Genomic DNA, 57,671 nt, shown 5'->3' on the forward strand with positions numbered 1-57,671 from the left:
GGTGGCGCGGGTGCGCGAGCTCGAGAACATCCGCCAGTTCCTCACCGGCAATGCGCTGACGCTGGTGCTGGATGTGCTGTTCTCGGTGATCTTCATCGCGGTGATGTTCAGCTACAGCGCGACGCTGACGCTGATCGTGCTGATCTCGCTGCCGCTGTACCTGATCCTGAGCCTGTCGATCGTGCCGGTGCTGCGCGGGCGGCTCAACGAGAAGTTCGCGCGCGGCGCGGAGAACCAGAGCCTGCTGGTGGAGACGGTGGCGGGCATCCAGACCGTCAAGGCCAGCGCGCTGGAGCCGCAGATGGCGCGCAAGTGGGACGAGCAGCTGGCGGCCTATGTGTCGGCGTCGTTTCGCACGCAGACGCTGGCGCAGTACGGCAATGAAGGCATCAACCTGATCGGCAAGCTCGTCAACGCGGCGACCTTGTGGTGGGGCGCGCACCTGGTGATGGGCGGTGACCTGAGCGTGGGCCAGTTCATCGCGTTCAACATGTTCGCGGGCCGCGTGGCGCAGCCGATCATGCGCATCGCGCAGATGTGGACGGACTTCCAGCAGACCGGCATCTCGATGGCGCGGCTGGGCGACGTGCTGAACACGCGCACCGAGCTGGCGCCGCAGAGCGCCGGCGCGATGCCGCGCGTGCGCGGCGACGTGGCGCTGGACAACGTCACCTTCCGCTACCGCCCCGATGCGCAGCCGGTGCTGCACGGCGTGAGCCTGACGGTGGCGGCGGGCGAGATCATCGGCATCGTGGGGCGCAGCGGCTCGGGCAAGAGCACGCTGACCAAGCTGCTGCAGCGGCTGTACGTGCCGGAGTCGGGACGGGTGCTGGTCGACGGGCAGGACATCGCCACGGCGGACGCGACGCAGTTGCGCCGCCAGGTCGGCGTGGTGTTGCAGGAGAACACGCTGTTCAACCGCTCGGTGCGGGAGAACATCGCCATCGCCGATCCGGGTGCGCCGCTGGAGGCGGTGATCCACGCGGCGAAGCTGGCCGGTGCGCATGAGTTCATCGCGGAGCTGCCCGAGGGCTACGACACGGTGGTGGGCGAGCAGGGCACGGGGCTGTCGGGCGGACAGCGCCAGCGCATCGCGATCGCGCGGGCGCTGTTCGGGCAGCCGCGCATCCTGATCTTCGACGAGGCCACCAGCGCGCTCGACTACGAGAGCGAGGCCATCATCCAGAAGAACATGCGCGCGATCTGCCAGGGGCGGACGGTGTTCATCATTGCCCACCGGCTGAGCGCGGTGCGGCATGCCCACCGGATCATCGCGATGGAGAAGGGCCGCATCGCGGAGATGGGCAGCCATGACGAGCTGATCGCCAAGCCGCAGGGGCTCTACGCGCATCTGTGGCGCATGCAGGGCGAAGGAGGCGCGGAATGAGCGCGGCACCGATCGACGCGACGACGGCGCCCGTGGCGCCGCGTCATCCGGCGCGCGAGCTGCTCGCGCGATATGCCGCTGTGTTCAGGGCCGCGTGGGAGCGGCGCGAGGAACTGGCGGGTCCACGCCGCATGGCTGACGAGCGCGCCTTCCTGCCCGCGGCGCTGGAGCTGCAGGAGACACCGCCGCATCCGGCGCCGCGGCGCGCGGCGATCGCGATCTGCGCGCTGTTCCTGATCGCGCTGACCTGGGCGGTGCTCGGGCAGATCGACATCGTCGCGGTGGCGCAGGGGCGGATCATCGTCAGCGACCGCAGCAAGACCATCCAGCCGCTGGAGACCAGCGTGGTGCGCGAGGTCTTCGTCAAGGACGGGGACAAGGTGAAGGCGGGGCAATTGCTGATCGCGCTGGACTCGACGATGACGGAGGCGGACAGCCACCGCGTCGAGAAGGAGCGCGTGGCCTCGCTGTCGGAGGTGCTGCGCGCGCGGGCGCTGCTGCAGTCGCTGACGGGCGGCGGGATGCCGCAGCTCGCGGCGGAGGCGGTGAAGTCGATGCCGCGCGAGGACGCGGACAGCGCGCGCTTCCAGCTGCAGAGCGAGTGGGCGGACATCTCGGCCAAGCTGGCGAAGTTGCAGGCGGAGCTGGAGCGGCGCGAGGCGGAGATCGCCACGGCCAGGCAGCTCGTGGAGAAGCTGCAGAGCACGGTGCCGATGGCGCAGCAGCGCGAGCGCGACTACAAGGCGCTGAGCGATCAGGGCTTCGTGGCGGGGCATGCCGGGCAGGACCGCACGCGGGAGCGGGTGGAGCAGGAGAAGGACCTGGCGATGGCGCTGGCGCGCCAGCGCGAGGCGCAGGCAGCGATGGCGGAGTCGCGCGGCTCGGCGGCGTCGTACCGGGCCGAGACGCTGCGCACGCTGCGCGAGCGCGAGGCGCAGGCGGATCTGAAGCTCAAGCAACTGGCTGAAGAAGGCGCGAAGGCGGCCAAGCGCGATCAGCTCACGAAGCTGACGGCGCCGGTGGACGGCACGGTGCAGCAGCTGGCGGTGCACACGGCCGGCGGCGTGGTGACCGAGGCGCAGGTGCTGCTGGTGCTGGTGCCCGATGAGGCGCAGGTGACGGCGGAGGTGGTGCTCGAGAACAAGGACATCGGCTTCGTTCGCGCGTGGCAGGAGGCGGAGATCAAGCTCGAGACCTTCCCGTATACGCGCTACGGCACGGTGCCGGCCACGGTGAAGAGCGTGACCGCGGACGCGGTGAACGACGAGAAGCGCGGGGCGATCTTTCCGGTGACGCTGGTGCTGGGGAAAGGGGCCATCGACGTGGATGGCAAGCCGGTGCGGCTGACGCCGGGGATGAACGTCACGGCGGAGGTGAAGACCGGACGGCGGCGCGTCATCGAGTACCTGTTCAACCCGGTGCAGGAGCATGTGCAGGAAAGCCTGAGGGAGCGGTGATGCGTGTGCTGATCGTTCATCAGAACTTCCCGGGGCAGTTCCGGCATGTGGCCAAGGCGTGGTCGCAGCGGCCGGGCTGGCAGGTCGTGGGCATCGGCCGGGAGACGGCGCCGGGGATGCCGGAGCTCGAGCGCGGCGGGCGGCTCACGCTGATCCGCTACAAGCCGCATCGCGAGGTGGGCAAGGAGCAGCACCACTACCTGCGGCGCATGGAGGAGGCCGTGCTGCATGGGCAGGCGGTGGCGCGCGTGATGCTCAAGCTCAAGGCCCGGGGCTTCACGCCGGACGTGATCCTGGCGCATCCTGGCTGGGGCGAGACGCTCAACGCGAAGGACGTGTTCCCGGAGGCGCGGCTCGTGCACTTCTGCGAGTGGTTCTACAACGCGCCGGCGCAAGGCAACGGGCTGAGCCCGGACTGGCAGGGCGCGGACATCGGCTTCGATCCGGAGTTCCCGGCGAGCTTCGACGACCGGGCGCGCATCCGGGCGTGGAATGCGCTGCATCTGCTGAACCTGGAGAACTGCGATGCGGCGATCAGCCCGACGCAGTGGCAGAAGGCGCAGCATCCGAAGGCGTACCTCGACAAGATCGTGGTGGGGCACGAGGGGATCGGCCTGGACGGATTGGGGCCGGATTCGCAGGCGCGGATGACCATGCCGAACGGCGCGGTGCTCAAGGCAGGCGATCCGGTGATCACGTACGTGGCGCGGAATCTGGAGCCGTATCGAGGCTTCCATCGGTTCATGCGGGCGCTGCCGGAGATCCAGAAGCAGCACAAGACCTGCCACGCGGTGATCGTTGGGGGAGATGACGTCAGTTATGGGCGGGCCCCGGGCGGGGGCAAGACCTGGCGTCAGGCGATGTTGGAGGAGGTCGGGGAGAAGCTCGATCCCGAGCGCACGCACTTCCTCGGGAAGTTGCCGTATGCGGATTACAAGCGGGTGCTGCAGCTGTCAGCGGCGTATCTGTATCTGACCTATCCGTTCGTGCTGAGCTGGTCGATGTTGGAAGCGATGGCGACCGAGTGCGTGGTGGTTGGATCGGATACGGCGCCGGTCAGGGAAGTCATCGAGGACGGCGTGAATGGACGGCTGGTCGGGATGTTTGATGCTGAGCAGCTGGTCAGCCGGACGGTTGAGACCCTGGAAATGGCACCGCCTCAGCGAGAACGTCTGAGCCATGCGGCGAGACAGCGCGCGTCGGCATTTGGGACCGGTAAGGGGACGAAGGCGCTGGAAGCGCTGTGTATGGGCGAAGGCTTGGCCGAGAGGAGACGAGCATGAAGTCGATCTACTTGGCTGGCCTCGTCAGCTTGGTGTTGCTGGTCGCTTGCGGCGGGTCGCCTGCGAGGCGGGAGGCCTTGGATGCACAGCAGGCGCAACGGCAGCGCGCAATGGCGATGTGGAAGGCCCGTTGCGAGAAATCGGGCGTCTTCATCTACAAAACCATTGAAAACGTCGAAGGAATTTATCTGATCAACGTGCGACGCCGATCCAACTTCGGGGAATCGCAAGAGGACCAGTTCGCGCTGGACGATCCCTATGGATATGACTCCGTGGGCGATAACTACATGAAGAGTTTCCTGCGTGGGGCTCACCCACGCGCACCGGATGGAGGGGCCCCATTTCCGGATGCTCCGCGTAACGGTTTCTCCTATGTGGAGGCGATTGATCCCAAGGATGGGCAGCTGTATCGATATTCGGGCCTTGCCAGCAATTCTCCTGGGGCCCCCACTCGTATTGACTCGGTGAAACGTCCGATCCACAAACGTACCGCGCGCTTTGGCGTTGAGTTCAGGGACATCTCGACGCGCGAAGAGCGCGATTTATGGATCGCGGGAAGCTCGTTGCGGGTAATTGACCTCGATACAGCCGAGGTTCTCGGCGAACGCATTGGCTACATGATTGATCGAGCACAGGGGAGTCGAGCCGGAAATAGATTGCCGTGGCTATGGGCGGCCGATAACGCTTGTCCGGATTTCTTTCATGGGCTTCCAAGACGTTCGCCGGCCTCTGCGTCACAACCGGGGCAAACGCTGGATTTCGTTGAGCGGATCTTGAAGGCCACAATCATCGAAGGTTGAGAAATCTGCTGGTTGCGAGAAGGGCGGGTATATGGGCTATAAACTTGAGCAGATGACGGAAGCCATATGGGTAAAAATTGCGCGGCAATTGCCCGAGATGTGGCGAAATATCGCTGAGCGCCAAGGATGGCCAAGCGTTGCGATTGACGGTGGCATCGCATTTAGTGAGGGGCGGAACAGCTGGTTATGTCGATCACCAGTTTTTATTCGCGACATCAGTTCTCGATGGTATTTCTTTCATTTTGAGAATGAAAGCTATTGCTTTCGGATTGAAAGCCCGTCGAGTCCACAGATTGAATTTGTACGTTGCAGCCCGCGTTTCGATATTTATGAACGACTGAAGAGTGCGCTTGCGAGCGCATTTGAAGCATATGGATTTTATGGCCTGCCGGCTGTCACATTGACCCGTCTGTCGCCGATATTTCCTGCCTTGATTGAGGAAGACGAGACGAGGAGCATGGTCTTCGGATCAGACGTGGCTCGTCGCTAAATTCTTATAGACCGGCGAGCGCTATGTACAAGCTTGAAAAGATGACTACGGCGATTTGAAATGACATTCGTCAGAAAGTTCCGAATGAGTGGATGAATGCGGCGGTCCGGCAAGGTTGGCCTGAGGTCATTCAAGGTGACGGAATCGCGTTCAACGAAACTGGTGATAGTTGGATCTGTCGATCGCCCGTACTGATTCGAGATGGAAATTTCGCTTGGTATCTATTTCATCTGAATGGCGACGCCTATTGCTTCCGAAGTAGGAGTCCTTCGAGACCCTTGGCATCTTTTAAATCTCAAAATCCCAATATCAATTCTTCTGAAGATTCCGTGAAGTACTCACTTGTTCCCATGGCTGAGGCGGAGTGGCAATTCATAAAGCCACGGCTGTCAGAATTTTGGAGAAGTCTTGCTGTCCGCCAAGGGTGGCCCGCCCCATTATTTTGCCAAGGGATAGCATTCGACAGCGAAAGAGAAAGTTGGCTGTGCCCTGCGCCCTTACTGGCCAGTGGGGCGTCCCACTCCTTGTATCTGTTTCAGTTTCAAGGCGCTACATACTCATTCAAGGTGTCGAGTCCATCCGCGCCGCTCATCGAGTTTGTTGCTTCGGATTTGCCGTCGGACTATGAAGGCTTCAAGTCGGCGCTTGCCGCTGCATTCACTGCTTATGGATTTGATGGATTGAAGAATTCGCCAAAGCTCTCATTCACGCCGCGTTTCCGGAACGGTGCGAAGGGCGAATAATGAGTTCTATTGTTTTGAAATTACGCTCCACGAATATTTATCACGGAAGCTGCTTGGCGGCACCTTCATCACAATACGCATTTCACTAACACATGGGGCGACTCGAATAGGTTAAATGCTTGACTTTGTCGAATAACTGCTTCAATTATTATTGCAACTAAGTAATTGAACTGGGCGAGGAAATTGACAAGAATAAAATCTATGAAATTGCCGTTGTCATTCGGCTTCGCGCGCGCTGCAATCGTGGCGACGAGTGTTGGACTGCTGGCGGCCTTTGGCAGTGAGCCAACTAAGCGAGCTATCCCCACCGCTGTGCAGGAACGACGGGACCAAGGCATGGCGATGTGGAAGTCGCGCTGCGAGAGATCGGGCGCATTTGTGCATAAGACGGTCAGTAACGTCGAAGGAATTTATCTAATAAACGTACGGCTTCGATCCAACTTCGGAGAGTCGGAAGAAGAGCAATATGCGCTCGATGATCCCTATGGACACGATTCCACCGGCGATCTCTACATTCACAACTTCCTTCGCGAGTTTCATCACCATCCGAAAGGAAAGCCTTCTCCGTACAAAGATGCACCCCGAATCGGGTACGACTTCGTGGAAGCCATCGATCCTAAAGATGGAAAACTCTATCGATTCACTAGTCGCATCGAGGAGCCTGGGCTAACCGACAAGAGATATCTCAAGGGGGTAACTCAGCTCGTGCTGGAACGCACGCCCATTGAGCGACGCAGTGCTCGATATGGTGTGAAGTTTGAAGACATCTCCACCCGGCAAGAACGTGATTATTGGATCGCGGGTAGCTCTCTGAAGGTCATAGACCTAGAAACCGGGGCGGTACTTGGAGAGCGCGTTGGCTACATGGTCGATTGGGCCCAAGGGAGCAAGGCAGGCAATCGGTCGCCTTGGCTCTTTGCGGCTGACAATGCTTGTCCGAATTTCTTCCATGGTCTTCCGAGGCGTTCGCCCGGCTCTGTTTCTCAATCTGGACAGACATTGGATTTTACTGAACTCGTTCTAAAAACGAAGACGAAGGAGGACTGAGCATGGCCGTGCAGAATGATGCGAGCACGTTGACGATCTCTGAACTGAAAAATACTCTGATCTGCAGATGGTAGTTGAGGCGTTCTTGGTAGATCCTCACGACGATATCGTGCGAACGAGTTTGCCACCTGCACTCCGAGAGAGGAGTGGACATTCCAGTAGATTTACAGAAACTCACCGCTGACTTCCTCGCCCACTGGGAGATGCTTGGAGACGGCTGCAGCGAAGCGAGAGCGGCTGAGCAATGCAGCAAGGGAGCGCGCGTCGGCATTTCGGCCCAGCGAGGGGCTAGGTCCTTGGGCCGAAGTTTGCGGTCTTGGTTCAATCAGTGACTATCAATTAGCAATTTATGGAGCATCCATTGGAGTATTTTGACCCAACCTCTTGGCGTGGCCAACGAAGCATTTTGATCGTCATAATGCTCTCGTTGTCAGTTTTCCTTGGAGGATGTGAAAAGCAGTTCCCGTTTTCCCAGAAAACTCCTTCTCGATCTGCCGAGCAGGATCGGCAGGCGAGTTCGAGTGCAAAGGCTTTGCCGCGCTGCCCTGGCGTCGATTTGAGTATTATTGGTTATCAATACATTGAGTTTTCCGGCACGAAGATTAAGTTCAGGAACGATGATTTCTCTGGTGTGCTAAAGGGCTTGGCCTGTAGTGGGCCTAGTGTTTCGTTCGGCAGAAAGCTGATGAGTGATGGTGCATGGGTGCTTCAGAGCGATTTATCCAAGGTGAATGCGAAAATTATCGCTGCTGCGCATGTGGTGATCGTGGCGATTCATGATCGTTCTTTCGTTACTGACCCTGTTTATCTCAGCGAGATTGGTTCATCTGAGTCCTTTGATGGAATTGCATTCACAAAGTGGATCGCAAGTCCTGCAAAGGTTTCTCAATTTAAACGCGAAAATCCGAAAAGGTGGGTCAGGAGCGGTCCTGAGTGGAGCATTAATGGTGCGGTTGATGACGAGCGTAATCGTCCAGTAAACATATCTTGCTCGCCGGGAGAGACGGCCGAAGAGCAGGGTGATAATTTGTATATGAATCTTGGGCGCTTCGGAACGAGTTCGACTGGGCTTTGCCAAGCTTGGTTCGGCGTTGATGTCGGAAAGGATAGCCGCGTCATCGTCAAGGTCGCCATTAGTGGACAGGTTTTTGCTGCGGCGACTATGATTTCTCACGTCAAGCGTGATCTTCAGAATCTGATTGAGGAGGTGCAGTGATGGCCATCAAGTTGAATGAGGCAGAGCAGAATCGGATCACGCGGGCACTTGCTCAATGCAGCGCGCAAACCTCTGCAGGGGCGCCTACGTCCGAGGGTAACTGGGCGCCTTTCTATGTTGAATTAAGTTTGATCCTGAGCGAACGAATGCTCTCGGGAACACTGTCAATTGAAGATGCTGCTGTGGCCACAAGCGCAAAAATGTGGCTTGACGTCGCGGCTGGCGCCAATGCTGGTGTGGGCGTTCATAGCGCCTTCATTCGTACGTACACTGCCACTGAATTCCAATTGCGAGTCGGCCGCCCGCCGACCGAGCAAGAGATGCAGCTGTCGTCGAACGGTGTCGCGTTCAACATGCTGGATAACTTTAGGAGGAGTGGCTACACGATCCCCGCGATCGACGAGTTGGCAGCGGCAGACGCTTCTTCGATCGGGCAGAATCTCTACAAGAATATTCTCGGCGCCCAGGACACTGCAACTTCTCAAAATAGCGCTTGGGCCGGCGCGCTCGGCTTCAATATGCTTGGCGGCAACGCGCCGTACGAAAGCTGGCGCCTTCTGACAACTGGGCAGCGGGATACTCTCGATACCGTGGACGATCTTAAGAACGTCCTTTATGCGGCGTATAGTTACACGGAGGCAAACCTCGCCGCCATTCAGCGCGTGTTTTTGCCTGGGGTAGGTGGGGGGGAAGCTGTTCTGAGGGACTGGTGGCAGCAATGGGTCGGGGGCCCAGTAGCTCAGGCTGCGATTGCGGCCCGGACCAAGACCCTTGGGGAAGCGATTGGGTTTTTGGTTCCCGTGGCTAGCCGAACTCCGGCCGTAGGCGTGCCCATTAAGCAAATGGCCGAGGCGGGACTTCCCCGCTTCCTAGATATGGTCGAAGGGTCGCTTACGGGGCAAGCGAAGATTGGTCAAACGACTGAGGATAGCTTTGACTCGAGAGCGCGACAGATATTTAGTCAATGGACAACGGAAGAAAGCCAAGCTGCCAAGGCTCGAATACTAAGCCCCGAGGACTTGCGGGCACTCGCGCGCACCGATGTCGAGGCGCGCGCAGCCTTAAGGGGATTGTCTATCGTACTGATCACCCCTAAGGCTCGTGACGATCAGGAGTTGAGCCTAGTTAATTCTTCAACCGGGCTAGGAAACTTGAGTGATCGTTGGATTGACGATCGAGCAGCAATGCTCAGCTGGGTAGCCAGAGCTGCGACGCCGCTGAACGGTGGTTTTGCCCCCGCGATTTATGCCAAGGGCATTGCCACCTTCAAGGACTTCGCGAGCGGAATCAGCTTCCGTGTGAATCCCGATAGTGGTGTGCTGGAAAGCCCTGAGCCTGGCTCTCCGCCTCCGATCAATCCCGCCGAGTGGTTGCATGACGCAAACGCCCGCCAGTATCTGTTCGGCTCCCGAGCCGGCGACAACATGCTCGGCGGCGTGAACGAGGACCGAATCTACGGTGACGCTGGCGACGACACGATCGTCGGTGGATCAGGGAGTGACTTCATCGAGGGCGGTCTAGGAAACGACTCCATTCAGGGCGACGGAGGTACTGCGGCCGACGTGCCCAAGCGCTACGACGACACGCTCTATGGCGGAGAGGGCAACGACACGATCAGTGGTGGTCGTGGCACGGACTACGTTTCCGGCGGGCTGGGCGACGATGAGTTGAGCGGAGATGAGGGCAACGACTTCCTGTCTGGCGGCCGCGGGGCTGACAAGCTTTGGGGCGGTGCCGATAACGACTACCTCTTCGATGAAGGCGGCTCGGACACGAACTCCCTGCACGGCGATGGCGGCAACGACATCCTCGAGATCAAAGGCGGCGCCGGCATTGCGCTGCTCGACGGTGGCGATGGGACGGATGTCCTGATCGGCGGCCAAGGTCACAACTCCCTCGACGGTGGCAAGGGCAACGACAGCATCGTCGGTGGCGGCGAGGACGACATCATCAACGGCGGCGACGATGCTGACGTGATCGTCGCCGGCGCCGGCAACGACCAGATCACCGGCGGTAAGGGCGCCGACTATCTGAAGGGCGGCGCCGGCAGCGACACCTATCTCTACGAGGGCAACGACTTCGGCGTCGACCTCATCGAGGACGGCCAAGGCAGCGACGTCATCCGCTTCGGCGAGACCTCCGTCGGCTCCGCCACCTATGACGCCAACAAGCGCGCCTGGGTCGGCAATGGCGTCGAGATCCGCAAGTACGACCTGAACGGCTCGACGACGCTCGTCCTGAGCCAGGGCGGCGACAAGCTCAACACCATCTACCTGCGCAACTGGCAGCCCGGCCAGTACGGCATCACGCTCTCCGGCGAGCCGCAGGACCGCGAACGCCCGCAGGTCACGCTGAACGCCCCGACTTCCCGCGCCGACAACAACTTCGTCGACCTCGACGAGGGCGACGCGATCGACGGCGGCCAAGGCAACGACGTGCTGCGCGGCACCGACAGCGCCAGCGTGCTGGCCGGCGGCACCGGCAACGACATCCTCGACGGCCGCGGCGGCGATGACTGGCTGGAAGGCGGCGCAGGCAACGACATCATCTTCACCGGCGAAGGCAAGGACGTCGCCTACGGCGGCGCCGGCAACGACCTGCTGCAGGCCGGTGCCAACTTCGACATCACGCGCACGACCACGCCCGACACCCTGGCATGGAGCGAGGGCTCCGGCTTCTTCGATTGGCTGAAGACCGATGGCGACACCGCGAACCAGTTCTGGTACTCGCTGAACGGACAGCGCTTCGACATCCCGCATCCCGAGCTGGCCGGCTTCGACATCGACTTCAAGGCGGACCTGCAGAGCAATCCGACCTACCAGGGTTATCTGTGGTGGTTCAACTCGGGCTCCCCAGAAGCCAGTCTCGAGCCCTGGATGAAGCTCAAGGTCACGCTCGGCGACAGCGGTGACGTGCAGCGCGGCTCAAACCTCACGCAGGCGCCCCCAGCCACCTTTGGCAAGCCCAAGTCCTATGACCTGGTGCTGATGACTTCCGGCGACAAGCTCAAGCCAGGCTCTGACCTCGAAGGCGCGCGCCTGTACGGCGGCATCGGCAACGACGTGCTTCTCGGCGGCAACGAGAACGACAAGCTCTACGGGGAGGCGGACAACGACGTGCTTGTCGGCAATGACGGCGACGACCTGCTCGATGGCGGCGAGGGCGCCGATGAACTCTCCGGCGGCGCGGGCCGCGACTTCCTCGACGGCGGCGACGACAAGGACACACTGGTCGGCGGCAACGGTGCCGACGTGCTGCATGGCGGCAAGGGCGACGACCGGCTCTACGGCGACGCCATGTACCTCTACCCGACCAAGGACTATCCACCGGGCATGGACAAGTCGCGCATGGGCGGCGACTTCCTGGACGGCGGCGAGGGCAACGATTCGCTATGGGGCAACCACGGTGACGACTACCTGTTCGGCGGCACCGGCCAGGACGAGGTCTATGGCGGCGAAGGCGACGACCACGGCTTCGGCGAGAGCGGAGCGGACGCCCTTTGGGGCGGCAACGGCAACGACTATCTCGACGGCGGCGCGGACAACGACTCGCTCATGGGGGATGACGGCAATGACTTCCTCTCCGGCGGCGCCAACGCCGACCTGCTGTGGGGCGATGCCGGCGACGACGTCCTCGACGGTGGCACCGGCGGCGACATCCTCACCGGCGGCGATGGCAGCGACTACCTGCGCGGGGGCGACGACAACGACACGCTCTATGGCGACGCGGGTGAAGGTACCGACGGCGCCGACATCCTTGAAGGAGGCGCCGGCAACGACGAGATGTCGGGCGGCGGCGGCAACGACCTCTACCTGTTCTCGCGCGGCGACGGACAGGACATCATCCGCGACGATGGCGCGGGCGGGTCTCGCAACGTCATCGCGTTCAAGTTCTCGAGCGGCGACGTGCGCACGCTCGAACGCGATGGCGCCGACCTGCTGATCAAGTACGGCGCCACCGACCAGGTGCGCGTCGTCGGCTACTACCTGGGCAGCAACTTCGGCCTGGCGAGCATGGGCAGCGACGCCTCAGCCGAGGGAGCGGGCGAGCCCCAGAACGCCATCGCCGAGATCCGCTTCGAGGACGGCACGGTCTGGGGCCGCGACGAAATCCTGGCCAAGGCGCCTCCGCCCCCGGCCGGCGAGCCGCCCCTGGATCCCTTCGCAGCGCTCGCTCCGCTTTACTTCGTCAACGCGCTGCTCGCGCGCGACGAGGTGAAAGCCGCGGGCAAGCATGTGCTGAGCTACTCGTTCGGCAAGACCGCACCCCTCGAGGTGACCGGCACCGCCCCGTTCACCGACGTGCAGAAGCAGGCAGTGCGTGACGCCCTCGCGCGCTTCAGCGCTGTCGTGGATCTCAAGTTCGTCGAACTGGCGGATGACGCTCAGGCCGACCTCAGCTTCCATCTTGACGACCTGACGTCCGAAGGAGCGGGCGCCGCAGCCGGCTACGCCAAGCCCGCCAATGGGGAGATCCACCTCAACAGCACCCTGTACTCGTTGACTCGCAAGGACGAGTTCGGCGAGAGCGCGCCGCGGAACTCGCTCGGCGTTGGCTCCGCCGGCTTCGAGGTGCTGCTCCACGAGATCGGCCATGCGCTCGGCCTGAAGCACCCGTTCGAGCCGCCCGTGCTCCCGAACGAGGAGAACAACAACACCAACACGGTGATGTCGTACACGCGTCCCGGCACCGCGGCGACGGCGCTCGCGCCTTTCGATGTCGCGGCGCTGCAGCGGCTCTACGGCGTGAGCACGGCCATCAGCACCGGCAACGACATCCACCGCTTCGGGACACGCTGGGTGCAGGACAGCGCCGGCAAGGACCTGTTCGACGCCAGCGCCGAGACCCAGGCGGTCTTCGTCGACCTGACGCCGGGCTCGTGGATCTACAAGGGCTCGAAGGCCACCAGCATCCTCGCGGACAACCAGGCCTTCATCGGCTTCGGCACCCAGATCGAGGACGCGACCGGTGGATCGGGTGATGACACGCTGACCGGCAACGATGCGGCGAACGTCCTGACGGGCGGCGGCGGCAACGACGTGCTTCGCGGCGGTGGCGGTGCCGACACGCTGGCGGGCGGCGACGGCTCGGACACCTACGTGTGGGGCGCCGGCAGCGGCAAGGACATCGTGACTGACGCGGGCCTCGCGTCCGCCGACATCGATACGCTGCGAGTGGCTGGTGGCCTGCAGCCCGGGGACACCGTGCTCACGCGGACCGGCGACGACCTGATGATCCGCCGGCGCGGCGGCGATGACGTGGTGACGGTCACCGGTCACTTCGCGGGGACCTCGATCGAGCGCATCGTCTTCGACAATGGCACGAGCTGGGATGCCGCGGCGATCCTGGCCAATCTCGTCACGGGAACGACGGAAGGCGCCGACATCTATCTCGGCACCGAAGGCGACGACCGGATCGACGGCCTGGGCGGCAATGACGAGATCGGCGGTCTTGGCGGAGCCGACGTGATTCATGGCGGCTCTGGCAACGACACGCTGCGTGGCGACGATGGCAACGACTCGCTGTATGGCGACGAGGGGGCCGATGTCCTCATCGGTGGCAATGGCGACGACCTGCTCGCCGATGGCGAGACGATGGATGGCGGCTTCGGCTCCGACACCTACGTCTGGGGCCGCGGTGCAGGTCTGTCGACGATCGGCGAGTCCGGGCGCGCGGCCGGAGACGTCAACACGCTCCGTCTCAAGCCCGGCATCTCGCCCGCCGACCTGGTCCTGTCCAGGAACGACTTCGACCTTCAGCTGTGGGTCAAGGGCACCTTGGACGGGCTCACCATCACGCGGCAGTTCGCCGACACCGTGATCGGCAGCATCGTGTTCGACGACGGCACGGTCTGGGACGCCTCCACCTTCGTGGTGGAGACGGACAAGGTTCAAACGGGCACCGCCGGCAACGATGTCCAGGTGCTCGGCCCCTTCAACGACCGCTATGACGCGGGCGCCGGAGATGACCGCATCGAGGGGCGAGACGGCAACGACACGCTCAAGGGCGAGGACGGCAACGATTCACTCAACGGCGGCGATGGCGGGGATCTGCTGTACGGCGGCGCAGGCCACGATCTGCTGTCGGGCGACGATGGCGATGACCAGCTGGCGGGCGATGCGGGCGACGACACGCTCCAGGGCGGCGCCGGCAACGACTTCCTGCAGGGCGGCGCGGGTTGGAACGTCCTGTATGGCGGCGACGGCAACGACGAGCTGCTCAGCGATACGCCAAGCGCCCGCGACACGATGTATGGCGCACAGGGCGACGACACGTACCGGCTGTCCTACGGTCAGCGGGCGTTCATCAGCGCCGTGTCCATCGACGATTCGACCACGTCGAACGATCGCTACATCGCGTCCAATCCGGAGGGCTGGGTCAGCAACTCGGTCACACAGACCTGGACCATCAACGACGCCGGCGGCGACGACGATCAGCTGTACTTCACCGGCTTCGCCATCAACCCGTCGTCGACCGTCATCCGGTCCACCGGCACCGGGTTCTCGATCACCGGCACCAACCTCCAGATCCTCATCCAGAACGCCTTCGACGCGAATGGCAACAAGGCCGCAGGCGCCATCGAGAAGCTCACGTTGGGCAGTGGCGCGGTCTACGACTTCAGCCAGTTGATCGCGGCGACGCAGCAGTCCACCACGGGCGACGACTCGATCCTGGGCTTCGCCGGCAACGACACGCTCGACGGCGGCAACGGCCAGGATTCCCTGGATGGCGGCGCCGGGGACGACGTGCTCAAGGGCGGTGGCGGCTTTGACCGGCTCTGGGGTGGCGCCGGCAACGACACGCTGGAGGCGGGCCCGGGCGGCGGCACTCTGAATGGCGGCGCTGGTGACGACACCTTCATCGTGCGCGCCGGAGACGGCGCGGTCGACATCAGCAGCGACGGGAACGACAGCGGCGTCGACACCTTGCTCATCGACGATGTGCCGGGCGCGCTGTCGGTGACGCTCGACGCCGTTTCTTCGGACTCCGACGAGGACCAGTTCTTGCTCCGCTGGAACAATGGTTCCGCGTCGGTCCGCTTCGGCCTGAAGTCCTCGGCAAGCGCGATCTCCGGCGTGATCGAGCGCGTGCGCTTCCGCGATGGCAGCGAACTCGACATCCCGGCGCTGATCGCGGCGAAGCTGAGCGGCCCGACCGCTGCCGCGGACCTGCTGCGCGGCACCGGCGCGAGCGACCGGCTGCAGGGCCTGGAAGGCAACGACACCCTGTACGGCCGCGACAGCGCGGATACGCTCGATGGCGGACTCGGCGACGACCAGCTCTTCGGCGGGCTGGGCGACGACCTGTTGATCGGCGGTGCAGGCAACGACACGTTCAGCGGCGGCGCGGGGCGCAACACCTTCGTGGTGTCCGATGCGTCCGGTACCGACGTCGCCCGATATGACCAGGGGGCGTCCAACCTCCTGCGTGTCGAAAGCGATGTGACGGCAGCCTCGCTGAAGGCGCGCTGGTCCGGCTCGATGGTGTACTACCGGAACTCCTACGAAGCGGAGAAGGGCAGCGCGGCGCTGCGCTGGCAGACCAACCTGATCCTGAGCTATGGCGGCAGTGGCAGCTCGCTGACAGCCGATGCGACGAACTTCACGTGGACGCCCGACGAGGCGGTCTATGCGAAGGGCAAGTTCGGCGTCGACGGCGTGGAGTTCGCTGGCGGCGGTTCGCGATCGCTGGAAAGCCTGGTCGCGGAGGCGAACACCGTCACCGCCGGCAATGACGTCCTCCTGGATGCACTGGAGACGAACGCGTTCTCGGGTGGTGCCGGCAACGACACCATCTATGGATTCAACGGCGCGAACCGGCTCGAAGGCGAGGACGGCAACGACTTCGTCCTTGGCGGAGACGATGACGATCCGCTGATCTCCGGTGGCGCCGGCGATGACACGCTGGTCGGCGGATTGGGGTCGGATCTGCTGCTCGGCGGCGACGGCAACGACCGCCTTGCCGCCGGCACCGACCCCATCTACGCCGGACTGCCGTGGAACTCCCGCATCCCGAATGACGTCCACAGCACCGATCGGGACACCCTGATCGGCGGAGCGGGCAACGACGTCCTTCTCGCTGGCGACCGGGATGTCGTGTTCCAGTTCGGCCGAGGGTTTGGCCAGGATTCCGTCTTTGGTACCCAAACCCGCGGCTACTCGAGCACGATCCGGTTCGATGCTTCCATCGATCCCGCGGATGTCCAGTTCTCCAGGGGCATCGACCGCCAATTGCTTGTGTCGATCCGGAACAGTGCGGACGTCATTACCGTCGAGGGATTCTTCAATACCGAGGACGTGAGCAACGAGCTCTCATCGCTCTACGCGAGCGCGCGGTTCGAGTTCGCCGATGGCGGCGTCGTCCTCGCATCCGAAGTGCCAGGTCGACTGGTCGCCGTCCAGACCCCTCGGCCGGGAGCGTTCGTCGGCACCGATGGCGACGATGTGCTGACTGGCGGGAAGCCTCAGGACCGACTGTTCGGCGGAGCCGGAAACGACACCTTGAGCGGGCCTGGTCTGCTGGTGGGCGGGGCGGGCACGGACACCTACCGGTTCGACTTCACCCAGGCGCCAGCACGCGCCCAACTCGGCATTGGTCAGGACGTGGTCATCGACGAGGTCGGCGAGGACGTCGATACCTTGATCGTCGCGGCTGGCGTTGCGCCGGAGGACCTCGTGGTCTCCGCGGGCTCGGTCGAGGGGTACGGACGCTGGGCGAGCGGCTACACCTTGCGCTCACGCGTGACCGATGCCGTGTTGACCATGTTCCAGGTCGAAAGCGTGCGGTTCTCCAATGGGGTCGTCTGGGGCCTCGATGAGTTGAATGCCCGGGCGTCCGAGCGCTATGGCACGCCGGGCAACGACACGCTGACGGGCGACGAGCAGGACAACCGGATGAGCGGACTCGCTGGCAACGATTCGCTGGTGGGCAACGAGGGCAACGACACGCTCGACGGCGGGCTGGGCGTCGACACGATGAAGGGCGGGGTCGGCGACGACCTCTATATCGTCGACAACGCCGGTGACGTGATAACGGAGTCCGCGAACCAGGGCATCGACAAGGTCATCGCCAGTGTGTCGTGCACGCTGACGAGCAACGTCGAGCAGCTCAGCCTGAGCGGTGCGGCCGACATCAACGGCACCGGCAACACGATGGCCAACGTCCTCACCGGCAACGACGGCGCCAACGTCCTCGACGGCCTCGCTGGCGCGGACACGATGCAGGGCGGTGGCGGCAACGACGTCTACAAGGTCGACAACGTCCTGGACGTCGTCATCGAGAAGCCGTCCAGCGGCACGGACCGCGTGGAGTCCACCGTGACCTACACGCTGTCCGCCGATGTCGAGCAGCTCACGCTGCTGGGCACCGGCAACCTGAACGGCACCGGCAACGCCACGGCCAACACGCTGCTCGGCAGCGCCGGTATCAATCGCCTTGATGGCGGCGCCGGCGCGGACACCATGACCGGCGGCGCGGGCAACGACACCTATGTGGTCGACAACGCCGGCGACCTCACCGTCGAGGCCGCCGGTGGCGGCACCGATACGGTGGAGTCGTCGGTGACCTGGACGCTGATGTCGGACACCGAGAACCTGACCTTGACCGGCACTGCATCAGCCGGCGGTACGGGCAACTCGCTCGACAACACGATCCGGGGCAATACCGGCAACAACCTGCTCAGCGGCATGGCCGGCAACGACTCGATCGTGGGCGGCGCGGGCGACGACACCCTCGACGGCGGCGCCGGCGTGGATACGCTGGTCGGCGGCACCGGCAACGACACCTACGTCATCGACGCCACCACCGACGTGATCACCGAGAACGCCAGCGAGGGCACCGACACCGTCGTGTCCGCCGTGACGCTCACCCTGGCCACCAACCTGGAGAACGTCACGCTGTCCGGCACCTCCGGCCTCGGCGCGACCGGCAACGCGGCCAACAACGTGATGATCGGCAACGCCGGTGCCAACGCGCTGTCCGGCGCGGCGGGCAACGACACGCTCGACGGCGCCGGCGGCAACGACACGCTGACCGGCGGCGCGGGCGCGGACGGCTACGTCTTCGGCCGCGGCTACGGCAGCGACACGATCGTCGAGAACGACGCGACCACCGGCGTGAAGGACTTCGTCAGCTTCGGCGCCAACATCGCCAAGGGCGACATCAGCTTCCAGAAGAGCGGCAACGCGCTGCTGGCCAAGGTGAACGGCACCAGCGATGTGCTGACGCTGCAGGACTGGTATCTGGGCTCGAAGTACCACGTCGAGGAGTTCCGCTTCGGTGACGGCACCGTGCTCACCGACACGCAGGCCCAGGCCCTCGTGTCGGCGATGGCGGCGTTCTCGCCGTCGGGGACGACGTCCTCGATCGCGTCGGCGTCCGATACCTCGCAGCGCATGCCCGGCATGTCGGTCAACGAGCCTCACCGTCACGTGAGCTTCTGACCTCGGCCAGATGCCCGGTGCAGGTGGCCTGCACCGGGCGGTCCGAAGAGGAAGCGGATCATCGATCCGCTCAGCCTGCTGTCAGCCTTGCTTCCCACAATGCCCCTCGACCCGGTCAGTCTGTCGTGACCGGCCACCTCAAGAGGAACTCGGCATCATGTGGAAACTCGTCCTTGGATTCATCGTCTTCGCCGCGATCGCGCTCTTCGTGCTGATGCGCAGCGGCGGCAACATCGACCTGAGCGGGGAGAAGCACGACGTCACCGGCGGTCACGCCGACCAGGCCGCCAGCGATGCCGCCTCGGCGGCCATGGCGGCGGCCTCCGCGGTCATCCCCATGGACGCGGCCTCGGCGGCCTCATCCGCCGCCTCGCACTGAGCAGGCCCCGGCCGGCCGCCGCTCAGGCGGCCCGCTCCTCGCCGGCGGCGCGCAGCGGCGCGTCCACCGGCAGCCGCATCACCATGCGCGTGCCTTCGCCGGGCTGGGAGATCACCTCGATCTGCCCGCCCAGCACGTTCGTCACGATGTTGTGCACGATGTGCATGCCCAGCCCCGAGCCGCCCTTGCCCAGCTTGGTCGTGAAGAACGGATCGAAGATCCGCCGCACCACCGAGGCATCCATGCCGCGCCCATCGTCGCGCACCGACAGCTCGACCTGCCCGTCATCCAGCCGGTGGCAGGCCACGCCCACCTCGCCGCGCTCGCGCCCCTCGAAGGCGTGCACCAGCGCGTTCATCAGCAGGTTGGTCAGCACCTGGCCCAGCGCGCCCGGATAGCTGCTCATGCGCAGCTCCGGCTGCAGCTCGGTGACGATGCGCAAGGGCGTGTGCTTGAAGCTGGGCTCGACCATCACCAGCACGTCCTCCACCACCTGCGCGAGCTCGAAATCGCGCCGCGTGTCGCTGGTCTGGTCGATCGCGACCTGCTTGAAGTCGCGCACCAGGTCCGCCGCCTTCTGCACGTTGCGGTGCAGGATGTCCTGGCCGCGGCGCGTGTCCTTGACCAGCTCCTCGAGCTGGCTGCGCCGCATCGGCGTGTTGTCCGCCAGCATGCGGTCCAGCTTGCCCCAGCGGTCCTCGAGCGCCGACACCACCGTCAGCGCGTTGCCCAGCGGCGTGTTGAGCTCGTGCGCGACCCCCGCCACCAGCCGCCCCAGCGAGGCCAGCTTCTCCGACTCCACCAGCTCGCGCTGCGCGGTCTTCAGATTCGCCAGCGCCTGCGTCAGCTCGGCGTTAGCCTCGGTCAGCTGCACGGTGCGCTGCGCCACCTGGTCCTCCAGCGTGCTGGCGTGGCCGCGCAGGTCGTCGAAGGCCTTCAGCAGCGCCTGCCGCATCCGCTCCATCGCCTTGCCCACGCGCGCGATCTCGTCCTCGCCGCCGAGCTCCAGCGGCTTGTCGAGCTGGCCGGACGCAAGCTCGTCGGCCGCGCCGGACAGGCGCGCGATGGGGCGCAGCACGCGCCGCTGCATCACCACCAGGATCAGCGCCAGCGACACCGTCAGCGTCAGCAGGCTGCGCCACAGCGCGTTCCAGAGATCGTCGCGCTTGCGCGCCATCAGCGGCTCGGCGCTCATGACCACGGTCAGCTTGGCGATCTCGCGGCCGTCGCGCAGCACCGGGCGCGTCTCGCTGAGCGTCATCGCGTCGTCGGGCGTGCCGCGGTGGAATTCGATGAAGGCCTGTTGCGCGGCGTTCTCGGTGACGACCACCGACACGAAGCGCGGATCGTCCACCTGCGCCTTGACCATGGGCTCGGCCAGGTCGGGCGAGACCTGCCAGATCGGCTCGGCCAGCGACAGCGCCAGCACCTCCGACACCCGCGACAGGTCGCGCTTGAGGTCCTCCATCACGACGCGGCGGCTCAACTGCTGCTCATAGAGCAGCACGCCGCCGGTCGGCAGCGTCAGGCCCACCAGCAGCGCCAGGATCACCGCGCTGCGCAACGAAGTCTTCATCAGGGCCACGTCCGTCCCTCTGTCCAACCCTTGTGACGGCGGATTATGCGGGCCGCGCGTGACCGGCCCATGCGGCGAAACGCGCATCCCGCGCCGTGACCGCGGTGCGGTTGGCGGAGCAGGGCGCGGACAAGAATCCAGCATTGCCCCTTCGCGAATGCGCCACCGGCCGCGCTTCCTAGAATCGGCCGCCATGAGCAGTTCCCCTCCCGCGGCGCCCGGCTCCGCCGTCCCCTCAGGCGCCGCGTCCGGGCGCGTGCCGCTCAGCGGCCTGCTGCTGGCCATCGGTGGCGCGATCGGGTTCTCCGGCAAGGCGATCATCGTCAAGCTGGCCTACCGCCACGGCGTCGACGCCATCACGCTGCTGATGCTGCGCATGCTGCTGGCGCTGCCGCTGTTCCTCGCGCTGGCCTGGTGGGCCGGGCGCGGACGGCCGGCGCTCACCGGCCGCGAGCGGCTGGCCGTGCTCGGCCTGGGCTTCAGCGGCTACTACCTCGCCAGCTTCCTGGACTTCGCGGGACTGGCCTACGTCACCGCCAGCTTCGAGCGGCTGATCCTCTATCTCAACCCGACCATCGTGCTGCTGCTGTCGTGGGCGATGTTCGGCCGCCGCGTGTCGCTGCGGCAGGCCGGCGCGCTGGCGGTCAGCTACGCCGGCGTGCTGCTGGTGTTCGGCCATGAGCTGCAGGTCGCCGGCGCCAACGTCTGGCTGGGCGGCGCGCTGGTGCTGGGCAGCGCGGTGTCGTACGCGCTCTATCTCGTCTACAGCGGCGAGTGGGTCAAGCGACTGGGCGCGATGCGGCTCACCGGGCTGGCGACTTCGGTGGCATGCGGGTTCTGCATCGCGCAGTTCCTGCTGACGCGGCCGGTGTCGGGACTGGCCGAGCTGGCGCCCGCGGTGTGGTGGCTGTCGGTGCTCAACGCGCTGGCCTGCACCTTCGCGCCGGTGCTGATGGTCATGATGGCCATCGAGCGCCTGGGGGCGGGGGTCGCCGCGCAGACCGGGATGATCGGGCCCATGTCCACGATACTGATGGGCGTGCTGATCCTGGACGAACCGCTCACCGGCTGGGTCGTCGCAGGCACGGCGCTGGTGATGGGCGGCGTGTGGCTGCTCGCGCGCCAGCGGCGCTGAGGCCGCCAGTCTTCCCCCCTCGCCCCTGCAGGGGACGCAATCGTGTCAAGCGCTGCTGCTGACCGACTCCCTCTCCCCGCAGACGGGGCGAGGGAGTTCTCGGCGGAGGTTCGTTGCGATTGGCGCCGAAGGTTTGGAACTGAGGCCCTGACGCTGGAGTCACCCCGCGCACAACGCGATTGCGCCCGCCGCGCACAATCGCAGCCAACATCGATGCGACCACGGAGATCGACATGGACTTGGGACTGACGGGCCGCTGGGCCCTCGTGTGCGCGGCCTCGAAGGGCCTGGGCGCGGGTTGCGCCGAGGCGCTGGCCGCGGAGGGCGTCAACGTGGTGATCACCGCCCGCGGCGAGGAGGCCCTGCAGGCGCAGGCCGCCAAGCTGCGCGCGCTCAACCCGGCCGTGCAGGTCGTGGCCGTCGCCGGCGACATTACCACCGAGGCCGGCCGCGCCGCCGCGCTGGCCGCCGCGCCTCGCATCGACATCCTCGTGAACAACGCTGGCGGCCCGCCGCCCGGCGACTTCCGCGACTGGGAGCGCGAGCAGTGGCTCGCCGCGCTGGACGCCAACATGCTCACCCCGATCGCGCTGATCAAGGCCACCGTCGACCAGATGGCCGATCGCGGCTTCGGCCGCATCGTCAACATCACCTCCGGCGCGGTCAAGGCGCCCATCGACGTGCTCGGCCTGTCCAACGGCGCCCGCTCGGGCCTGACCGGCTTCGTCGCCGGCATCGCGCGCCAGGCACGCATCGCGGGGCGCAACGTCACGATCAACAACCTGCTGCCGGGCGCCTTCGACACCGACCGCCTGCGCAAGACCATGGCCGCCGGCGCGCAGAAGTCGGGCCAGCCGCTGGACGAGATCCGCGCCAAACGCATGAGCGCGATCCCCGCACAGCGCTTCGGCAGCGCGGCCGAGTTCGGCGCGATCTGCGCATTGATGTGCTCGGCCCATGCCGGCTACCTGACCGGCCAGAACATCCTGCTCGACGGCGGCGCCTACCCGGGCACCTTCTGAGGCTGTGGTCCGCCGGGCCGCCTGATCAACGTCAGCGCCGGCCCGACGACACCGCGATCCCCGCCACGATCAGCGCGAAGGCCGCGCCATGGAACCAGGCCGGCCATTCGCCCAGCAACGCGGCCGACATCAGCGCCGCGAACACCGGCGTCAGGTTGGCGAAGAAGGCCGCCAGCGCCGGCCCGGCCTGCGCCACGCCCAGGCCCCAGCAGCGGTAGGCGATCAGCGACGGCCCGACCGCCACGTACGCGAGCGCCGCCGCCAGCGGCCAGCCCCATCGCACCGGCGCCGCGCCGGCGGCCTGCTCCACGCCGGCCGAGCCCCAGCTGAACGCCAGCCCGAACAGCATCTGCGCCATCAAGAGCGCGGCCCAGTCCCAGCCGGGGCGCTGGCCGCCTTGCAGGTGGGCGGGCGGACGCGCCAGCAGCCAGCTGTAGAAGGCCCAGCTCAGCACGGCCAGCAGCATCAGCAGGTCGCCGTGCACGAATTCGATCCGCGCCAGCCGGTCGAGGTCGCCGCGCGAGATCACCAGCGCCACGCCCGCCAGCGACAGCAGCGCGCCCGCCAGCTGGCGGCGCGTCGGCCAGACGCGGTAGAAGAGGGCGCCGATGCTGAGCATCCAGACCGGCAGGCTGGCCGCGATCAGCGTCACGTTGAGCGCCGTCGAGCTGTGCAGCGCCTGGTACTGCAGCGCGTTGTAGCAGCCCATGCCCAGCACCCCGGTCAGCGCGAAGTAGCCCCAGCGCCGCCGCAGCGGGGCCAGGTCTTGCAGCAGCGCCCGCGCCGGCCGCGCGATCAGCAGCAGCAGCGCCAGCGCCAGCGACCAGCGCATCGCGTTGAGCAGCAGCGGCGGCACCAGCGGCCCCACCGAGCGTCCGACGACCGCATTGCCGGCCCAGAGCAGCGGCGGCAGCGTCAGCATCAGGGCCAGGCGTGGGGTCAAGGTCATCGGGGCGATGCGCTCGGGACGGGAGACTGGCACGATAGCCGCGATCGGCGCGCCGGACGACGCGCGAGCGATATCCCCCCACGAGGAGAACCCTGATGAGCGACAGAGCCGTGCGCATCCCGCGCCAAGGCGGACCGGAGGTCCTGACGATCGAGGCGGTCGAGGTCGGCGAGCCCGGCCCCGGCGAGATCCGCATCCGCCACGCGGCCTGCGGCCTCAACTACATCGACATCTACCACCGCAATGGCACCTACCCGCTGCCGATGCCCTCGGGCATCGGCATGGAAGGGGCCGGCATCGTCGAGGCGGTGGGCGAGGGCGTCACGCACCTGAAGCCGGGCGACCGCGCCGCCTATGCCTGCCAGCCGGTGGGCGCCTATGCGACGGCGCGCGTGATGCCGGCGCGCAGCGTGGTCAGGCTGCCCGATTTCCTCAGCTTCGAGCAGGGCGCCGCGATGATGCTCAAGGGCATGACCGTGCAGTACCTGCTGCGGCGCACGCTGCCGCAGGGCGGGCTGCAGGCCGGCGACCACGTGCTCTTCCACGCGGCGGCCGGCGGTGTCGGCCTGATCGCCTGCCAGTGGGCGAAGGCGCTGGGCCTGCAGCTGATCGCCACCGCCGGCAGCGATGCGAAATGCCAGCTCGCGCTCGACCATGGCGCGGCGCATGCGATCAACTACTCGACGGAGAACTTCGCCGAGCGCGTCAAGGCGATCACCGGCGGACAGGGCGTGAAGGTGGTCTACGACTCGGTCGGCGCGTCGACCTGGGAGGGCTCGCTGGCCAGCCTGCGCCCCTTCGGGCTGATGGTCAGCTTCGGCGGCGCGTCGGGCCCGGTGCCGCCGGTGCCGCTGGGCGCGCTGTCGGCCAAGGGGCTGTACCTGACGCGGCCCTCGCTGTTCGTGCACCTGAGCTCGCTCGAGGCGACGCAGGAGATCGCCGGTGAGCTGTTCAAGGCCGTCGAGAGCGGCGCGGTGAAGATCGAGGTCGAGCAGCGCTATCCGTTCGACGAGGTCCAGCGCGCGCATCGCGAGCTGGAAGCCCGCACGACCACCGGCTCAGGCGTGCTGCTGGTTTGAGCCGCCGGACGCGGCCAGTGGCGGCTCGTCGAGCTCGGCCGCCACCGTCTCCGCGTTCAGCAGCGCGTCATTGGCGCTGCCGTCGTCCTGGCGGCTGTCCGGGGCGCCCGCGTCGGTGACGATGCGGCGCGGCGGCGGCAGGTCGTCCAGGCCCGCCGGCACCGTGTCGCCGCCGAAGTCGGTGGCGCTTCCGCCATCGAGCGCGCCAGGCGCCGACTCGTGGACGTCGACGTCCACCGTCTCGGTGCGCACCACCTCGTCCAGCACCAGCGGCTGGGAGACGCGGATCTCGAAGCTGAAGCAGGAGCCGGCGCCGGGCTGGCTCTCGACCTGCACCTCGCCGCCCATCAGCTCCACCAGGCGCTTGACGATGGTCAGGCCCAGGCCCGTGCCGCCGTAGCGGCGCGTGATGCTGCCGTCGGCCTGCGTGAACGGGGTGAAGATCTGCGCGATCTGCTCGCGCGTCATGCCGATGCCGGTGTCGTGCACCGCGATGCGCAGCCGCAGCGGGCCCGCATCGGCCGGGCCGCCGCCGTCGCCGTCGATGCGCTGGATGTCGACGCGGACCTCGCCGGTCTCGGTGAACTTGAGCGCATTGCCCACCAGGTTCACCAGGATCTGGCGCAGCCGCAGCGCGTCGCCCAGCAGATGCAGCGGCACGCCGGGCTGCACGCGCGCATGCAATTGAAGGCCCTTCTCGTGCGCCTGCAGCAGCAGCGGATGCAGCGCCTCGCGCAGGCAGTCATGCAGGCTGAATGGCGCCTGGTCGATGATCACGCGGCCGGCCTCGATCTTCGCGATGTCCAGCAGGTCGTTGATGATGACCATCAGCCCCTTGGCCGAGCTGTGCGCCAGCTCGATGAACTTGCGCTGGCGCTCGTTGAGCTCGGTCTGCAGCACCAGCTCCGTCAGGCCCAGCACGCCATTCATCGGCGTGCGGATCTCGTGGCTCATGTTGGCCAGGAACGAGCTCTTGGCCTGGCTGGCCGCCTCGGCGGCCTCGCGCGCGGCCTCGAGCTGCGACTGCGTGGCCTTGAAGTCGCTGATGTCGCGCGCGTTGAGCTGCAGCACCACCTCGCCGCTGACCGGGTCGCGCATCGGGCGCGCGTCGATCGCGTGCCAGCGGCGGCCATTGGCGGTGTTGATCTCGAGCTCGGCGCCGAAGGTCTGGCCGCCGCGCACCTGCGCCATGATGCGGCGCGCCAGGTCGGACTCGGGGAAGATGGCGCTGAAGTCGGTCGCGCCGATGGTCTTGCGCAGGCCGTTGAAGCACATCGCCGCGGCCGGGTTGCGCATCAGCACGCTGCCGTCGCGCAGCGAGAACACGGCGATGCGCACCGAGGTGTGCTGCAGCGCCTCGACGCCGCGCAGCAGGCTCTTGTCGACGCCGCTCACCAGCGAGTCCGCCGCGAACAGCATGACCTGGCGCTTGTCGGGGGTGCGGATGCCGCGCGAGACCAGCATCACCGTCGTCGGCTGGCCTTTCGGATACAGCGTCCATTGCTCGCGCACCAGCTTGCCCTGCGTGTGGTCGGCGGCGGTCACCGCCAGGCGCTCGGCCACCGAGGGGCTCATGTCGCTGAGGTCGCGGGAGAGGAACTCCTCCGCGCTGTCCGCGCGCCAGAAGCTCAGCGCCGCGGCATTCGCCCAGAGGTTGCGCTGACGCTCCTGGTCGTAGACCCACATGGGCACATCGAGCCAGTCATAGTGGGTCAGGCAGGAGAAGTCGAGCATGGGGGCGAGGCCCTGTTCTGGTTGCGTTCGGTCGCTGCGGATTGTCGCCGTGGGCCGTTTCCTGTCCATGCGCGCGCTGTCCACTTCGTCACGTCGGCGGCGCGGGCGTGGCGCACCCCGCGCCCCGGCGTGACGGTGTTCCCTTCCCGCGGACAAGGCTAAGCAGGCGGGCGTCCGCGCGCCAGCCTCGTTTCTCCGGAGGAACCCTCGGTCCGAGGGTGAGGGGGGTCAGCCGCGCTTGACGCGGCGCAGCTCGTCCCAGATCAGCAGGACGGCGCCGATGGTGATGGCGCTGTCGGCGATGTTGAAGGACGGGTAGTACCAGCCGGCCCAGTGCAGCTGGATGAAGTCCACCACGTAGCCGTGCAGCAGGCGGTCCACGACGTTGCCCACCGCGCCGCCCAGGATCAGGCTGAGCGCCCACGCGAACTGCGTCTGGTGGCCGTGGCGGCGCAGCAGCCACACGATGAAGATCGTCGCCGCCGCGCCCAGCGCGACGAAGAACCAGCGCTGCCAGCCCGAGGCGCCTGCCAGGAAGCTGAACGCGGCGCCGGTGTTGTGCACCCGCACCAGGTTGAAGAAGGGCAGCACGTAGTGGCTGTCCCCGTACTGGAAGCTGTGCAGGATCAGCACCTTGGTGAACTGGTCGGCCACGATGACCAGCAGGGCGATGGCCAGCCACTGGATCAGGCGGTTGTTCGACGAGGATGGGGACTTGGTGGCCATGGGGCTGCGGGCGTGGAGCGGGCGAAACCCGCAACTGTAGCGCCGGGCGGACCTGGGCCGTGCGGCTAGAGTGCGGCTCCAACGCCGCCTCCCCCGATGATCCGCGCATGAGACTCCGCCTGAAGATCCTGCTGCTGGCGCTGCTGCCGCTGGTGGCCTCGCTGCTGCTGATCGCGGTGGCGGTGCGTCAGCAGGAGCGCGAGCTGCTCGAGCGCGAGCACGCCGCCGTGCAGCGCGCCTACATGGACGCGCGCCGCGACGAGCTGCGCCATTACGTCGAGCTGGCCGTCAGCACGCTGCAGCCGCTGTACGAGCGCGCGCCGGGCCTGGCCGCGCAGGGCAGCGCCGCCGACGTCGAGCGCGACAAGCGCGAGGCGCTGCGGCTGCTGTCCTCGCTCGATTACGGCGAGGACGGCTACTTCTTCGTCTACGACCTGCAGGGCCGGGTGCTGATGCACTCGCGCCAGCCCAGCCTGATCGGCCGCGACCTGTGGGAGCTGCGCGATCCGCTCGGGCGGCCGACGATCCAGCAGCTCGTGGCGCAGGCCAAGGCCGGCGGCGGCTATGTCGACTACCTGTGGCGCAAGCCGTCCAGCGGCGAGATGGCGCCCAAGCTCGGTTACGTCGTGGCGATGGAGCGCTGGAACTGGATGCTGGGCACCGGGCTCTACCTGGACGGCATCCGCGCGACGCTGGAGCAGCTCGACCGCGAGGCGCAGGCCAACATCGCCCGCACGATGTGGGGCATCGCGGCGATCGCGGTCTTCGGCGTGGCGCTGATCAGCGCCAGCGCGCTGGCGCTGAACCTGAGCGAGCACCGCCAGGCCGAGGCCAGGCTGCGCGCGCTGGCGCACCAGGTGGTGCGCTCGCAGGAGGACGAGCGCGCCCACCTCTCGCGCGAGCTGCATGACGGCGTGAGCCAGACCCTGGTCTCGACCAAGCTGCTGATCGAATCGGCGCAGCAGGCGGGCGAGACCGCGCTGCTGCCGCGCGCGCTGGAGCGGCTGAACGACAGCCTCACCGAGGTGCGGCGCCTGTCGCACCGGCTGCGGCCGGCGCTGCTGGACACGCTGGGGCTGCCGGCCGCGCTGGAGCACCTGGCGCGCGAGTTCGACGAGGGCGGCGCGGTGCCCGTGTCGCTGCGCGTCGCCGGCGAGCCGCGCGAGCTGCCGGAGCTGCTCAACACGGTGCTGTTCCGCGTCGCCCAGGAGGCGCTGACCAACGTGGCCAAGCATGCGGGCGCGGCGCGGGTGGAGATGTCGCTGGAGTTCGCGCCGCCCGACGCGAAGGGCGAGCCCGGCGGCGTGCTGCTGCGCGTGCTGGACGACGGCGCCGGCTTCGATCCCGACGACGCCGAGCGCGCCGATCCCCATCTGGGCATCGGCCTGCGCAACATGCGCGAGCGGCTGGCCTCGGTCGACGGCGCGCTGGACCTGCAGTCCAGCCCGGGCCACGGCACGCAGATCGAGGCGATCGTGCCGGCCGCCGCGATCCGGCGGCTGGCGCGCGACAATCCCGCCCCATGAGCACCGAGTCCCTTTCCGGCACCGATCGCGGCGCCTCCGCGCCCGTGCGCCTGCTGCTGGTCGACGACCACCCGCTGGTGCGCGAGGGCGTGCGCTCGCGGCTGCAGGGCGAGGCGCGCTACCTCGTCGTCGGCGAGGCCGGCAACGCGGAGGAGGCGATGGTGATGCTGATCGCCACGCAGCCGCAGGTGGTGCTGCTGGATGTCGGGCTGAAGGGGCACAACGGCATCCAGCTCGCGCAGACGATGCTGGAGCGCGCGCCCGACCTGCGCGTGCTGATGTACAGCATGTACGACAACCCGGAGTACGTGCAGCGCGCGCTGCAGGCCGGCGCCCGCGGCTACGTGCTCAAGGACGCGCCGGCGGGCGAGATCGTCGCGGCCATCGACGCGGTCGCCGCGGGCGGCACCTTCCTCAGCCCGGGCGTGTCCAAGCGCATGTTCCGCAGCCAGCAGCCGCGTCCGATCCTGTCGCCGCGCGAGAGCGAGATCCTCTCGGCGCTGGGACGCGGCGAGTCCAGCAAGCAGATCGCCAAGGCGCTGGACCTGTCGGTGCGCACCGTCGAGACGCATCGCCAGAACATCAAGCGCAAGCTCGAGCTCGAAGGCCAGGCCGAGCTGATCCGCTACGCGGTGGAGCACGCGCGCGGTTTGCATCGGGACCTGTCGTAGTTCCCACGCGGTCCCCGCGCGGGGAACCGCGCCGCCGGGCCCCGGCACGCAGCGCGGCTTCGCATGCCCGGTGATCAGGGTTAGTCCCTAAGCGCTATTACGCGCCCGGGCTAGTCCGCGCGACGGATGTGGGAAACCGCAGCGGCACGGAAACTGCCGGCTGCAATACATGCACCCGCGCCCCTGGGTCCCCGAGTCCCGCCGGAGCGCGTCCATAAAGGAGACATCGATGACGAACATGAGTCGCCACCTCGCCTGGGCGGGCGTGGCTGTCCTGGGGGCGTTCGCCCTGGCCACCGTGGCGCTGGCCCGCGGTGAAGCGGTGAGCGCGCTGTGGGTCGTCGTCGCGGCGATCTGCGTCTACCTGATCGGCTACCGCTACTACAGCCTGTTCCTGGCCACCAAGGTGCTGGGCCTAGACCCGACCCGGCAGACGCCGGCCTGGAAGCACAACGACGGGCTGGACTTCGTCCCCACCCACAAGTACGTGCTGTACGGCCACCACTTCGCCGCCATCGCCGGCGCCGGCCCGCTGGTCGGCCCGGTGCTGGCCGCGCAGATGGGCTACCTGCCCGGGCTGCTGTGGATCCTGGCCGGCGTGATCTTCGCCGGCGCGGTGCAGGACTTCATCGTGCTGTTCATCTCCACGCGCCGCGACGGCCGCTCGCTGGGCGACCTGGTCAAGCAGGAGATGGGCACGGTGCCCGGCGTGATCGCGCTGTTCGGCGCCTTCATGATCATGATCATCATCCTGGCGGTGCTGGCGCTGATCGTGGTGAAGGCGCTGGCGGGCTCGCCCTGGGGCACCTTCACGGTGGCCGCCACCATCCCGGTGGCGCTGTTCATGGGCGTGTACCTGCGCTTCATCCGGCCGGGCCGCATCGGCGAGGTCTCGATCATCGGCTTCGTGCTGCTGATGCTGGCGATCGTCGGCGGCCAGTGGGTGCACGAGAGCCCGGCCTGGGCGCCGCTGTTCACCTACGACGGCAAGGCGCTGACGTGGATGCTGATCGGCTACGGCTTCGTGGCGGCCAGCATCCCGGTGTGGCTGCTGCTGGCGCCGCGCGACTACCTGTCCACCTTCCTGAAGATCGGCACCATCATCGCGCTGGCCGTGGGCATCGTGATCGTCGCGCCGCCGCTGCAGATGCCCTCGTTCACGCAGTTCGCGGCCGGCAACGGCCCGGTGTGGTCGGGCAACCTGTTCCCCTTCCTGTTCATCACCATCGCGTGCGGCGCGGTGTCGGGCTTCCACGCGCTGATCAGCTCGGGCACCACGCCCAAGATGCTGGACAACGAGGTCAACGCGCGCTTCATCGGCTACGGCGGCATGCTGGCCGAATCGTTCGTGGCGGTGATGGCGCTGGTGGCGGCCTCGTGCATCGAGCCGGGCGTCTACTTCGCGATGAACAGTCCGGCGGCGCTGGTGGGCACCACGCCTGAAACGGTGGCGGCGACGCTGTCGACCTGGGGCTTCGTGATCACGCCGGAGATGCTGGTGCAGACGGCGAAGGACGTGGGCGAGAACACCATCCTGGCGCGTGCCGGTGGCGCGCCGACGCTGGCGGTGGGCATGGCGCACATCCTGCATCAGGTCGTGGGTGGCAAGGCGATGATGGCTTTCTGGTACCACTTCGCGATCCTGTTCGAGGCGCTGTTCATCCTGACGGCGGTCGATGCGGGCACGCGCGCGGGCCGTTTCATGCTGCAGGACCTGCTGGGCACGTTCGTGCCGGCGCTCAAGCGCACGGAGTCGCTGCCGGCGAACCTGATCGCCACGGGTCTGTGCGTGGCGGCGTGGGGTTATTTCCTGTACCAGGGCGTGGTGGATCCGCTGGGCGGCATCAACACGCTGTGGCCGCTGTTCGGCATTGCCAACCAGATGCTGGCTGCGGTGGCGCTGCTGCTGGGCACGGTGGTGCTGTTCAAGATGAAGAAGGATCGTTACGCGTGGACGACGATCCTGCCGGCGGCCTGGCTGCTGATCTGCACGATGACGGCGGGCTGGCAGAAGATTTTCAGTGCTGATCCGAAGGTGGGTTTCCTGGCGCACGCGTCGAAGTACGCGGACGCGCTGGTGTCGGGCAAGGTGCTGGCGCCGGCGAAGAGCCTGGAGGCGATGGAGCGGGTGATCTTCAATGACCGGCTGGACGCGGCGCTGTGCGGGCTGTTCATGTTTGTCGTGATCAGTGTGCTGGTGTACAGCGTGAAGGCGGTGTTGAAGGCGCGAGCCGAGCGCCGTCCGACGGTGCGTGAGACGCCTTTCGAGCGCCTGCCCGAGGGTGCGACGGTGGGTGGTCATGCTTAAGCAGGCGGCGGAGGCTGCGCTGCAGGCTGGCGCCGACCTGCTGCAGGCGGGCCGCTACATGGCGCGCGGCGTGCGCCAGCAGCTGATTGGCGCCGACTACGGTGCTTATCTCGCGCACATGGCCCGCACGCACCCAGATCAGGCTCCCCTGAGCTACGAGGCCTTCTTCCGCGACCGTCAGGAGGCGCGTTACAGCTCCCGCACGGGCCGCTGCTGCTGATGTGCGACGGGAGGTCGCCCGGGCCGGCGGCGGAGCCAGCCTTGATCTGACTTGGCGCGTTCTGTTTGAGAGCAGCGAGCCGCAGGCGAGCGGATCGAGTTGAGCGCCCGGGCTGGCTCCGCCGCCGGCCCGGGCGATCTCCCGTTGCTGCTCGGTCACACTACGCCCATGCCTCGTTTTGCTGCCAACCTGAGCTTTCTCTACCCCGACCTCGCGTTCCTGGACCGTTTCGCTGCCGCGGCGCGTGATGGATTCGAGGGCGTGGAGTGCATGTATCCGGACGGTGTGCCGGTTGCCGAGTTCCGGGCTCGATCGGAGGGTCAGGGTTTGCGGGTGGTGCTGATCAATGCGCCTGCGGGGGACTGGGCGGCGGGTGAGCGGGGTCTGGCGTCGCTGGAAGGCCGGGAGGTGGACTTCCGCGATTCGATCGAGCGCGGGCTGGCGTATGCGGCGGAGGTCGGGTCGCCGAGGGTGCATGTGCTCGCGGGCGTGCTGCCGGCGGACGCCGATCGCGAGGCCGCGATCGGCCGCTACGAGGCGCGGCTGACATGGGCCGCGGAGCGGGCTGAGCGGATGGGCATCGCGTTGATGATCGAGCCCATCAATCCGGTGGACATGCCGGGTTACCTGCTGCAGCGCCAGGGCGAGGCGCATGACATCGCCCGGCGCATTGGCGCGTCCAACCTGAAGGTGCAGATGGACCTGTACCACTGCGGCCGCGTGGAGGGGGATGTCGTTGCCCAGTTGAGGCGTCATCTGCCCACCGGCCGCGTGGGACATCTGCAGATTGCCGGCGTGCCGGACCGGCACGAGCCGGATGTCGGCACGCTGGAATGGCGTCAGGCGCTCGCGGCGATCGACGAGATCACCGCGGCCATCGGTTGGGGCGGCTGGGTGGGTTGCGAATATCGCCCGCGGCTGGGGCTTGCGCCCGGTGGCACGAGTGCCGGACTTGGCTGGATGCGGGCCGATGAACGCCGTGCGGCGGCGCGAGCGGAACCCTCCGCCTGAAGGACGCCGGCGCTGCACCTGACTTGCATCCGTCATCGAGGGCCAGCGCGTCAGCCAGCGGCTGGTGAGCACGCGCAAATCCTGTCAATGGCAACCCTGCGCCTGCGCTTGCAACATCCCGATCCCTTCATGATCTGGAGTTGTCTTGCAGTCGAAGACGTCCCTGTCCCGCCGCTCGCGCGCGAGCGCGATGCTCCTGTCCATCGGCATCCTGCTGGCACCGTCGACCGCCAGCGCGGTGTTCATCAGCGAGGCGAAGTTCGTCGAGCTCGGCGGGAAGCTGGCCGAGATCGACGCCTCCTTTCCCGAGGTCACCTGGCTGCTGCGCCAGCACAGCCTGTCCGAACAGTTCCTGGCGGTGGGCCGGATCGGCGGGTGCACGGCGACCTGGCTGGGTGAGCAGGGCCCTCACACCTATCTGCTGACGGCTGCACACTGCGTTTCCTGGTCGAGCGGGCAAGCGGTCGCCAACTCGGTGACCTTCCTGGACTGGCGCGGCAAGGTCATCGCCCAGGGCAAGGGCTGGGCCTTCACGCCGGTCAGGACGCGGGGCGAGCCGGGGAAATGGGAAATCCACGACGACATCGCCGTGCTGAGACTGCCCCGGGTGGCCACGCCGGTCGATTCCCGCGGAAGGCGGCTGGAGCCGCCGACGATCGCCGAGAAGGATCTGAGCCGTGGGGAGACCATCCACTTCGTCGGATACGGCCATACCGGCGTGGGAAGGACGTATCGCGACCTGCCCGGCGGGCAGCGCAGGATCACCGGTGAAGCGGCCATCGAGGGCTTCTTCGACGATTTCCAGGGCGTCTACACCCGATCCGAACACCAGGCGGCCAGCCCGTCCTGGGCATTCACGCGGCCGGGCGACAGCGGCTCCGCGTGGTGGCGGACGCAGCATGGCTATTGGCAGGTGTCGGCTGTTTCCTCCGGCGGGACGAACTGGCCGTCGCCTCAATCGCTCGCGCCGCACGTGCCTCGCCACGCAGCCTGGATCCACGGCATCTTTCCCGGAGCGGTGCTGCAGTCGGAGCGCATGGCGGTGACCGAATCCCAGCCCTTCGTGTCCAGGAACCATGTCCGTGATCCGTCGGGGCAGCGCGTCCATTTCATCGTTCCGGCCCAGGCGGACGTGACCGGGCCTTCCGTGAGCCAGTGGTCCGGCGCCGACGGCCACAGCGTCATCCGCGTGATGGCGAGGGAATCGCGGACCGGCGCGTTGGCGGAGCTCCGGCTCCGCGCCCATCGTGACGCGGGCTGCCGGCGGTCGGCCATGGAGGACGCGGCGCCGTGCCCCGCGGCGCGAAGCAATCGGCTCCGGGTGGCGTTCCTGCCGGATGACAACCCGCGGTTGAAACCCGGGGTCTACACCGGCCGCTTCGACGTCGAGGTCCTGGCCGGCATGGACCGGTCGCGGCAGGAGCGGCTGACGCTGCATCTCGACATCCGGCACCTGCTCAGGGGACGTGTGACCCCGCAGGCGGCGTATCGCTCGCCCAATCTGGCCGAGCAGGTATCCCAGGGCACCGTCTACTACACGGTGCCCGCGCAGGACGGAACGCAAGGGCCGCGCAGCGGCCTGTGGAGCGGCAGTCCCGGCCCCAGCCGGATCGAGGTGACGGTCCGCGATGCCGTGACCGGGCAGCAGCGCCAGGTCCACCTGCGCGCCGAGCGCGATCCGCTGTGCGGCGGCCGGTCGACGCGCATGGAGGATGGCAGCACCTGCCAGCGCAAGGCGGCGGGACCCGTCACGGTGGGCTTTCACGCGGAGGACAACCCCGGCCTGCCCGCAGGCCTGCACCGCGGCCAGCTGCTGCTCCAGGCGCGGGGCTGGATGGACCGGGACTTCGAGCAGTTGATCGAGCTCGACATCGATCTGGACACGCTCGATGCGTCCGCGAAATGAGGCGCCGACGTTCGCGGCGCGGCTGAAGTTCCGGAGCCGAAACAGGCTGGCTGCTTCCTGTGGTTGCCCCCACGCAATCGCATTGCAGAGGGCAACCCGATGGGACATCGAGGCGGTTGTCGCCACGGCCGCGGCCCGGGACCATGCCTGCTCTTTCTGACGCAGGAGTTTTTCCTTGAATCTCTCGACCTTCGCACGTCGACACGCGATCGCCATCGCGGTCGCCGTTCCGGCCATGTTCTGCGCGGCCGGGGCCAGCGCCATGGCCATCGACCATGCCTTGTTCCGCGAGTGGGGCGGCGATCCGGACGATCCGGTCCCCACGGCGGAGACCGCGTTGAAGCGCGTTCGCGATGCCGCCTCGAAGGGGCCGCTGCTGGCGGCGGGCCGGCTGATCCGTCATGACCAGGACAGCTGTGGCGGCACCTGGCTGGGCGAGGACAGCCGCTTCACCTACGTGCTGGCCACGAAGGCGCATTGCGGCAACGCCGACTTTCCGCAGCCGTCGCCTCAAGCCGGGCAAGCCGACCCGCCCCGTTTCTTCGCGTGGGATGGGACGCTCGTTGCGCAAGGTCTGGATGGCCTCGAAGTCGCGCCGGACGGCGAGTTGGCGGTCTACCGATTGAAGCGCCTCGCCACGCCGAAGGACCGAAACGATCGCGCGCTGCAGCCGGCCGTGATCCACGACGGCAACTTCCGGAAAGAGAACGGCCTGGTGATCCGCTTCGTCAGCTACGTTCAACCGGTCATCAAGCGGGGCGAGGACCGTTTGCCGATGCCGACGACGGAGGCCTCCCCGGCGCCCACGCCGCGGACCGCGGGCGAGATGAGGGCGGTCGACACGGATCGCAGATTCCTCCGGGCGAAAGGGCGGACGACGCCCTTCGGCAGCGTGGGCGGCGCGTGGTGGGCGCGGATCGGCGGCCGTCCGGTGATCGTAGCCGTGTCCTCGACGCAATCCGAGCGGGGAGTGTCACTGGGCCGCCGCGTTGCACCGCAAGCCGAGTGGCTCATGAAGCATGCGCCGATGGTCCGGACGACATCCGGGCTTTGGACGGTGACCAATGGCCCGCCGATGCGATCGCCCAACTTCCTCGCCGGCGGCTTCGACCAGCCCGCGAAGGCGGTGTATTTCACCGTGCCGGAGGGGCAGGAAGGCGCCCTCGGAATCACCCAGCGGTTGGAGGCGGGCGACAACAGCTTCACCTTCATCGAGGTCAATGCCCACAGCGTGGAGAGCAACCACCGGCTCCGCCTGAGACTGCGCGCCCACAAGGTGGCGGGGTGCGATACCGAGCGGCGGCGGGTGAAGATGGAAAGCGCGTTCCAGTGCGAGGACGCCAAGCGCAGCCGTCTGGTCCTGAGCTTCAGGTACGAGGACAACCCCAGGCTGGAGAAGGTTCAGGGGCACTACCAGAGCCAGTTCGACCTGGTGGTGCATCGGGAGGGTGAACGGGCGTCGAGCGAGTTCATCCCGGTGCGCGTGGACATCCAGTTCGTCCCGTCGATCAGTCCGACATGACACAGGCCGCCTCTGCTTGCGCGGAGGCGGCCTGCCAGACGGTCAGCGGCGGCGCGTGAAGGCGCGCCGCCGCGGAGCGGTCACGCGATCGAGCGCTGCTCGCCCTGGCCGTGGAGATTGCTCTCGCAGCGGCCGCAGATCGTCGGGTGGGCGGGGTTGACTCCCACGTCCGCCCGGTAGTGCCAGCAGCGCTCGCATTTCTGATGCTCCGACGGCGTCACCGCGATGCTGAGCTCCGGCGCCAGCGCGACGCTGGCCGCGGAGGTGATCAGCACGAACTTCAGGTCGTCGCCCAGGCTGCCCAGCAGCGCCAGGTCTTCCGCGTTCAGGCCCAGCGCCACCTCGGCCTGCAGCGACGCGCCGATCCGGCCTTCCGAGCGCACCGCCTCGATCGCCTTGTTCACCGCATCGCGGATCTCGTGGATGCGGTTCCACTTCGCGATCAGCCCGTCGTCATGCGCGACGCCGAAGGACCAGTAGGTCTCGGTGAAGATCGTCTCGCCCGGCTGCTTGCCGGCGAAGACCTTCCACGCCTCCTCGGCGGTGAAGCTCAGGAACGGCGCCATCCAGCGCAGCATCGCGTGCGTGATGTGCCACAGCGCCGTCTGCGCCGAGCGGCGCGCCAGCGACTTCGGCGCGGTCGTGTACAGCCGGTCCTTCAGCACGTCCAGGTAGAACGCGCCCAGGTCCTCCGAGCAGTACACCTGCAGCTTGGCCACCACCGGGTGGAACTCGTAGCGCTGGTAGTGCGCCAGGATCTCCTGCTGGAACTGCGCGGCGCGCGCGAGCGCGTAGCGATCGGCCTCCAGCAGCTGGTCCAGCGGCACCGCGTCCGTGGCCGCGTCGAAGTCCGAGGTGTTGGCCAGCAGGAAGCGCAGCGTGTTGCGGATGCGGCGGTAGCCGTCCACGACGCGGTCCAGGATCTTCTTGTCGCCGGCGATGTCGCCCGAGTAGTCCGACGCGGCGACCCACAGCCGGATGATCTCGGCGCCCAGCGACTTGCTGGTCTCCTGGGGATCGACGCCGTTGCCCAGCGACTTGCTCATCTTGCGGCCCTGGCTGTCCACGGTGAACCCGTGGGTCAGCAGGCCGCGATAGGGTGCGCGGCCGTTGATCGCGCACGAGATCAGCAGCGACGAATGGAACCAGCCGCGATGCTGGTCATGGCCTTCCAGGTAGAGGTCGGCCTCCGGGCCGGTCTCGTGCGCCGCGCCGGCGTGCGAGCCCTTGAGCACGTGCTGGAAGGTCGAGCCCGAGTCGAACCACACGTCCAGGATGTCCTGGCCCTTCGAATACTGCTCGGCCTCGGCGCCCAGCCACTCGGCCGGATCGAGCGTGGACCAGGCCTCGATGCCGCCGGCCTCGACCAGCTGCGCCGCGCGCTCGATGAACTCCAGCGTCTTCGGATGCGGCTGGCCGCTGTCCTTGTGCAGGAAGATCGGCAGCGGCACGCCCCAACTGCGCTGGCGCGAGATGCACCAGTCGGGCCGGCCCGCGATCATGTCGTGCAGGCGCGTCCTGCCGTTCTCCGGATAGAAGCTGGTCTGCTCGATCGCGTCCAGCGCCAGTTGGCGCAGCGTCTTGCCGGCCTTGTCGACGGTGAACACGCCGTCGCCCTCGTCCATGCGGACGAACCACTGCGCCGCGGCGCGGTAGATCACCGGGCTCTTGTGGCGCCAGCAGTGCGGGTAGCTGTGCCGGATCTTGCTCTGCGCCATCAGGCGGCCGGCGTCCTGCAGCGCTTGCGCGATGACCGGATTGGCCTTCCAGATGTGCTGGCCGCCGAACAGCGGCAGCTCGGCCTCGTAGACGCCGTTGCCCTGCACCGGGTTCTTGATGTCCTTGAAGTCCATCCCGTGCGCCATGCACGAGTTGAAGTCGTCCACGCCGTAGGCGGGCGCCGAGTGGACCACGCCGGTGCCGTCGTCGGCGGTGGCGTAGTCGGCCAGGTAGACCGGGCTCTCGCGGTCGAAGCCGGGATGCACGTGCGCCAGCGGGTGCTTGAACTTCAGGAGCTCGAGCGACTTGCCCGGCGTCACGGCGACCTGCCGGCCCTCGATGCCCCAGCGGGCCAGGCATTTCTCGACCAGCGCCTCGGCCACGACGAAGTAGCCGCGCTCGGTGTCGACCAGCGCGTAGGGCAGGTCCGGGTTCAGGTTCAGCGCCTGGTTGGCGGGGATGGTCCAGGGCGTGGTCGTCCAGATGACGGTGAACGCGTCCTTGTCCAGCGTCTGCAGGCCGAAGGCGGCCGCCAGCTTGTCCGGCTCCGCGCTCAGGAAGGCCACGTCCACGGCCGGGGAGTCCTTGTCGGCGTACTCGATCTCGAACTCGGCCAGCGACGAGCCGCAGTCGAAGCACCAGTACACCGGCTTCAGGCCGCGATAGACGAAGCCGCGCTCGAACAGGCGCTTGAGCACGCGGATCTCGCCGGCCTCGTTCTTGAAGTCCATCGTGCGATAGGGATGGTCCCAGTCGCCCAGCACGCCCAGGCGCTTGAAGTCGGCGCGCTGCTGGTCGATCTGCTCGCCGGCGTACTTGCGGCTTTTCGCCTGCACTTCGTCGCGCGGCAGGCCGCGGCCGAAGGTCTTCTCGATCTGGTTCTCGATCGGCAGGCCATGGCAGTCCCAGCCCGGGATGTAAGCGGCGTCGAAGCCCTCGAGCTGGCGCGCCTTGACGATCATGTCCTTCAGGATCTTGTTGACCGCGTGGCCCATGTGGATCTGGCCGTTGGCGTAGGGCGGGCCGTCGTGCAGCACGAACTTGGGCTTGCCCTGGCGCGCGACGCGCAGGCGCTGGTAGATGCCCTGGTCCTCCCATTCCTTGACCCAGCCCGGCTCGCGCTTGGGCAGGTCGCCGCGCATCGGGAACGGGGTGTCGGGCAGGTTGAGCGTCGAGCGGTAGTCGGGCTTGGACGTGTCGGTCATGGCAGCGGCAATCGAAGAGGGCGGCCCCGGCGTGGGCGGGGCGGCGAGGCGTGAAGAGGAGGGCGCGGAGGCGGCGAGGAGGGCGCAGGCCGCGCGCCGGCTGAACGCGCAGGAGGGTGGAAGAGGGCGGGCAGCCCTTCAAATTCGGTCGCGGGTGGTCTGCCGGCGGACGGCGGCGTGGGTGGCCGCCTGTTGCGCGAAGTACTCGCGCGCCTGACGGACGTCTTCGCGGATCGCGGCCGTCAACGAATCAAGCCCGTCGAAACGGGCTTCATCGCGCAGTTTTTGGAGGAGTTCCACCCGGACGAGTTTACCGTAGGCCTCGCCGGGCCCCAGCCGGGCGGCCAGCGCGGCCGGCCAGTCCAGCGCATGGACTTCCAGCAGCACGCGGCCGGCGTCCTCGACGGTCGGCCGCACGCCCAGCGAGGCCACGCCCTCCAGCGCCGGGCCGCCGCCGCCTTCCAGGCCATGGACGCGCACCGCGAAGATGCCGTGCGCGGCCGGCTTGTCGTGGTCGAAGCGCAGGTTCAGCGTGCGGAAGCCGTCGCCCGCGCCGGGGGCCGTCTCCGCCAGTTGGCGGCCCAGCTTCTGGCCGTGGATCACGTGGCCGGAGATCGCGTACGGCCGCCCCAGCAGCCGCGCGGCGCCGTCCATGTCGCCGGCGGCCAGCGCCCCGCGCACGGCCGAGCTCGACACCCGCAGCCCGTGCACCTCGTAGCTCATCATCCGCGCGACGTCGAAGCCCAGCCGCTGCCCGGCGGCGTCCAGCGTCGCGTAGTCGCCCTGGCGCTTGGCGCCGAAGCGGAAGTCGTCGCCGACCAGCACGTACTTCGCGCCCAGGCCGTCGATCAGCACCTGCTGGATGAAGTCCTGCGCGGGCAGCGAGGCCAGCGCCTCGTCGAAGCGCAGCACCACGACCTGGTCGATGCCGCAGCGCTCGAGTTCCTGGAGCTTGTCGCGCAGCGTCGCGATGCGGGCCGGCGCGAGCTCGGGCTTGCCGAGCTTGAGCGCGAAGAAGTCGCGCGGGTGCGGCTCGAAGGTCAGCACGCAGGTCGGCAGGCCGCGGTGGCGGGCCTCCGACAGCAGCAGCGCCAGCATCGCCTGATGGCCGCGATGGACGCCGTCGAAATTGCCGATCGTCAGCGCGCATTGCGCCGCGATGCCGGGATGGTGGAAGCCGCGGAAGACCTGCATAGGGGGCGGATTATCGATGGACGGCGGGCAGGTGCCGCGTGACGATGGCCAGCAGCTCGTCCATCTCGAAGGGCTTGGCCAGATAGTCGTCCATGCCCGCGGCCAGGCAGCGCGCGCGGTCGTCGTCGACGGCGCTGGCGGTCAGCGCCACCACGGGCGTGCGCGGCAGCAGCCGGCGCGCCTCCTCCTGGCGCCAGGCGGCCGTGGCCGCGAAGCCGTCGAGCTCCGGCATCTGGCAGTCCATCAGGACCAGGTCGACGCGCTGCGCGCCGAGCCGCTCGAGCGCCTCGCGGCCATTGCCGGCGGGCACCACCTGCAGGCCGCAGCGCGCCAGCATCGTGGAGGCGACCAGCAGGTTGACCGGGCTGTCGTCGACCAGCAGCACGCGGCCCTGGAGCACCGGCGGCGGGGCCGCGGCCGAGGCGGCGGCCGCCGGGGCGCGCGGCGCGGCGCCCTCGCCGCCGCAGGCCTGCAGCGGCAGCGTGAACTCGAACACCGAGCCCTGGCCGGGCGCCGAGGCGCAGCGCAGGTCGCCGCCCATCGCGCGGGCGAGCTCGCGGGAGATGGTCAGCCCCAGCCCCGCGCCATCGCGGCGCGCCTTGTCGGCCGCCTGCTCGAAGGGGGCGAAGATGCGCTCCAGCTGGTCCGCCGGGATGCCGTCGCCGGTGTCCTTGACGGCGAAGCGGAGCAGGGTGCCGGCGCGCATGTCCAGCACCGGCGAGACCTCGACGCTGACGCTGCCCTGGTCGGTGAACTTGATGGCGTTGCCCACCAGGTTGTGCAGCACCTGCTGGATGCGCGACGCGTCGCCCATCGCCCGCGCCGGCAGTTGCGGCGCGATGGCCAGGTCCAGGCGCAGGCCCTTGGCGCGCGCGGTCTCGCCCAGCAGCCGGGCGACATCGCCGGCGACCTCGCGGATGTCGAAGGGCTGGGCCTGGACGACGAGCTTGCCCGATTCGATGCGCGCCAGGTCCAGGATGTCGTTGACCAGCGTCAGCAGGTGCTTGCCCGAGCGCCGCACGATGTCCACCTGCTCGCGCTGCTGCGGGGTCAGCTCGCCGCGCTCCAGCAGCTGGGCCATGCCGATGATGCCGTTGAGCGGCGTGCGGATCTCGTGGCTCATCACCGCCACGAAGCGGCTCTTGCTGCTGCTGGTCTCCTCGGCCGCGTCCAGCGCGACGCGCCGCTGCTCGGCCAGCCGGGCCTGCTCGAAGCGCAGCCGCAGCAGCTCCAGCGTGCGGGCCTCGATGCGGCGGGATTCGAGCACCGTCAGCAGCCAGAACATCGTCAGGCCGCCGACGCTGAGCCAGCCGGTCGTGCCGCCCTGCAGCGCGAGCCGGATCGCCAGCGGCGCGACCACCAGCGACGCGAACAGCGCCTGCCCGCGCGCCCAGTGGCCCAGGGACACCATGGTGAACGCGACCAGGCCGACCAGCGTCGTCATGATGGCGCCGTCGATCTCGGGCAGGTTGGGCGTGGCGAAGAGCGCGCCGATCACGCCCCAGGCGAGGCCGTCCAGCCCCAGGCCGATCAGGTACCGGCGTTCCCACTCGGGCGAGGCGCGCTCGCGCGGCGGCAGGCGCAGGAAGCGGCGCGCCTCCAGCCAGCGCCAGGCGGAGATGCCCCAGCGCGCGGCCAGCCAGCCCAGCAGGTCGATGGCCGGCAGGTGCGACCACAGCAGGGCCACCGGCAGCAGGCTGAACAGCGCGCCGACGCCGGCGGGCATGGCCACGCGGGCCTGCAGGCTGGTCAGGCGTTCGGCCCGCACCTGCACCGCCACCTGGAGGGCGTCAGGATCCCCGTGTTGTTCGTTGTCTGAAATTCCCATACGACCCGGCCGTCGAGGATGTCGGCCGCGCGCTCCCCGGTCTTGTGGCGGACGCCTCTCGGACGGCGCCTTGTGGGCGCGTTTCTACCAAGGTCCGTCACGATTGGACTCGGGGACTTCCCTGGGCGAGACCGTTGACATCCATCAAACCGCGCCCGCCGGCGGATGCCGATCGCCCCCGCCTGCTCACGAAGGCAGTCCGTCCCTCCTTGGAGCGCTCGATGCGACTGCCCTCATTCCTGGGATTCCTGATCCGGCCCTCCGCGTCCCGCACCCCTGGCCCCGGCCAGGGCGGCCGGGCGAACGCCGAGGGCCAGGCGCTGCTCGACCGGCTGGACCGGTTCACCCGTGCGCGCGCGCCCTCCGGTCCCCGGGGGCGGCTGGGGAATGGCATGGCGGCGCTGGAGGTCTCGCTGCAGTCGCGGCTCGGGGCCGGCGGGACGAACAGCGCCCCCTGCGCGCTGGACGCCAACTGGGTCCTCGAGCCGCGCACGCTGGTGATGGCTGTCCCGGCCGGCGCGCGCGACATCCACCAATGGGCACGCGCCTGCAGGCAGGCGGCCATCACGGACGTGATCGACCTGAGTCCGCCGGAATCGGGCGAACCGGGTTGGGTGACTGCCCCGATCCTTGGCACGGACGACGGGACGGGGTTCAAACTGATAGGTCCGCCGCTGAGCAGGAACATCCACCGGGACTCGAACATCATGGCGCGGACCGGGATGGACGACGCGCGCGAGCGCCGCATCCAAGTCAACGGGCCGGCGACGGACGTGGAAATGCCATGGACGTTCACCTGGAACCGTCTGCCCTTGCCGGCCGGCAGCGCGCCGGCGCCGGAGCTGCTGCTCCAGCTCTGCCACTACCTCCAGGCGCGAGAGATGCCCAGCTCTCCGCCTCGGGTCGCGGCCTTCCAGGATGCGAACGGCGGGAACATGGCCGCGGTCTTCGCCGTGGCGCTGGACCTGTTCCGCATGCACCGCGAGAGTCCGCTTGACCGCCGGTCGCTGGAAAGCGCGCTGCTGGATGCCTGCGACCGGGCGCGCGACGGGCGCAGCCAGGCGTTGTTCACCGGCAGGCCGGACCTGCTGGGGGCGTTGAAGGCGTTCGGTGAATCGATGATCGACGAGCCGCGGCCGCCGGCGCTTCCGGGCTTGGCGGAGCCGCCGCCGCCGGTCTCGGCCAGGCCGGTCCCCATGCCCGCGCGGCGCGTCCGTATCAAGGGCACGGCCCAGGCGGCGCGGGTGGTCGGCCGGGCGCCGACGTCCAGGTCCATCGACACGCTGGTCAACGTGCGAGTCCGCTTCGACCCCAAGGGCGACTTGCGGAAAGTCAGCGGCGAGGCGTTGGCGGCCGCCCAGGCGTGGATCAATCCCACCCCCGACGACGATCAGGACGCCGACGGCTCCGACATCGCCAGCTCCCGCTGAGCGTCATCCAGCCACATCCAGCCGCCTTCCTTGAGGCCGGCCGGCAGCGCCAGCGCGCCGATCTGGTGGCGGTGCAGCGCCAGCACGCGGTTGCCGACCGCCGCCACCATGCGCTTGGCCTGGTGGTAGCGGCCTTCGGTGAGCGCCATCTCCAGGCGGCCGTCCGGCAGCCGCCGCGCCGAGACCGCGCTCACCGGCTCCGCGGCGAGCTTCGGATTGCGCTCCTCGAGCAGCACGCCCTCGACGAGCTTGCGCAATTGCGCGTCATCCAGCTCCGCCTTGCACACCGCCTGGTAGAGCTTGGGCACGTGGTACTTCGGACTGGTCAGCTTGTGCTGCAGCGGGCCGTCGTCGGTCAGCAGCAGCAGGCCGGTGGTGTCTTCATCCAGGCGGCCCACCGGCTGGATGTCGCGATTGCGCAGCGGCTCGGGCAGCAGCGAGAACACGCTCGGATGGTGGCTCGGCTTGCGTGAGCACTCGTAGCCCGCCGGCTTGTGCAGCAGGATCAGCGCCTTGTCGTGATACGGCCAGGACTGGCCTTCGACCTCGAAGACCAGGCCGGCGGTCTCGAAGGCCTGATGCGGGTCCTCGACGACCTCGCCGCCGACCGAGACCAGGCCGAGGCCGATCATCGCGGCGCAGTGACGGCGCGTGCCGAAGCCCTGGCTGAACAGGATCTGCGCGATCGCGACGGGCTTGGCGGACTTGGGGGAACTCGAATTCATGGGGCGGGATTGTCGCCGTGACTACGGCGTCGCCGGCGCGCCCGGCGGCGAAGGCCGGACGGCATCCACCACGGCCCGCGCCACGACCTCCGCCGCCACCGCGCCCAGCAGCGTCATGTCGCCGTCGACCTGCGCGGCGCCGGTGGCGAGCGCGAACACCACGTCGCCATCCATCACCGTGTGCACCGGCTGGATCGCCCGCGCATAGCCGTCGTGCGCGATCTGCGCGAGCTTGGTCGCCTGCGCCTTGGTCAGCCTCGCGTCGGTCGCGATGACCCCGATCGTCGTGGCGCTGCCTTGCAGCGCGCCGCCCGGGCGCTCGCCCGCGAGCAGCGCCCGCACCGTCGAGCGCGGCCGCCCGTCTGCGCCGCGCGGTCCGGCGATCACCTCGCCGCCCCGCGGATCCACCACGTCGCCGACGGCATTCACCGCCACCATCGCCGCGAGCGTCACGCCGCCGATCCGCACCGAGGCCATCCCCAGCCCGCCCGGCATCGCGTGCTCGACGCCGAGCAGCTTGCCCACCGTCGCCCCGGCGCCCGCGCCGACGCGGCCGCGCGAGCGCTCCGCCGCCGACGCCGCATCGCAGGCCGCGCGTCCGGCCGCGGCATCGGGCGCGGTGCCGGCGTCATGCCGCCAGAGGTCGAACAGCACCGCCGCCGGCACGATGGGCACGCGCGCCTGGCCGACGGCGAATCCGTGGCCGCGCTCGGCGAGCCAGCGCATCACGCCGTCCGCCGCGGCGAGCCCGAAGGCACTGCCGCCGGTGAGCACCAGCGCGTGCACCTGCTGCACCGTGTTCTCGGGGCGCAGCAGCTCGGTGTCGCGCGTGCCGGGCGCCGCGCCGCGCACGTCGACACCGGCGGTCGCGCCGGCCTCGCACAGCACGACGCTGCAGCCCGTGGGCACCGAGGGATGGGTGAAGTGGCCGAGCTTCAGCCCGGCGACATCGCACAGGCTGCCGGCATCGGCGGCCGCGCCGGCCGGCGGGGCGGTCGCGCTCAAGGCTTGGCGCCTTGCGGCTTCAGGCTGCCGCAGTCGGCGCCCAGGTAGCGGGCCTCGCCGGTGGAGCGGATCGTCTCCGTCTTGCCGTCGCGCTGCGCGCGGATCTCCGACTTGGTCGTGTAATGGTCCGGCCCGAGGAAGGTGATCTCATTCGTGCCTTCCGACGCCGGATTGGTGCAGCGGAAGTTCACCAGCATCTTGTCGCCGCTGCGCTTGCTGTCGTGCTCGCACTTGCCGTCGGTCTTGGGCAGGGCGGCGCGCTCGGCCTGCTCCTTCGTGACGCAGGACTTCAGCGTCAGCTCGCCGCCCTGGAAATTCATGCTGACGCCGTGCTGCGCCATCATGGCCTCCATCTGCTTGCGCTGCTCCGGCGGCAGCGCGGCCATCTGCTTCTGCATCTGCTCCATCTGCGCCTGGCGCTGCGGATCGAGCTGGGGCTTCTGCTTGATCTCCCACAGTCCGGGCTTGAAGTCCTGGGCCGAGGCGGTCAGCGCGCCGGCCGCGAGCAGCAGGCCGGCGATCAGGGAAGAGGGCGCGAGCGACATGGCGGTCTCCCTCGCCGCGAAGGCGGCGAGACCGTCGGAGTTTACGCAGCGGCGATCAGGCGAAGACGCCGGCGGTGTCCTGCATGCGCTGGCTCACCTCGCCCAGGTGATGCAGCGAATCGCCGTACTGCATCTCCATCACCGTCAGCCGCTTGAAGTAGTGGCTGCCGATGTACTCGTCGGTCACGCCGATGCCCCCGTGCAGCTGCGTGCACTGCTGGCCGACGAAGCGCATCGACTGGCCCAGCTGCACCTTGGCCTGCGAGACCGCCCGGCGCCGCGCGCCGGCCGGTTCGCCGAGCTTGAGCGTGGCGAAGTAGCTCATCGAGCGCGCCAGCTCGAGCTGCATCTTGATGTCGGCCATGCGGTGGCGCAGCGCCTGGAAGCTGGCGATCGCGACGCCGAACTGCTTGCGCGTGTTCAGGTATTCCGCCGTCAGCGCGACGAAGCGGTCCATCGCGCCGACCGCCTCGGCCGCCTGCGCGGCGATGGCGATGTCGACGGCATGTTCCAGCATCGCCAGGCCCTGGTCGGGACCGACGAGCAACGTGGCGGGCGTGTCCTTCAGCGTCAGCTCGGCGGCGCGCGAGCCGTCATGCAGCGGGTAGCCGCGCAGCGACACGCCCGACGCGTCCTTCGTGACCAGGTAGAGCGCGATGCCCGCATCGGCGCCGCCGGCGCGCGCCGGAACGATGAACGCATCCGCCGCGTCGCCCGCGGGCACCATGCTCTTCAGTCCGGAGAGCCGGTGATCGGCCGTGGCGAGCGTGTCGCAGAGGTCCAGCCGGTAACGCGCGCGGCGCTCCTGATGCGCGAGCACGACCAGCGCCTCGCCGCCCGCGATGCGCGGCAGCCATTCGCCCTGTGCGCCGGCGTCCGATTGCGCCAGCACCGCCGGCGCGACCAGCCCGCCCTGCGCGTAGGGCTCCATCACCAGGCCGCGGCCCAGCTCCTCCATCACCACCATCGCCTCGACCGGGCCGAAGCCCAGGCCGCCATGCGTCTCCGGCACGGCCAGCGCGGTCAGGCCGAGTCCCGCCAGCCCGTTCCAGGCCTGGCGCGAGAAGCCGCCGGCCTTCACGATGGCGCGGCGCTGCTCGAAGCCGTAATCCTTGTCGACATAGCGCCGCACGGCATCGCGCAGCGAGATCTGGTCGTCGGTGAAATCGAAGTCCATGTGCGTGTCTCCTCGTGTCCCGGGCCGCGGTCAGCCGAGCACCGTCTGGGCGACGATGTTGCGCTGCACCTCGTTGGAGCCGCCGTAGATCGTCGTCTTGCGATAGTTGAAGTAGTGGCTCGCGAGCGGCGCGCAATGGGCCGCGCCAACGTGGTCGCCCTGCCAGCCCGCTTCCATGGCCTCGTGGATGAACGGCGTCGCGTAGGGCCCGGCGGCCAGCATCATCAGCTCGGTGTAGCGCTGCTGGATCTCGCTGCCGCGGATCTTCAGCAGGCCCGCCACGTCCAGCGACTGCTTGCCGCTGCTCTCGGCCGACAGCACGCGCAGCACCATCATCTCCAGCGCCACGATGTCCACCTCCAGCAGCGCGATCTGGTCACGCAAACGCGCGTCCTCATACACGCCCTCCGCCTTGGCGATGCGCTTGAGCCGCTCCAGCTCGCGCTTGGCGCGGTTCACGTCGGCGATGTTGGTGCGCTCGTGCGCGAGCAGGTACTTGGCATAGGTCCAGCCCTTGTTCTCCTCGCCGACCAGGTTCTCCGCAGGGACCTCGACGTTGTCGAAGAAGACCTCGTTCACCTCGTGCTCGCCGTCCAGCATGATGATCGGCCGCACGGTCACGCCCGGCGACTTCATGTCGATCAGCAGGAAGGAGATGCCGGCCTGCGGCTTGACCGAGGCGTCGGTGCGCACCAGGCAGAAGATCCAGTCGCCGTACTGGCCCAGCGTGGTCCAGGTCTTCTGGCCGTTGACGATGTACTTGTCGCCGCGGCGCTCGGCGCGCGTCTTCACCGACGCCAGGTCCGAGCCCGAGCCCGGCTCGCTGTAGCCCTGGCTCCACCAGACGTCGCCGCTCATGATCCCGGGGAGGTGGCGCTCCTGCTGCTCGCGCGAGCCGAAGGCCATGATCACCGGCGCCACCATCACCGGCCCGAAGGGCACCACGCGCGGCGCGCCGGCCAGGGCGCATTCCTCCTCGAACAGATGGCGCTGCACCGCGTTCCAGCCCGGGCCGCCGAACTGCTTCGGCCAGGCCCAGCCGTGCCAGCCCTGCTTGCCCAGCAGGCGCGCCCAGCGCTGCAGATCGTCCTTGTTCAGCCGCAGCGCGTTGTGCACCTTGTGGCTGATGTCCTTCGGAAGGTGCTCGGCCACCCACTGGCGGATGTGGGCCCGGAAGGCCTGCTCCTCGGGGGTGAAGTTGAGATCCATGCGATGTCTCCTGCGGTCTTGATGTCGGACGCGCGCCGGGGGGCCGGGCGCGTTCCGGGTGCTGCGGACTGCGTTGGTTTTTAGCACGAGCGTTCGCTTTTTCCGTGTCCCGACCGGGACAAGGCCAGGGAGATGCCGGAGGCGGAGGAGAATGCGCGGCTTCCGCCCCCGTCACCCCTCCGGGCCTCGACCATGACCGCCTCCTCCTCGACCCCGGCTCCGGCCCCGGCCCCGGCCCTGACCGATGCGCCCCGCGCCGTGCTCGTCATCCACGGCGGCGCCGGCACGCTGCGCCGCGACGGCATGTCCGCGGAGCGCGAGGCGCAATACCGCGGCGCGCTCGCCGGCATCCTGGCCGACGGCGCGAGGCGGCTCGCGCGCGGCGACGCGGCGCTGGACGTGGCCGTCGAGGCGGTGCGGCGGCTGGAGGAGTGCGAGCTCTTCAACGCCGGCAAGGGCGCGGTCTACACGGCCGACGAGCGGCATGAGCTGGACGCCAGCGTGATGGATGGGCGCGATCGCGCGGCCGGCGCGGTCGCCGGCGTGACGCGGGTCCGCAATCCGGTGCTCGCGGCGCGCGCGGTGATGGCGCACAGCGGACACGTGATGCTGATCGGCCCGGCGGCCGACGCGTTCGCGTTCGAGCAGGGCCTGGAGCGCGTCGAGCCCGGCTGGTTCGGCACGCCGCAGCGGCTGGCGCAGCTGAAGGCGGCGCAGGCCTCGGCGCTGGGCGCCGTCCTGGACCATGACGGCCAGCGGGCCGCCGAGGGCGGGCAGGGGCCCCTGGACGAGAAGGACAAGTTCGGCACCGTCGGCGCGGTCGTGCGCGACGCCGCGGGCCACCTGGCGGCGGCGACCTCCACCGGCGGGATGACCAACAAGCGGCCGGGACGCGTCGGCGATTCGCCGGTCCCGGGCGCCGGCTGCTACGCCGATGACCGCTGCGTCGCCGTGTCCTGCACCGGCACCGGCGAAGCCTTCATCCGCGCCAGCGCCGCGCACGAGGTGGGCGCGCTGATGCGCATCGGCGGCCTGGGCCTGGAGGCGGCCTGCGCGCGCGTCGTCTTCGACGAACTGCCGCGGGTCGGCGGCGATGGCGGCCTGATCGCGGTCGATGCGGCCGGGCGGGTCTGGCTCGGCTTCAACACCGAAGGCATGTACCGCGGCTGGGTCGCGGCCGGCGGCGAGCCGGTCGTGGGCATCTACCGCGATGCCTGAGCGCCGGCGCAGGACCCGTCGATGAAGCACCGCGCCGCCGTCTTCGTGATGCTCGCCGCCACGCTGCTGTGGAGCAGCGCGGGCGCCGTGTCGCGCCACCTGGATTCGGCGCGCGGCTTCGAGGTGACCTTCTGGCGCAGCGCGTTCAACGCGCTGGCGCTGACCGTGCTGCTGCCGCTGCTGCGCGGGCGCGGCTACTGGCGCCAGGCGCTGCCGCGGCTGCGGCACTCGCCGCCGGTGCTGGGCTCGGGCCTGTGCTGGGCCGTCATGTACACCGCCTTCATGCTGGCGCTGACGATGACCGGCGTGGCCAACGTGCTGGTGACGATGGCGCTGGGGCCGCTGCTGACGGCCCTGTTCGCCCGCGTGTTCCTGGGGCAGCGCCTGGCGGCGCGCACCTGGATCGCGATCTGGCTGGCCAGCGCCGGGATCGCCTGGATGTTCGCGAGCGAAATGCGCGCGGGCGCGGGCGCCTGGCTGGGCATGGGCATCGCGCTGGCGGTGCCCGTCGCCGCGGCCAGCAACTGGACGCTGCTGCAGGCGCGCGCCGGCGACGGCGAGACCGACCTGATGCCCGCCGTCTGGCTGGGCGCGCTGCTGTCGGCGCTGGTCACGCTGCCGCTGGCCTGGCCGTTCGCGGCCTCGGGCCGGGACCTGCTGCTGCTGGCCGGGCTGGGCGTGTTCCAGCTGGCGGTGCCCTGCCTGATGGTGGTGCGGGTCACGCGGGTGCTGCCGGCGGCCGAGGTCGCGCTGCTGGGGCTGACGGAAGTGCTGCTGGGCGTGCTGTGGGCCTGGCTGCTGGCGGGCGAGGCGCCGGCGCCGGCGGCCTTGCTCGGCGGTGTTATGGTGCTGGCCGCATTGATTGGCAACGAGCTGCTGGGCGCCTGGCGCCGCCCGGCCGCTTCTACGAGTGGAGAGATGTCGCTGTGATTCCGTCGCTGCAATCCGAAGGGCTGGTCCTGGCCGAGGTCAACGGCTGCCTCGGCCTGATCACCTTGAACCGGCCGCAGGCCCTGAACGCGCTGTCGCTGGCGATGATCCGCGACATGACCGCGCTGCTGACGGCCTGGGCCGCGGATCCGCGGATCCAGGCGGTGGCGGTGCTGGGCGCGGGGCGCGAGGGCAGGCCCGCGGCGTTCTGCGCCGGCGGCGACATCCGCTTCTTCCACCAGGCGGCGCTGGCCGGCGATGCCGCGCTGGACGCGTTCTTCACGGAGGAGTACGCGCTCAACTTCCTGATCCACCAGTTCCCCAAGCCCTACATCGCGCTGATGGACGGCGTGGTGATGGGCGGCGGCATGGGCATCAGCCAGGGCGCCAGGCTGCGCGTGCTGACCGAGCATTCCAAGCTGGCGATGCCGGAGACCAACATCGGCCTGTTCCCGGACGTGGGCGGCGGCTATTTCCTGTCGCGCTGCCCGGGCCACAGCGGCGAGTGGCTGGCGCTGACCGGCCAGGTGATCGGCGCGGGCGACGCGATCGAGCTCGGCCTGGGTGACGTGTTCGTGCGCAGCAGTGAGCTGCCGGCGATCGTCGAGGCCTTCAAGACCGGCGCGCAGGACAGCGCGGAGCACGTGGTGGCGACGGTGATGGAGCGGGCCGACCTGGCGCCGCCGGCCGAGCACTGGAACGCGCGGACGCTGATCAACCGGCACTTCCGGGCGGAGTCGGTGCAGGCGCTGTTCGCCTCGCTGGCGGCGGACAGCGATCCGTGGGCGCAGCACACGCTGGCGACGCTGGGCAAGCGCTCGCCGCTGATGATGGCGGTCACGCTGGAGCAGGTGCGGCGCGCGCGCGGCATGAGCCTGGCCGACGACCTGCGCATGGAGCGCGACCTGGTGCATCACTGCTTCCATCTGCGGCCCGGCGCGGCCAGCGAGACGGTCGAGGGCGTGCGCGCGCTGGCCGTGGACAAGGACCATGCGCCGAAGTGGAATCCCGCCCGCGTCGAGGATGTGTGCCGCGCGGACGTCGAGGCCTTCTTCCGCAGCCCGTGGCCGGCGGCGGAGCATCCGCTGCGGGCGCTCGCCTGATCGCTTGATCGGTGAATCAGCGCTGGCGCCGTGCACCGGCGCTTCTGACGCCGGGCTGACTCAACGACCTTGATGTGTCGACGGAGGGGGACTGACCTACTCGGATCAGTGACCCCCTTCGCGACGCCCTTTGGAGGGAATCGACAAACGCCATTTCGCTTCGACACTGCATGCCTTCGGGTCATGGACTCGATGAACAGCAGTTGAAAGGAGTGAAGCGATGGCGCTTGTTGCAGTGGAACTTCCGCAGGAAAGGGCTCAGCGGGTCGAGGTCGATGAAGCATCGATGCAGGGACTGATGCCCTTGATGCATCTGCTTCGATACCCCGAAACACTCTTCGGGACCGCTGCGGAACGGGGGGCGGATCCGTGCGGTCCGTCCATGGACTGGGGCACCTTGCCCGATGAAGTCCGACGGTGCTTCCAGTACTGGGGGACACGCTGCACGGACGTGCTGCTTCATCTGCAACTGGCGGCGGAGGTCTTGCGACGCCACGGCGTAAAGATCTGTCGAGGCGAGGTGCGGCTCACTTGCTTGCGTCACGAGGACATGTCGCCCGGCGTCTTCATTGAACTGAGCATCGACGCGACGCCGATGGAGGCGGTGGCCCTGACGCGGGAGCTGGACCGGCGCGCGATCGATCTTGGCGTTCCCTATGAAGGCTTCGTGTTCTGCTTCATGGAGGGGGAAGGCGGCGATGACGAGGAGGACGGCGCATGCCTCTGCCCCTGCCCAATATGTGGCTCCGTCCGTGATGGTGGGACGGCGGGAGTCGACGAATGACAGCCAAGCCCGATGATTTGAAGGTGCTCGCCGAGGAGCAGTCCAAGGTTTGGGGCGAAGCGTGGCAGCGTTCCACGATCTCGCGGGCCTACTACGCCAGCTATCACCGTTGCCTCGCATGGGAATCAACGCTCTCGAAACGCGCGCTCGTTCGTCGGTGGAAGGGCAGCGAGCATCAGCAGTTGTTGAATCGCTTGAATGCACCGAATCCTGCCTGTACGGAGGAAGAGAAACGGCGATCCAAGGAACTCCATCGACTGTTGTCCTTGCAGCGCGATCGGCGAGTCAAGGCTGATTACGACCTGCACATGGACGTGAGCCGCCGGGAGATGAAGCGTCAGCTCGCCGACGCGCGGGACCTGTTCCGTGAATGCGGAGACATGCCTTGACAGGTGCCGCGCGCCGCATGCTCACTCGCTGATCGTCTTCGTGCTGAAGCCCGGGTCCTTCGCGATGTCCGCCTCGGAGAACGGCATCTTCTGCCACTGTCCCGCGCTGTAGGCGCGGGTGTAGTCGGCGTAGTGGGCCGAGGCCGGGTCGTCGGACAGCGAGAAGGTCAGGAAGGTGTAGGCCTCCACACCCTCCGACGGGAAGCGCACCACCTGCATGTAGCTGTTGGCGCTGGTCGCCGTGTCGAGCTGGTAGCCGCCCTGGTCCAGCCGCGACAGCGCGCACGCCACCGTGTAGTAGCCCTGCGCGCCGCAGCCGCCATACATCGGGATCTTCTCGCTGCCACGGACCGCGAACAGCGTCTCGCCGCGCGTGGCGTCCAGCGCGAAGCCGCTGGCCTGCACGCGCAGGATCGCCGCCCCGAAGGCCTGCTTCAGCGTGCCCGTCGCCGCCACGTTCAGCACGCGCGGCGTACCGATCGGATCGGCCGGATCGAAGCGCACCTGGTACAGCGAGGACTCCACCACCAGCGACGCGCGGCTCCAGAACTCGTCCCACAGATGCGCGCCGCGCGACGCGATCAGCCCCTTGCCGTCCCAGGCCTGCAGCGTGGCGCAGGCCTGCGCCGGATCGACGCTTTTGGCCGGGTTGAAGGTCTCCCCGGTGAGCAGGTCCCCGGTCACGTCGATGACCGAGGCCGGCGAGCACAGCATCGCGTAGGCCTGGTCCTTGAACAGCTCCGCGGTGAACGCGCGGCTGTTGAGCACCATCGCGCGCACCGTCTCGCTGGTGGCCTTGTTGCCGGCATAGCCGTCGGTGCCCGCGAGCCGCCCCTGCACCAGCGTGTGCGCGAGCCGCGTGCGGAAACTCAGCGAAGCCGTGCCCGCCGGGCCGAGGATGTCCGGGTAGCCGGTCAGCGGCGAGGCGGTGTTGGGCAGCCAGTAGCTGTCGTTGCTGTTGAGCACATAGTCATCGCGCAGCAGGCCAGGCATCCGCGAGGGGCCGATCGCGCCGGGCTGCACCGAGTCGAGGTCGCTCTGCCAGTCGCAGCTGCTCTTGGAGCCGTCCAGGACGGGCGTGCGCGGCAGCGCGGCGGACAGCGCCGCCGTCAGCGGCGTGGCGCAGTTCATCAGCTGCGCGCTGGAGACGTTGGGCACCGCGCCGATGTCGGCATACCAGGCCTGGTTGCCGCCGCGCGCGACCGCGACGGTGTTGACCCAGGGGATGGAGGCCTCCTCGCGCTGGATGCGGGCCACGTCGTCCAGCGTCGTGGCCTGGCTCCAGCGCAGCCAGACGCGGAAGACGCGGAAGTTCTCGGCGTTGATGTCGCGGATCGCGAACGCGGTGTTCGTGTTCCAGCCCAGCGCCGGATTGACCGCGGCCAGCGTCACCATCGGCCCGTACTGCGATTCGTAGAGCGTGCGGGTGACCGGCGCGACGCTGCCATCGCCCTGCAGCACCTGCACCGTGATGCTGCGCGCCGTCATCTTGACGATCGCGCCGTCACGCAGATAGCTGGTTGGATCGCCGGGTGCCAGCGAGAGCTGGAACAGTCCGAAGCGCCGCGCCGTCGAGACGGTGTGGCTCCAGGCGACCTTGTCCGTGTAGCCGATCTGGATCACCGGCACCCCGAGGAAGGAGGTGCCGGCGACATTGAGCTCGCCCGCAATGGTGAGCTGCGCCTGGTAGAAGCGGTCGGGGCCGCGCCAATACCAGTGCGGATTGCCGAACAGCAACGGGCTGCCGTCGCCGGTGGCCGCGGTGCCGAAGCCGATCATGTTGCTGCCCACGCCATCGCTGCCGCCGACCTGGAAGGCGGGCAGCCTCGACGCGTCGATCGCCACGCGCAGCGGCGCGGCGGTGGACCGGGCGCGCGCGGCGACGGCGACTGAGGGGGCGGCCGAGGGGCTGGCGGCCGCGGGCGGGGCCGCGTTGGCGATCTGGGGCAGGAAGTTGCTGTAGCCCGCCGCGAAATGCGCGGCGTACATGCGGCGGAAGACGTCGGTGTCCGAGATCGGCACGACCCAGGCCTCGGCGCGGCAGGCCGCATGGGCATTGGGATCGGCGCCGGCCTTCAGGTCGCGCAGGTAGCGGTTGTAGCCCGCGGCGTAGCCGGCGACGAGCTGCTTGAGCTTGTCCGGCTGCGCGGCGATCAGCCGCTGCAGCACCGCGTCGTTGAGGACATGCCGGTGGTAGAAGTCCGAGTCGATGTTCTTCGGCTGGCCGATCGTGCCCTGGAACGGAATCCGCGCCTCGGCGCCGAAGTAGCGCGAGCGCTCGCCGCGGAAGGTCAGCATCGAGTTGGCGAGGGTGCACAGGTCGTCCTGCGCCTGCGCGTAGCCGTAGCCATAGCCGGCGCCGCCCCAGCTGGCCGCCTTGACGTGCGGCACGCCCATCGCGGTGCGGCGGATCTCGGCCGAGTAGGTGGCATCGGGCGGCGTCGGGCCGCCGCCGTTGTCGTCATCGCCACCGCAGGCGGCGAGCAGCGCGGCGCCTCCGAGGGCCAGCGCAACGAGCGGCCCGCGGCCGCTTCGAATCGAAAGTCGCATGTTGTCTCCCTGGAACGAGTGGCGGCCCGATCGCTCGGGCCGCCACAAGCATAGGGCGACCGGGCCCGCGAGGGTCAGGGCAGTTTGCCCAGCGCGTTGACCGCGTCGATCAGGCCGAAGCCGTCATAGACGCTCCAGCCCTTGACCGCCGCGCCGCCCGAGTAGGGGATGACGCGCGCCGCCGGCGTTCCCTGCAGGAGGCTCTTGACCTGCTTGGGCGTCAGCGTGCCGGGGCCGCCGGCCTTCTGCAGCATCAGCGCGGCGACACCGGCCGCATGCGGGGCGGCGGCGCTGGTGCCGAAGAAGTTGTTGAAGCCGTCGCCCTCGTAGTCCGAGTTCTTGTAGAAGAAGGTCGTGTTGCCGCCATCGGGCGCGGCGATGTCGGGCTTCTTGCGCGTCTCGGCCACCGGGAGCCGGTTGCCCGCGGCGTCGAAGGCGATCGTCACCGGGCCCGGGCTGGAGAAGCTCTCGAACGCGGGGATGAACGGGCTCTGCTGCGCGGCCGGGAAGGTGTAGCGGTAGGCAGCGACGCTGTTGGCGGCGGCCGCGGCGCTGTGGCCGAAGGTGATCGGGCTGGTGCGCACGCGGAAGGCGCTGCCGCCCCAGCCGTCGAGGTTGGCGATGCGCACGCGCGAGGCCTGGTGCGTGCCGGCGCTGGTGCGGCCGATCATGATCCGGTAGTTGCCCGAGGGTCCGCCGGACAGGCTGACGATCTCGGTGCCGTTGTCGACCGCGAAGTTGTCGTCGGCGAAGGTGAAGACGCAGGTGCCGGTGTCGTCGATCAGGTAGAAGTTCAGGTCGGTGGTGACCTTGCCCTGGTAGAAGAGGTCGTCCCACTGCAGCAGCAGCGTGGAGCCGGCGGCGTTGTAGGTCACCGGCAGCGCGAACACGCCGCCGCCGAAGTCCAGGAAGCCGCCGCCGACATCGGCCGCCGTGCCGCCGGACGAGGGCGAGCCCTCGCAGGCCAGCACCGAGGCCAGGTCGACGTTGCCCAGGTTGGTCGGCGTCGTCGAGAAGGTCGCGGCGGGGATGTCGATCGAGCCGCCGCCGCCGGAGGCGCCCTGGTTGCCCGCGGACGAGAAGTACGAGACCGGCTTGCCGGGCAGCGTGGTGCTGGTCACGACGTCGGTGACCGCCTGCGCGACCTGGCCGTCGGAGAAGAAGGGCTCGTCGTAGTAGAAGACGTCGTCGACGATCACGTCGGCGCGGCAGCGCGGATCGGTGCGCAGCACGCGGATGAAGTTCGCGAAGGCGGCCTCGCCGGCGAAGGCGGTGGCGAAGCACTGGTCGGCCTGCGGCGCCACGTCCTGGACGATCTGCATCATCGCGCGGCCTTCGTCGGCCAGGCTGTCGTCGGGGGGCAAGTCCAGCACGAGCTTGGGCGGACGCAGGTCGCCGGAGGCGATGTCGTCGGCGGCGCGGATGGTGGTGAAGCTCAGCGGCGAGCCGTCGTAGGAGTCGGAGAGCACGCCGACGGTGATGCCCGCGCCGGTCCATCCCGAGGCGTTGGCGACGTTGCTGCGCATCACCGGCGCGCCCTGCGAGGTCACGGCGCCGACGTTGCGCTGCGGCCGGTGCGTCATCTTCATCAGGTGCAGGCCGCTGGTGGCGGCGAGCGTGGTCAGCGTCGCCGGCGGCACGTAGGCGGAGATGGCGCCGGCGCGGAAGGCCGGATTGACGCCGGTGACGCGGGCGCCGGCGGCGGTCAGCGAGGCCTGCATGCCGGCGAGCGAGGCGCCGGGCTGCAGGTAGATGTCCACGAGCACGCGGCCCTGGGCGTCGGTCATCGCGCGATGGTTGGCCCGGATGGCGCTGGGCGCGACGCTCAGGCTGCGCGCGGCGCGGCGCGACTGCTGGTCGACGAGGTCGGAGAGCGGGCCGTCCAGCTTGGCGTGCTGGGCCTGGGCGGCGCCGCAGGCGGCAAGGGCGACCAGCGCGGTGAGGGCGCGCAGGCGCGGGAAGGACGGGCGATGGGAAGTCGTCATGGAGCGGCTCCTGCGGGGTCAGGCGTTGACGGAGGCGGACGGGGCG

The 57,671-nt window shown here is 68.4% G+C and carries 41 protein-coding genes (2 of these 41 running past the window's edge); 26 read left to right on the top strand and 15 right to left on the bottom strand.

Annotated features, from left to right (window positions below; translation table 11 throughout):
* From ACEN96_RS10690 to ACEN96_RS10735, 10 genes are all read left to right on the top strand, one after another.
* Positions 1–1,387 carry the 3' portion of a type I secretion system permease/ATPase gene (locus tag ACEN96_RS10690; RefSeq protein ID WP_495587991.1) on the top strand. The gene continues 851 nt to the left of window position 1, outside the view, so the window shows 1,387 of its 2,238 coding nt (coding positions 852–2,238); the start codon falls outside the window, past its left edge; it ends in the stop codon at positions 1,385–1,387.
* Positions 1,384–2,844 (top strand): HlyD family type I secretion periplasmic adaptor subunit, encoded by a 1,461-nt coding sequence (locus tag ACEN96_RS10695; RefSeq protein ID WP_495587992.1) that lies wholly within the window; start codon positions 1,384–1,386, stop codon positions 2,842–2,844. Before ACEN96_RS10690 ends, ACEN96_RS10695 begins: the two co-directional genes overlap by 4 nt.
* On the top strand, positions 2,844–4,127 hold the full coding sequence (locus tag ACEN96_RS10700) for a glycosyltransferase family 4 protein (protein WP_495587993.1): 1,284 nt from the start codon (positions 2,844–2,846) through the stop codon (positions 4,125–4,127). Before ACEN96_RS10695 ends, ACEN96_RS10700 begins: the two co-directional genes overlap by 1 nt.
* Positions 4,124–4,927: a hypothetical protein gene (locus tag ACEN96_RS10705; protein WP_495587994.1), complete on the top strand. Its 804-nt coding sequence runs from the start codon at positions 4,124–4,126 to the stop codon at positions 4,925–4,927. The genes ACEN96_RS10700 and ACEN96_RS10705 overlap by 4 nt, the downstream gene beginning before the upstream one ends.
* A gap of 31 nt (positions 4,928–4,958) precedes the next feature.
* Complete coding sequence (locus ACEN96_RS10710) at positions 4,959–5,417, top strand: hypothetical protein (protein ID WP_495587995.1); 459 nt, start codon at positions 4,959–4,961, stop codon at positions 5,415–5,417.
* 92 nt (positions 5,418–5,509) lie between these two features.
* Complete coding sequence (locus tag ACEN96_RS10715; RefSeq protein WP_495587996.1) at positions 5,510–6,160, top strand: hypothetical protein; 651 nt, start codon at positions 5,510–5,512, stop codon at positions 6,158–6,160.
* Between the two features lie 201 nt (positions 6,161–6,361).
* The gene (locus ACEN96_RS10720; RefSeq protein WP_495587997.1) at positions 6,362–7,207 is read left to right on the top strand and encodes a hypothetical protein; all 846 of its coding nucleotides are present in this window, start codon (positions 6,362–6,364) and stop codon (positions 7,205–7,207) included.
* A 361-nt stretch (positions 7,208–7,568) separates the two neighbouring features.
* Entirely contained in the window at positions 7,569–8,423 is an 855-nt protein-coding gene (locus ACEN96_RS10725; RefSeq protein ID WP_495587998.1) for a hypothetical protein, read from the top strand.
* Positions 8,423–18,865 carry a calcium-binding protein gene (locus ACEN96_RS10730; RefSeq protein WP_495587999.1) on the top strand — a complete coding sequence of 3,481 codons (10,443 nt, stop codon included), beginning with the start codon at positions 8,423–8,425 and terminating at the stop codon, positions 18,863–18,865. Before ACEN96_RS10725 ends, ACEN96_RS10730 begins: the two co-directional genes overlap by 1 nt.
* Positions 18,866–19,022: 157 nt before the next feature.
* Entirely contained in the window at positions 19,023–19,244 is a 222-nt protein-coding gene (locus tag ACEN96_RS10735) for a hypothetical protein (protein WP_495588000.1), read from the top strand.
* A gap of 22 nt (positions 19,245–19,266) precedes the next feature.
* Here ACEN96_RS10735 and ACEN96_RS10740 read toward each other — a convergent pair whose 3' ends face one another.
* Positions 19,267–20,820 carry a sensor histidine kinase gene (locus ACEN96_RS10740; protein WP_495588001.1) on the bottom strand — a complete coding sequence of 518 codons (1,554 nt, stop codon included), beginning with the start codon at positions 20,818–20,820 and terminating at the stop codon, positions 19,267–19,269.
* A gap of 193 nt (positions 20,821–21,013) precedes the next feature.
* Here ACEN96_RS10740 and ACEN96_RS10745 point away from each other — a divergent pair, with 193 nt between their 5' ends.
* Together ACEN96_RS10745 and ACEN96_RS10750 are read left to right on the top strand one after the other, a co-directional pair.
* Complete coding sequence (locus ACEN96_RS10745; protein WP_495588002.1) at positions 21,014–21,955, top strand: DMT family transporter; 942 nt, start codon at positions 21,014–21,016, stop codon at positions 21,953–21,955.
* Positions 21,956–22,188: 233 nt separating this feature from the next.
* On the top strand, positions 22,189–22,977 hold the full coding sequence (locus tag ACEN96_RS10750) for an SDR family oxidoreductase (protein ID WP_495588003.1): 789 nt from the start codon (positions 22,189–22,191) through the stop codon (positions 22,975–22,977).
* 31 nt (positions 22,978–23,008) lie between these two features.
* Here the strand turns inward: ACEN96_RS10750 and ACEN96_RS10755 are convergent, their stop codons facing one another.
* Entirely contained in the window at positions 23,009–23,926 is a 918-nt protein-coding gene (locus ACEN96_RS10755; protein WP_495588004.1) for a DMT family transporter, read from the bottom strand.
* Between the two features lie 95 nt (positions 23,927–24,021).
* On the opposite strand from ACEN96_RS10755, the gene ACEN96_RS10760 reads away from it, so the two are divergent.
* Entirely contained in the window at positions 24,022–25,005 is a 984-nt protein-coding gene (locus tag ACEN96_RS10760; RefSeq protein ID WP_495588005.1) for a quinone oxidoreductase family protein, read from the top strand.
* Here ACEN96_RS10760 and ACEN96_RS10765 read toward each other — a convergent pair.
* Together ACEN96_RS10765 and lspA are read right to left on the bottom strand one after the other, a co-directional pair.
* Positions 24,985–26,739, bottom strand: coding sequence for a sensor histidine kinase (locus ACEN96_RS10765; protein ID WP_495588006.1), 1,755 nt, complete (start codon positions 26,737–26,739; stop codon positions 24,985–24,987). The two genes, ACEN96_RS10760 and ACEN96_RS10765, sit on opposite strands and share 21 nt — an antisense overlap.
* Positions 26,740–26,967: 228 nt before the next feature.
* A complete protein-coding gene (lspA, locus tag ACEN96_RS10770) occupies positions 26,968–27,465 on the bottom strand; it encodes a signal peptidase II (RefSeq protein ID WP_495588007.1) in 498 nt (165 codons plus the stop codon).
* 107 nt (positions 27,466–27,572) lie between these two features.
* On the opposite strand from lspA, the gene ACEN96_RS10775 reads away from it, so the two are divergent.
* From ACEN96_RS10775 to ACEN96_RS10805, 7 genes are all read left to right on the top strand, one after another.
* Positions 27,573–28,991, top strand: coding sequence for a cache domain-containing protein (locus tag ACEN96_RS10775; RefSeq protein WP_495588008.1), 1,419 nt, complete (start codon positions 27,573–27,575; stop codon positions 28,989–28,991).
* Positions 28,988–29,662, top strand: coding sequence for a response regulator transcription factor (locus ACEN96_RS10780; RefSeq protein ID WP_495588009.1), 675 nt, complete (start codon positions 28,988–28,990; stop codon positions 29,660–29,662). The genes ACEN96_RS10775 and ACEN96_RS10780 overlap by 4 nt, the downstream gene beginning before the upstream one ends.
* 229 nt (positions 29,663–29,891) lie before the next feature.
* Positions 29,892–31,970, top strand: coding sequence for a carbon starvation CstA family protein (locus ACEN96_RS10785; RefSeq protein WP_495588010.1), 2,079 nt, complete (start codon positions 29,892–29,894; stop codon positions 31,968–31,970).
* Complete coding sequence (locus ACEN96_RS10790; protein WP_495588011.1) at positions 31,963–32,190, top strand: YbdD/YjiX family protein; 228 nt, start codon at positions 31,963–31,965, stop codon at positions 32,188–32,190. Before ACEN96_RS10785 ends, ACEN96_RS10790 begins: the two co-directional genes overlap by 8 nt.
* Positions 32,191–32,358: 168 nt before the next feature.
* Positions 32,359–33,201: a hydroxypyruvate isomerase family protein gene (locus ACEN96_RS10795; RefSeq protein WP_495588012.1), complete on the top strand. Its 843-nt coding sequence runs from the start codon at positions 32,359–32,361 to the stop codon at positions 33,199–33,201.
* Between the two features lie 145 nt (positions 33,202–33,346).
* The gene (locus ACEN96_RS10800) at positions 33,347–35,107 is read left to right on the top strand and encodes a trypsin-like serine peptidase (RefSeq protein ID WP_495588013.1); all 1,761 of its coding nucleotides are present in this window, start codon (positions 33,347–33,349) and stop codon (positions 35,105–35,107) included.
* A gap of 175 nt (positions 35,108–35,282) precedes the next feature.
* Complete coding sequence (locus ACEN96_RS10805; RefSeq protein ID WP_495588014.1) at positions 35,283–36,629, top strand: hypothetical protein; 1,347 nt, start codon at positions 35,283–35,285, stop codon at positions 36,627–36,629.
* Positions 36,630–36,709: 80 nt separating this feature from the next.
* On the opposite strand, the gene ileS is transcribed toward ACEN96_RS10805, so the two are convergent.
* The 3 genes from ileS to ACEN96_RS10820 all read right to left on the bottom strand — a co-directional run bounded on the left by ileS (position 36,710) and on the right by ACEN96_RS10820 (position 42,575).
* Positions 36,710–39,553 (bottom strand): isoleucine--tRNA ligase, encoded by a 2,844-nt coding sequence (gene ileS / locus ACEN96_RS10810; protein ID WP_495588015.1) that lies wholly within the window; start codon positions 39,551–39,553, stop codon positions 36,710–36,712.
* Positions 39,554–39,691: 138 nt separating this feature from the next.
* A complete protein-coding gene (locus ACEN96_RS10815; protein WP_495588016.1) occupies positions 39,692–40,747 on the bottom strand; it encodes a bifunctional riboflavin kinase/FAD synthetase in 1,056 nt (351 codons plus the stop codon).
* A gap of 10 nt (positions 40,748–40,757) precedes the next feature.
* On the bottom strand, positions 40,758–42,575 hold the full coding sequence (locus tag ACEN96_RS10820; RefSeq protein ID WP_495588017.1) for an ATP-binding protein: 1,818 nt from the start codon (positions 42,573–42,575) through the stop codon (positions 40,758–40,760).
* Positions 42,576–42,796: 221 nt separating this feature from the next.
* On the opposite strand from ACEN96_RS10820, the gene ACEN96_RS10825 reads away from it, so the two are divergent.
* Positions 42,797–44,005, top strand: coding sequence for a hypothetical protein (locus tag ACEN96_RS10825; RefSeq protein WP_495588018.1), 1,209 nt, complete (start codon positions 42,797–42,799; stop codon positions 44,003–44,005).
* Here the strand turns inward: ACEN96_RS10825 and ACEN96_RS10830 are convergent.
* Genes ACEN96_RS10830 through ACEN96_RS10850 form a run of 5 tightly spaced genes read right to left on the bottom strand, consistent with a single transcriptional unit; the run spans position 43,966 to position 48,666 of the window.
* Complete coding sequence (locus ACEN96_RS10830) at positions 43,966–44,730, bottom strand: pseudouridine synthase (RefSeq protein ID WP_495588019.1); 765 nt, start codon at positions 44,728–44,730, stop codon at positions 43,966–43,968. The genes ACEN96_RS10825 and ACEN96_RS10830 overlap by 40 nt on opposite strands.
* Positions 44,731–44,751: 21 nt before the next feature.
* Entirely contained in the window at positions 44,752–45,735 is a 984-nt protein-coding gene (locus ACEN96_RS10835; RefSeq protein ID WP_495588020.1) for a P1 family peptidase, read from the bottom strand.
* Positions 45,732–46,280: a DUF3617 domain-containing protein gene (locus tag ACEN96_RS10840; protein ID WP_495588021.1), complete on the bottom strand. Its 549-nt coding sequence runs from the start codon at positions 46,278–46,280 to the stop codon at positions 45,732–45,734. Before ACEN96_RS10840 ends, ACEN96_RS10835 begins: the two co-directional genes overlap by 4 nt.
* A 55-nt stretch (positions 46,281–46,335) precedes the next feature.
* The gene (locus ACEN96_RS10845) at positions 46,336–47,457 is read right to left on the bottom strand and encodes an acyl-CoA dehydrogenase family protein (RefSeq protein WP_495588022.1); all 1,122 of its coding nucleotides are present in this window, start codon (positions 47,455–47,457) and stop codon (positions 46,336–46,338) included.
* A gap of 30 nt (positions 47,458–47,487) precedes the next feature.
* Positions 47,488–48,666, bottom strand: coding sequence for an acyl-CoA dehydrogenase family protein (locus ACEN96_RS10850; protein ID WP_495588023.1), 1,179 nt, complete (start codon positions 48,664–48,666; stop codon positions 47,488–47,490).
* Positions 48,667–48,858: 192 nt separating this feature from the next.
* On the opposite strand from ACEN96_RS10850, the gene ACEN96_RS10855 reads away from it, so the two are divergent.
* The 5 genes from ACEN96_RS10855 to ACEN96_RS10875 all read left to right on the top strand — a co-directional run bounded on the left by ACEN96_RS10855 (position 48,859) and on the right by ACEN96_RS10875 (position 53,090).
* Positions 48,859–49,884: an isoaspartyl peptidase/L-asparaginase family protein gene (locus tag ACEN96_RS10855; RefSeq protein WP_495588024.1), complete on the top strand. Its 1,026-nt coding sequence runs from the start codon at positions 48,859–48,861 to the stop codon at positions 49,882–49,884.
* A 21-nt stretch (positions 49,885–49,905) separates the two neighbouring features.
* The gene (locus ACEN96_RS10860; protein ID WP_495588025.1) at positions 49,906–50,814 is read left to right on the top strand and encodes a DMT family transporter; all 909 of its coding nucleotides are present in this window, start codon (positions 49,906–49,908) and stop codon (positions 50,812–50,814) included.
* Positions 50,811–51,917 (top strand): enoyl-CoA hydratase/isomerase family protein, encoded by a 1,107-nt coding sequence (locus ACEN96_RS10865; protein ID WP_495588026.1) that lies wholly within the window; start codon positions 50,811–50,813, stop codon positions 51,915–51,917. The genes ACEN96_RS10860 and ACEN96_RS10865 overlap by 4 nt, the downstream gene beginning before the upstream one ends.
* A gap of 220 nt (positions 51,918–52,137) precedes the next feature.
* Positions 52,138–52,701, top strand: a complete 564-nt coding sequence (locus ACEN96_RS10870) for a hypothetical protein (protein ID WP_495588027.1) — start codon at positions 52,138–52,140, stop codon at positions 52,699–52,701.
* Positions 52,698–53,090, top strand: a complete 393-nt coding sequence (locus ACEN96_RS10875; RefSeq protein ID WP_495588028.1) for a hypothetical protein — start codon at positions 52,698–52,700, stop codon at positions 53,088–53,090. The genes ACEN96_RS10870 and ACEN96_RS10875 overlap by 4 nt, the downstream gene beginning before the upstream one ends.
* Before the next feature lie 21 nt (positions 53,091–53,111).
* Here the strand turns inward: ACEN96_RS10875 and ACEN96_RS10880 are convergent, their stop codons facing one another.
* The 3 genes from ACEN96_RS10880 to ACEN96_RS10890 all read right to left on the bottom strand — a co-directional run.
* The gene (locus tag ACEN96_RS10880; protein ID WP_495588029.1) at positions 53,112–55,640 is read right to left on the bottom strand and encodes a penicillin acylase family protein; all 2,529 of its coding nucleotides are present in this window, start codon (positions 55,638–55,640) and stop codon (positions 53,112–53,114) included.
* Positions 55,641–55,714: 74 nt separating this feature from the next.
* Positions 55,715–57,625 carry a S8 family serine peptidase gene (locus tag ACEN96_RS10885; protein ID WP_495588030.1) on the bottom strand — a complete coding sequence of 637 codons (1,911 nt, stop codon included), beginning with the start codon at positions 57,623–57,625 and terminating at the stop codon, positions 55,715–55,717.
* Positions 57,626–57,643: 18 nt separating this feature from the next.
* Positions 57,644–57,671 carry the final stretch of a DVUA0089 family protein gene (locus ACEN96_RS10890; protein ID WP_495588031.1) on the bottom strand. It continues 674 nt past the right edge of the window, so only the last 28 of its 702 coding nucleotides appear in the window; its start codon lies beyond the right edge, outside the window; the stop codon is at positions 57,644–57,646.

It is taken from the genome of Roseateles sp. Mitsp63, assembly GCF_059491535.1.

Excerpts from the sequence above, each read along its gene's own strand:
- ACEN96_RS10695 (WP_495587992.1), top strand. The coding sequence starts at position 1,384 with ATGAGCGCGGCACCGATCGACGCGACGACGGCGCCCGTGGCGCCGCGT.
- ACEN96_RS10700 (WP_495587993.1), top strand. The coding sequence starts at position 2,844 with ATGCGTGTGCTGATCGTTCATCAGAACTTCCCGGGGCAGTTCCGGCAT.
- ACEN96_RS10705 (WP_495587994.1), top strand. The coding sequence starts at position 4,124 with ATGAAGTCGATCTACTTGGCTGGCCTCGTCAGCTTGGTGTTGCTGGTC.
- ACEN96_RS10710 (WP_495587995.1), top strand. The coding sequence starts at position 4,959 with ATGGGCTATAAACTTGAGCAGATGACGGAAGCCATATGGGTAAAAATT.
- ACEN96_RS10715 (WP_495587996.1), top strand. The coding sequence starts at position 5,510 with ATGAATGCGGCGGTCCGGCAAGGTTGGCCTGAGGTCATTCAAGGTGAC.
- ACEN96_RS10720 (WP_495587997.1), top strand. The coding sequence starts at position 6,362 with ATGAAATTGCCGTTGTCATTCGGCTTCGCGCGCGCTGCAATCGTGGCG.
- ACEN96_RS10730 (WP_495587999.1), top strand. The coding sequence starts at position 8,423 with ATGGCCATCAAGTTGAATGAGGCAGAGCAGAATCGGATCACGCGGGCA.
- ACEN96_RS10735 (WP_495588000.1), top strand. The coding sequence starts at position 19,023 with ATGTGGAAACTCGTCCTTGGATTCATCGTCTTCGCCGCGATCGCGCTC.
- ACEN96_RS10740 (WP_495588001.1), bottom strand. The coding sequence starts at position 20,820 with ATGAAGACTTCGTTGCGCAGCGCGGTGATCCTGGCGCTGCTGGTGGGC.
- ACEN96_RS10745 (WP_495588002.1), top strand. The coding sequence starts at position 21,014 with ATGAGCAGTTCCCCTCCCGCGGCGCCCGGCTCCGCCGTCCCCTCAGGC.
- ACEN96_RS10750 (WP_495588003.1), top strand. The coding sequence starts at position 22,189 with ATGGACTTGGGACTGACGGGCCGCTGGGCCCTCGTGTGCGCGGCCTCG.
- ACEN96_RS10755 (WP_495588004.1), bottom strand. The coding sequence starts at position 23,926 with ATGACCTTGACCCCACGCCTGGCCCTGATGCTGACGCTGCCGCCGCTG.
- ACEN96_RS10760 (WP_495588005.1), top strand. The coding sequence starts at position 24,022 with ATGAGCGACAGAGCCGTGCGCATCCCGCGCCAAGGCGGACCGGAGGTC.
- ACEN96_RS10765 (WP_495588006.1), bottom strand. The coding sequence starts at position 26,739 with ATGCTCGACTTCTCCTGCCTGACCCACTATGACTGGCTCGATGTGCCC.
- lspA (WP_495588007.1), bottom strand. The coding sequence starts at position 27,465 with ATGGCCACCAAGTCCCCATCCTCGTCGAACAACCGCCTGATCCAGTGG.
- ACEN96_RS10775 (WP_495588008.1), top strand. The coding sequence starts at position 27,573 with ATGAGACTCCGCCTGAAGATCCTGCTGCTGGCGCTGCTGCCGCTGGTG.
- ACEN96_RS10780 (WP_495588009.1), top strand. The coding sequence starts at position 28,988 with ATGAGCACCGAGTCCCTTTCCGGCACCGATCGCGGCGCCTCCGCGCCC.
- ACEN96_RS10785 (WP_495588010.1), top strand. The coding sequence starts at position 29,892 with ATGACGAACATGAGTCGCCACCTCGCCTGGGCGGGCGTGGCTGTCCTG.
- ACEN96_RS10790 (WP_495588011.1), top strand. The coding sequence starts at position 31,963 with ATGCTTAAGCAGGCGGCGGAGGCTGCGCTGCAGGCTGGCGCCGACCTG.
- ACEN96_RS10795 (WP_495588012.1), top strand. The coding sequence starts at position 32,359 with ATGCCTCGTTTTGCTGCCAACCTGAGCTTTCTCTACCCCGACCTCGCG.
- ileS (WP_495588015.1), bottom strand. The coding sequence starts at position 39,553 with ATGACCGACACGTCCAAGCCCGACTACCGCTCGACGCTCAACCTGCCC.
- ACEN96_RS10815 (WP_495588016.1), bottom strand. The coding sequence starts at position 40,747 with ATGCAGGTCTTCCGCGGCTTCCACCATCCCGGCATCGCGGCGCAATGC.
- ACEN96_RS10820 (WP_495588017.1), bottom strand. The coding sequence starts at position 42,575 with ATGGGAATTTCAGACAACGAACAACACGGGGATCCTGACGCCCTCCAG.
- ACEN96_RS10825 (WP_495588018.1), top strand. The coding sequence starts at position 42,797 with ATGCGACTGCCCTCATTCCTGGGATTCCTGATCCGGCCCTCCGCGTCC.
- ACEN96_RS10830 (WP_495588019.1), bottom strand. The coding sequence starts at position 44,730 with ATGAATTCGAGTTCCCCCAAGTCCGCCAAGCCCGTCGCGATCGCGCAG.
- ACEN96_RS10840 (WP_495588021.1), bottom strand. The coding sequence starts at position 46,280 with ATGTCGCTCGCGCCCTCTTCCCTGATCGCCGGCCTGCTGCTCGCGGCC.
- ACEN96_RS10845 (WP_495588022.1), bottom strand. The coding sequence starts at position 47,457 with ATGGACTTCGATTTCACCGACGACCAGATCTCGCTGCGCGATGCCGTG.
- ACEN96_RS10850 (WP_495588023.1), bottom strand. The coding sequence starts at position 48,666 with ATGGATCTCAACTTCACCCCCGAGGAGCAGGCCTTCCGGGCCCACATC.
- ACEN96_RS10855 (WP_495588024.1), top strand. The coding sequence starts at position 48,859 with ATGACCGCCTCCTCCTCGACCCCGGCTCCGGCCCCGGCCCCGGCCCTG.
- ACEN96_RS10860 (WP_495588025.1), top strand. The coding sequence starts at position 49,906 with ATGAAGCACCGCGCCGCCGTCTTCGTGATGCTCGCCGCCACGCTGCTG.
- ACEN96_RS10870 (WP_495588027.1), top strand. The coding sequence starts at position 52,138 with ATGGCGCTTGTTGCAGTGGAACTTCCGCAGGAAAGGGCTCAGCGGGTC.
- ACEN96_RS10875 (WP_495588028.1), top strand. The coding sequence starts at position 52,698 with ATGACAGCCAAGCCCGATGATTTGAAGGTGCTCGCCGAGGAGCAGTCC.
- ACEN96_RS10880 (WP_495588029.1), bottom strand. The coding sequence starts at position 55,640 with ATGCGACTTTCGATTCGAAGCGGCCGCGGGCCGCTCGTTGCGCTGGCC.
- ACEN96_RS10885 (WP_495588030.1), bottom strand. The coding sequence starts at position 57,625 with ATGACGACTTCCCATCGCCCGTCCTTCCCGCGCCTGCGCGCCCTCACC.